Genomic DNA, 57,671 nt, shown 5'->3' on the forward strand with positions numbered 1-57,671 from the left:
TGCCAATGGTTCGCCGACGCTATCCTTTCCCCAGCACCCCATAAAAATGACAGGGAGAGGGATCGTGATGCGCACACAGGTTGCCATCATCGGCGCGGGACCGGCTGGATTGCTGCTTGGCCACCTTTTGTACAAGGCAGGTGTCGAATGCGTCATTCTGGAACGGCGTGACCGCGCCTATGTTGAAAGCCGCATCCGCGCCGGCATCCTTGAACAGGTAACGGTGGATTTGTTGCGTCAGGTGGGCGTTCATGACCGGATGGATCGTGAAGGTCTGCCCCATAAAGGTTTTGCGCTGTCGACGGATGGCGATAATACCCGTATCGACATGAAGGCGCTGACCGGCAAATCCGTCATGGTTTATGGCCAGACCGAAGTGACACGCGACCTGATTGATGCCGCCTTCCGTCGCGAGATTCCGCTTTTGTTTCAAGCCGACAATGTAGCTCTGCATGACATTACCAGTGCCCGGCCCCATGTCACCTTCCGCCATGATGGGGTGGACCAGACGCTGGAATGTGACTTCATTGCCGGCTGTGACGGGTTTCACGGTGTGGCGCGGGCCAGCATTCCCGCCGATATCCTGCGCACCTTCGAACGGGTCTATCCGTTCGGCTGGCTGGGGGTTCTGGCCGACGTGCCGCCCTGTGATCATGAACTGATCTATGCCAGCCATGAACGGGGCTTCGCCCTGGCTTCCATGCGGTCCCATACCCGCTCGCGGTACTATGTGCAGGTGGCCAATACGGAAAAGGTGGAGGATTGGTCCGACGACCGGTTTTGGGACGAACTGTGCCTGCGCCTGGGTGATGAGGTGGCGCCGCGTGTGACACGCGGCGCCTCGATTGAAAAATCCATCGCGCCGCTGCGCAGCTTCGTGGCGGAGCCGATGCGCCATGGCAACCTGTTCCTGGCCGGTGACGCTGCCCATATCGTTCCGCCGACGGGGGCCAAGGGCCTTAACCTCGCTGCCACCGACGTCGCTTATCTGGCTGATGGTCTGGCGGACCATTATCGGGGCAACAGCGCCGGGATCGACGCCTATTCCCACCGCGCCCTGTCCCGCGTGTGGAAGGCCGAACGCTTCTCCTGGTGGTTCACCAGCCTGATGCACCGTTTTCCGGAAACCGATGCGTTTGGACGGCGCATGCAGATCGCCGAACTGGACTATCTGCGTGGTTCCTATGTGGCCCAGCAATCGCTGGCCGAAAACTACGTGGGCCTGCCGCTGCGCTGATGCCTGATACCCATGGAACAAGTGCCATCCCGACTGGGTTGGCCAATGGGGGGTGCTGGCTTTTACGTCGGACTCCGTCCTAAAAACGGGCACCCCCACTCTCTCAGTCATCAAGGCAGTCCGGCGATGGCCCGCCGGTGATCCGACGTCGGATATCGTTGCGTTGGCGTGACGCTGCTGCCTGTCCATCGCCAAGCCTTCTTTGCGCGGCGCCCAGCACAAAATCAGGCTGGTGTGCCAATCACGGGCCGCGAGATGGCACGGGATAACGGGTCTTTGCGCGGATGAAACCGTCCGCCCCACTCCCCCGGCCTTGATTCTCCGATACGAAAATTTCTTTGACAGCACAGGCCCTGTGCGGCGCCGCCGACCGTGTCGCTGTCATGACCGGCGAGGGCCTGTTGCGCGCCGCCGCGCCGGCCGTCCATTCGGGACCTCAATCGGCCTTTCTAAGCGGCAAATCAGGCAGGAAAAGACAGGGTGGCTGGTCTCTGCGGCTAACCCGTCGGAGCTAAAATGAAGGTCGAATGAAAATCATAATTTAGCTAACTGACTCACCATAAAGACTTAAAAATATTATTGATAGTAGCAGTTCATCTTATGGTTACTTGTATAGTCAAAAAGGAACATGCTCATCTAGTATTCAAGATGATTGCGTGGCTGAGCCTTATTGTCACCATCAGACCGGAATGGGGCATATGAGCAGGATAAAAAACTATCTTAGATTATATGCCGTATGCCCCGTATTGCATGCACGCCACCGGGCGGTCTTAGGGGTAACCCTGTCTCTGGCCGCCGCCGGTGTTGCTTTGGCAGCACCGCCGCCGCCACCCGATGCGCTGCAAAGGCCCCTGGAAACGCCGGAAGACCCGAGCCGGAAGCCGGACAGCCGCATCACCCTTCCCGCCATTGAGGAAGAGGTGAAACCCCTGTCTACCCCAATCACCGGGACGGACGGACAGGAGCTGCCGCGTTTCACATTGCTGGATGTGGCGCTGACTGGTAACCGATCCATCGCCACCGAGGATCTGAGGCCAGCCTATAGTGCGTTGATCGGAACGGTCATCAGCATTGCGGACCTCTTCGCCATCCGCGACGCGCTGCAAAACATCTACCTCAAACGCGGTTATTTTTTGACCCGTGTCATCCTGGAGCCGGACACGTTGGCAGTGGCCGGGGCTGTTCCGAAAATCCGGGTGGTCGAAGGGCTGATCACTGATGTCGTTTTGAATGGCGATCCGGGGCCGGTGGCCGCGTATTCAGCGTATCGCCGAAAAGCTGCGGACCGGGACGGCTGTCACCCTGTCGCGGCGTCAGGCGCTGACCAGCATCGGGAGCCTGCTGATTGATGTGACGGGGTCCGTGACCGGCACCTATGGCTTTCATGTCCTGCCGCCCAGTCAGAAGGCGCAGTTGGGCGGGGCCAGTTATGGCCGTGGATACCATTTCGGACAGTTGACCGGCGACCGTGCCGTGCAAGCCAGTGTGGAATTGGCGGGCCGTTCCCCCTCGGACTGGTTGTTGGCCGGGTCGTCCATCGGCCCATACCTGTTTTATGATTACGGCACCGTCTGTGATATTGCACCGGAAGACCCGCCGCGCCGCTACCTGCACTCGGTCGGGGGCGGTGTGCGCCTTGGGCTTACCCGCTTTCTCTCTCTGGACGTTGAATATGCCCGACGGTTGGTCACCAACCCCGCGCGCAGCAATGACGAAAAGCTGAACCCCGATCAGGTCTTCCTGCGCCTGCTCGGCCGGTTCTGATGCGATGGCGACCAAACGCCCACCGCCCCCTTGCCTGGACAGAAAGGTGATTGGCCCATGAAGCCGCCATTGCTGATCACGACCCGTGCTGTCTCCCGCCGCACCCGTCTGACCGCCCTGCTGCGTGGCGGGGTCGGTCTTGGTGCGTTGCTGGTGGTGATGCCCTTGACCGCAGACGCCGGCCCAACCGGCGGGACGGTGGTGCAGGGCACCGCCACCATTGCCGCGACCACCGCCACCCAGCCAGAGGTCAGCCAAACCACGGCCCGCGCCGTTATCGACTGGACCGGCTTCAACCTGGCCAGCAACGAAAGTATGATTTTCAAACAGCCATCAGCGGCGTCGGTCACGCTGAACCGCGTTACAGCCGGGACCGGGACCGTTATCGCTGGCCAGCGCCCAGCAGTTTGAAGACCTGTTCCTGACCGCCACTGCCGTGAGCCGCCTGAAACTGGATGCCGATCTGGTGGTGCTGTCTGCCTGTTCCACGGCAGCGTCCGGCGGGGGGGCTGACCGTGAACCATTGTCGGGTCTGGTCAACGGCTTTCTGGTGGCCGGTGCCCGCAGTGTGATGACCACCTTCTGGGATGCCCCTGACATCGCAGCCAACATGGCCACCAATGGCATGTTCAAGCAGATGCGGGAAAATCCGGGCCTGTCGGTGTCCCAAGCGCTACGTCAGGCACAACTCACCTTGTTGCGCGCCCCGCTGACCCCGGGCCCAGACGGATTATCCTACGATCCGGCCTTTTCCCATCCCGTCGCCTGGGCCGTCTTCGGTCTTGTCGGTGATGGCGGTGGCGATGAGGCCACCGGCCCTTCTCCTTCCTGAGAGAGCTTCATCATGAAACAACACATGTCATGGCTTTGCCTGATGTTCCTGATGGCAGCACCCGCCGGGGCGCAGCCGATTGATGCCAGCAAGGGCGTCACCAGTTGCGACATGCAACTGGCCTTCCGGGGGCAGGTTGATGCCGCCTGCGGCAGACAGGCGGATTCCGCTCCGCTCGGCCCGAAGCGGTCCATCGGGATCGGCGACATCCGCGGTGTTAAAATTGATCCAGGGCCGGCCCAGGCGCCGGCGGGCAATGCCGGGGGCCTGGTGGAGAACAGGCCGCGCGGGATCACATTGCCCTCGGTCACCTTCGCCAGCGGTTCGGCGCGGCTTTCTCCCTCAGCCCGGCCCAATCTTGAAAAGATCGGCGACTTTCTGGCCCGCAATCCGGATATTCGTCTGGAAATCGGTGGCCATACCGATGCTGCCGGTACAGAGGAGGCCAATAAGGTCCTCTCGCAGCGCCGGGCCAATGCCGTCATGACCATCCTGGTTAGCCGTGGCGCCTCGGAAACCCAGTTTCTGCCGGTCGGATATGGGGAGGAACGGCTGGTGCCGGATGAGCCTTGTGTGTCGGAAAAGCAGCGCCGCGTCGAACTTTTCGTTGTCGGCACCAACCCCTGGTCTTCCTCCGCCGACACGTTGCGGTTCTGCGACTGATACCAGCGCTTGCACCATGGCGCGGAACCGAGCGGCTGGATGGTGGCGCTGGTGATGAAAGTCCGACGATTGGTTCCGATCACGGGGGCGGGGTACTAGGGGCCCGTCGGTACCTGGACCCGGATGGCGGCGCTGGCCCGCTGACCGGTGCTGTCCATCACCGTCAGGCGCGCAAAACCGGGGCCGGCGGGCCGCCAGAACCGGCTGTTATCGGGCAGCGGGACATTATCCGCGACCCAGCGATAAGGTGGTGTGCCCCCGGCGACCGACAAGGACACCCCCTCCGCCAGCGCCTCCACCTCTGCCCCATCGGGGGGAAACAGGATGCGCAGCCGTTCGACACGCGGCGCTGCCGGCCCGCCACCGTCCAGTCGCGCCAGTCCCGGCGGCGGGGTGGCGCGCAGTAACGCATGGTCGGGTTCCGGCACCGGGGTCCGTGGCTTGTCGGGCGGCAGCAGGTCAAAGACCCGGAACATCAGGGGGGCTGCTGTCAGTCGCCCCGCCGCGCCCGGCCGGGGCGCTCCATCAGCCCGGCCGATCCATACCGCCACCGTGTAATCACCCGAAACCCCGACTGTCCACGCGTCGCGAAAACCAAATGATGTGCCGGTCTTGAAGGCGACCCGCCGCCGTCCGGCGATACCCTGCCCCCCAGCCAGTCCATCGGGCAGGGGACTGTCGCGCAGCACACCCAGCACCGCACGCGCCGCCGCCACTCCCACCAGCCGTCCACTCCTGTCAGGCTCTGGTGTATCAATCCGGTATCGTAACGGCTTTGTTAGCCCGTCATCTCCCAACGCTGCGTACAACATGGCCAGGTCGGTCAGTCGGATGCCCACCCCGCCAAGGGCCAAAGGCAGACCCGGTTCCGCCGCCATTGGCAGAGACAATTCCGCCCCCGAAATGGTTAGCAGTGCGGTCATGCGGGCCGGGCCCACCCGTTCCAGCACACGTACGGCTGGAATGTTCAATGAGCGTTGCAGTGCCTCGCGTGCCGTCACCACCCCATGGAAACCATCATCAAAATTCCGCGGCAGCCAGTCACCGAACCGCTGGGGCGCATCCTCAATCAATGTACCGGGATGCAAGGAGAGGTCATCAAAGGCCAGGGCATAGATGAAGGGTTTCAGCGCTGATCCCGGTGATCGTACCGCCCGCGACAGGTCAAGTTGCCGGACCTGCCAGTCACCGCTGCCCAGATGGGCCAGCACCCGCCGGTCGCGGTTGGCCAGGACCAGCACCGCTAAATCACCTCCTGGCTCCATCCGCGCCAGTTCGGCCCTTCCCAGCCCTTCCAGGGCGCGCTGCAAATCGGTGCGTATGCCGGTACGGATGAGCGCCCCCGCCGCTTCACCGGTCGCCAGCCGTTCGGCCAGATGCGGGGCCAGGGCGGGCAGGGGCAGCATGGCGGCAGGCAGCGGTTCGTCTTTCGCCACCATTGCCACATCCGCCGCGATCAGACCGGCCGCCGCTGCCCGATCCAGCACCTTTGCCCGCGCTGCCCATGCCGCTTGTGGAAACCGGTCGGGTCGCAGCCGTTCCGGTGATTGCGGCAACGCTACCAGCAGCGCCGCCTGTGCCGGGGTCAACTGCCCAGGTTCCTTGCCGAACCAGGCCAGCGACGCCGCCCGCACCCCTTCGAGCGGTCCGCCGAAAGGCGCCAGGCTCATATAAAGCGACAAGACCCCATCACGGCCTAGACGGCGGCGCAACTGTAACGCCCGCAGCGCCTCGCTGAATTTGGCGGTAACAGTCCGGGGCTGCGGTGACAGCAGCCGTGCCGCCTGCATGGACAGGGTGGATGCGCCCGACACCACCCGCCCATGATGGGCGGCCTGGGCAGCGGCGCGCAGGATGGCCAGCGGATCGACACCCGGATGCCATTCATGGCGCCGATCTTCCACGGTCAGCAGCATCGCGCGATAAAGCGGGTCGACCTTCTGTTGATCCGTGGCCAGCCGCCAGGCCCCTTCCGCAGTGGGAAAGGCGCGCAGCAGCCGCCCCTCACTGTCCAGCACCTCTACCGACCGCCCTTGCCACCGCGCCATGTCGGGTGGCAACAACAGGTCGGCGACAACCAGCCCCGCAGCCAGCGCCACCATAGCCCCGGCCAGGACCAGACGGCGGCGCCTGCTCACTCCGCAATCTCCAGCCGGCCCATCGCCGTGCGCGCCTTAACCTTGGGTACATACATATGTTCGGCCAGGGCGGCGGGCAGGGCGAAACGACCTGGGCTCACTGCCCGCACCACATAGGCAATTCGGAAACCCCAGCGTCGGTCCAGACTGAAACCCGATAGACCGATGGCGCCCTTGTCATCTTCCCGATAAACGGGCAGGGACACTGCCGCGACAAACCGATCATCACGTCCTTCGGCAATGTTGGTGTCGCTCAGCCGACCCAACCAGGCATAACTGGCCTGCTCCGGTCGGATCACGCCTTCCACCTCCAGCCCGGCGGGCAACAGGTCGAGAATGGCGTAATCCCCCCGGATGGCGGCCTCACTGGCATTGCCCTCCACCACAATGATGATCCGATCATTCTGCTTCACGGATGCCGGGTCGATAACCAGACCATCGGCACTGTAAAGGCTTTTGCGCAGGGTGATGCCGGCTTCGGTAGCGGGCACCGGGTCCACGGGCACGCCCTCCACCGACAATGTCCGGTACAGCCCGGTTTCGCCCTGGTTGGCCAGCGTTACCCCGCTGCGCAACCGCTCGGGTGTCAGCGGTACCGACACCGGATCACCTGTGCCGAGGGCCGCGCCATCAAGGGCTACCGACAAGCGTACCCCCTTTGGGGCGAGATTGGCGGCAGCGCGCAACATCCAGGCTTTCTCCTGGGTATTGGTCGCATCGGCGCGACTGTCCAGCATCCCGACGCTGTCCAGAATGCCGGGAACGCCGGCGCCCCGGCCCCCAGCCGCCATCAGGCTGGCCACAGCATAGGTATCGCGCAGCCGGCTGCCATAGGTGTCGGTGCGTTCCGGCAGGGTGGCGGTCTGGCCGGTGCGCCGGGCCTTATCCCGTGCCTGCTGCTCCGCCGCCTCGTTGGCCTGCCAATCCGCCAATTGCCGCTGGGCTGCGGCAAAGGACTGCCCCGCGCGTGCCCGCTCGCCCACCGCATCCAGTGCTGCGCCGAGATGGGCTGCGGCCAGGGCCTGTGTCGGCATCGTACTGTCGTGGAAGTAACGCAGGTCGCCGGCATTGGCCTTGCCCTTGCGCGCCAGCACCCAGGACGCATAGGCCCGGACAGCGGGTGGGTAAGAGCGGGTGGTGGCATTACCCAGCCATTGACGGCCCAGCATCAATGCATCCGCCGGCACCACAAAGCCCTGGTCAGACGCCAGTTCCAGAAAATCCATGGCGAAGACCGACATCCACGGATCGGCCGCGTCACCATACTGTCCCCACATCCGGAAACCGCCTTCCCGGTCCTGCAGGGACAGAACACGGTCCACACTGTTCTGCACCCGATCAGCGATCCCCTTGTCCTGGGCACTGCCGGCCATCAGGGCCAGGTCGTTGAACCAGAGCAGGGGCATGGCCCGGCTGACCGTTTGTTCCAGGCAACCGAACGGATACCGGTCCAGCCAGCGCAGCATGCCCGGCACATCCAGTCCCTGCCAGCGCGATACCGACAGCGCGACACTTTCCGAACCCGGCACCATCCCCTCCAGAAGATCGGCCGGCAGCAGCAGATTTTCGCCCGGCGCCAGGGTGGCCACCATCTCCCGCGTGACCGGCAATTGCGGTGGGCGCACCTGAATGGGCCAGGCCCGGTCAACCTTGAAGCCGCCGGGCCCCGATACGCTCAGCGTGACGGTGCCGATGCCCGCAGCATTGCCGTCCAGCGGCACAGAAAACACCTGCCGTTCGCCCGCTGCCAGATTGATGGTCCGTTCCGCCAGTCCACCGGCGACCGGTCCCTTGGCCAACACGCTCACACGATAATCACCGGCCATGCCCTCCACATTATGCAGCAGCACTGTGGCACGGCCCGCGTCAGCCGGCGACAGGAAGCGCGGCAGGATCAGTTCGGCCACCACCGGGTCACGCACTGTCAGCCGGGTTTCCGCCGATCCCAACTTCTCTGCGTCCCAGGCCACCGCCATCAGGCGCAGTTCACCCTGAAAATCCGGAATGGTCAGGGGGATATTGGCCTTACCCCTTGCGTCCAGCGGCACGATACCGGAGAAAAGGGCGACGGTCCGGGTTGGCACCACATCCAACCCGCGTCCACCGAACCCGTCGCCGCCCTGATCATCGCTTTGCGCCTGCGCCCTTATCAAGCGGCCATAATCATCACGCATGGACACGCCCAACTGCCGTTTCGCCAAAAAATGTTCCTGCGGTTTCGGCGTGGTGAAGCGGGTCAGTTGCAGGATGCCCTGATCTACAGCGGCCAGGGTGACATGTGCTTGTTTGCCCGCCCCCGAGATCGCGACCGGCACCTCAACCGTCTGACGCCGCAGAACCCTCTGTGGTGCCGTGATCGTCACACCCAATGTACGCCGCCCCGCATCCAGGCCCAGCCAGGCCACGCCAACCGCCCGCACCGGCGCGTGGCCCAGCTTTTCGGTCAACGGTCGGTATAAGGTGACCAGCGCATAAGCACCGGGGCCCCAGTCGGCCCCCATCGTCACCTGGACATCGGTGCCACCGGCGGGCACCGCGATGGTGCGGGTCTCATGCACCCTCTCATTGGCGATGACCAGCAACGCCTCGCCCGCCGCCTCGCTATCGATACGCAGCCGGGCCGTATCGCCAGGAGCATAGCCAGCACGGTCGGCGGCCAGCTTCAGCCGGTCGGGCCGATCCGGGCCGCTATCGCCATACCAGCCGCTTGAGAAAGCCAAGGCTGTTTCCGCCTTGCTGGCGGAATCGGTGACAATCAGTCGATATCCGCCCCAGGTAACCGCCTGTGACAGAACAGACGGTTTATCGGCGCCAACGTCCAGGGTACCACTGGCCACCAGTTTTTCCTGTGGCACACGCTGGTACTTCCAGGCACCGCCGCTCCGGAACCATTGCCAGGTGGAGGTATCCTTGACCAATCGCCAGGACAGGCCCTTGGCGACAACCGGGTTGCCATCTTCATCAACGACCATCACCTCGAACCCGGCCCGCGCCCCCTCCGGTACAGCGTCAGCGAACTGTGGCCGGATGCCGATGGACACTGGCGTCACCGGTACCGGCACATAGACATGTTCCGCCGTGGCCCGCCCCCCCGGTTCGCGGATGGCGACATAGATATCGGCGCGCAGGGGCTGTGTGCCCGGCAAATCCGCCGGCACCGTCCCAGTGACCTGCGTTTGGCCGGCCGCATCGGTTTCGCTGATGGTCAGTTCCACTGGTTCAACAGTGAATTCATCGGCCGGCATCCCCCAGCGGAAGCCCTTGTGACGGGGGAAGGGGGCCGGATCGGGTTCCAGGGTCAATCGCGCTTCACCGGCCAGGGCGGACCCCGGCGCGCCATAGAGAAAGCGGGCATTCACCGCCAGCGACAGTGCTTCACCCGGCGACAGACGGTTTGGCTTGTTGTCGATGGTGACCGCCAGTCGCTGCGGTACGAAATCCTGCACCTGAAACCGCACCGTCCCAATGGCCGGGCCTTCGGGATCGGCATGGGCGGCGGCTTCCCATTGGCCACGATTGGCGCTGGCAGGAAGGGTGATCGACAGGTGCCCGGCCCCGCCCCCCTCATCAGGCAGCTCAAACCGCTGATGCTCCTTGCCGTCGGGCCGTTTCACCGTGATGGTCAGTCGCCGACTGGGCAGGGCCAAGGCCTCCCGGTCACGCAACAGAGCGATCAGTTCAACCGTCTCGCCGGGGCGATAGATACCGCGTTCGGTGTACAGAAAAGCATCCGCCGCCGCTGCGGGGCGCCGACCCTCCACGCCCCGGTCGGACAGGTCGAAACCGGGCCGGCGCAGATCCAGGAAGTTAAAATCCCCGCCTGCGCCATAGGCCATGATCATGACCGGCGCCATTCCACCCTCGCCGCGCAACAGGCCGGCCTGGAACCGAACCATGCCCGAACCGTCGCTCTTGGCTTCGCCCAACACCTCATTATTCCGGGCAATCAGGGTGATGCTTACGCCCGCCAGGGGCTTGGCACTGGCCAGCGACCGGATCGACAGGGTCAATCCGTCATCGCCACGAAAACTGGTCAGGCCCAGGTCAGACTGCACAAGCCATTGCCCGGCCTGCGGCCGGTAATCCTCTGAATAATAAAGACCCTCCTCATCGCCGGCGCGCGGCGCATCGGGATTGGCGGCGACCAGCAGATAGGCGCCGGGTTCGGTCCTGCCCACCGCGTCGGCCAAGGGAAACAGCGTGGTCACGGCGCTGTTGCGCGGCCCTTGCACGGGGATTTCTCCCTGCCAGACCAACCGTCCTTCATCCTCCTGCACGTCCCGCGCGCTGTAGGGATAAATGCTGCGCTCATCCACAAAATCCTGGCGCATGCGGGCCAGCATCCGGTCACCCACACGGTACAGCTTGATGGATAGCCGTTCGACATTCACCGTCGTGATCGGCAGCCCGTCCCCTGTCTCGCGCGGCAGGATAAAGCCTTGACCCAGCGCCACGGCAGGCGGTCGGTCATTCAGGGCCAGGGTGACATTCTGCCCCTCGACCAACGCCCCATCCGCAGCCGCAGGCAGGCCAGGGCGGATACCGACACTGAACTCCCGGCCGAAGGCCAGGCCGGACAGACACAGTTTTTCTCGCTGAACCCGGAAGCCAGCTTTTACCTCTGTCGGCAGGTCGACATAGTCGGCGTAATTGACAGTACCCGTCTCATCCAGGGGTTTGTTGAAAACCAGACAGGCCTCTGCCACGGCGCCGCTGGCCTGCGTTGTCACGCGCGTGAAACGGAAGACGCTGTCATCGACCAACGGGGCCAGCGATGTCGGCGTTACCGGTTTCCTGCTGGGCGGCGACACACTGCCGGTGACAACCGTTCCACTCTGGCCATCATCGCCGTAAAAGGCCGCCCAACCTGCAATGGCCCCAACCGCCACCGCCGCGACAACAACAACCGACAGCGCCACCCGTTTTGAAACTGCCATGATGTCCCCCGCACTCCCCACACAGGAGAGAGGGTGCCAACAGCATTATGGCAACACAACGGTCGGCCGGACAGACTGGGCGGCTTTACCTCTTGTGGGCAGGGGCGGTCACTTGCCCCCGCCTGCCGCGATCCACGCATCAATGCGCTGTGCCAGCATGGTCATCGGCATCGGCCCGTCGTTTAGCACCAGGGCATGGAACTGTCTGATATCGAAGTTCTGACCCAGCGTTTTTTCTGCCCGCGCCCGCAAGTCTGATATCGTCAACTGTCCAATCTTGTAACCCAGCGCCTGACCCGGCCAGCCGATATAGCGGTCGGTCTCGCTCTGGATGTTCTTTTCGGCCAACGCGCTGTTATCGCGCAGACAGCTCGCGGCCTCCTCGCGCCCCATATTCTTCCAATGGATACCGACATCCATGATCAGGCGGCACGCCCGCCACATCTCCATCGACAGCATGCCAAACCGTTCATAGGGCGTCGTATACAGGCCCATTTCTGCCACCAATTGTTCCGTATACAGCGCCCAGCCCTCGATATAGGCGGTGATATCCTCCTGCCGACGGAACTGCGGCACCCCCTGAAGCTCCTGCGCCAAGGCGATCTGTAAATGATGGCCGGGCACCCCCTCATGCGCCACCAGAGCCGGCAGCTCATAAAGCGGCCGCATGGAGAGATGCGACGTATTGATCATCAGGCCGCCGGCCACACCCTGTTCAGGGCTGCCCGGATGGTACCGACCGGACGTGTAGCCCTCTTCAATTTCTGGCGGCACAGGCCGCACACCATAGGGTAGGCGGGGCAGCAGGCTGAAATATTCAGGCAACTTGTCGTCGATCCGTTTGGCCAGCCGGCTCGATTTTTCCAGGAGCTGTTCGCGCGAGGTCGCATAAAATTCAGGTGATGTGCGAAGAAAGTGCAAGAACGCCTTGAAATCTCCTGAAAAACCCGTCTCTTTGATGACATCGTCCATGGCAGCGCGAATGCGGGCAATCTCTGTCTGGCCCAATGCGAACACCTGATCCGGGCTCAGGTCGGTTGTCGTTTCGCGCTTCACCCGATAGGCATAATAGGCCTTGCCCTCGGGCAGACTGGCGGCACCGAGGCTGGCCCGCGCCTGGGGTAGATATTCCTTGGCAAAGAAATCAGCCACGGCTGCTTCCGCAGGCTTTACCAACTCGATCACCAGGGCCCGGCCGCGCGCCAGATATGCTGTCCGCTGGTCCGCCGGTATCGTAGCCGGCAGGGATTTCAGCGGTTCCAGCAGGGCGTGGTCGTCCGCCTTGAGGTCTGCCAGGGTGCGGGTCATGCGCACCGCTGCCTCAGCCACCAGTTGGGGCTGTACAAAGCCGGTTTTCAGCCCGCGCCGCATATTGGCGATATTGGTGGCGTAATAGGCCGGCAGGGCGGCAACCCGTATCAGATAGGCCTCAACCTCTGCGTCAGTGCGCAAGCGGGTGCTGCTGGCGGTGTAGCTGGGGACATAAAAAAAGCCGCTGTCGCTGTTGAATGGTATGCGTTCTTCATCAAAGCGCGCACCTTCCAGGTCCATGGTCAGCTTGCGCAGCAGCAACGCGTGGTTCAGCGCGTCTTGGCCGGACAGGCTGGCGGCAGGGATGGCGGCCAGACGGTCGCGCAGGTTGGTGATGGCGCGGACCTTATCCTGGATAGCGGCCGGGCTGTCATCGGGCCAGCGCCGGGCCGCTTCCAGATCACCGCGCTGCGCCGCACCAATCGGGTCCAACCGGTTCAACAACTGGTCATAGGCATCAACAACTGCCCGCAGATCCTCCACCGGCCCGGCCCAGGCTCCAACGCTGCCCATCAGGAACAGCGCCAGACCAGCCCCGAGGGCTTGGGCCAGGGCAGGGCGGTGGCGGGTCCGGGCAGCGAGGGTTGGCATGGCTGAACCTGTTGTGGGTTGTTGCTGTGGCTGGTTGCGCGTGCCCGATGGCGAGATGATGACGGCTAGATAACCGTGAATCCCGCCCAGAACGGGTCTTCGCGGTCGATCCAGAGTGTATTGAACCCCGTGGCAATGGCGCTGCCCTGGATGGAGGGGATGATCGCCTTCTGGCCGTTGAGATCGGCAATGGCCTCCACTTTACCGATGAAGCGGCTGCCGATATAGCTCTCATGCACAAACTGGTCACCCACGGCCAGCCTTCCCTTGGCGACAAGATGCGCCAGCCGGGCCGAGGTGCCCGTACCGCACGGGCTGCGGTCGATGGCCCGCTCGCCATAGAACACAGCATTGCGGCCATCAGCGCCGTCGCCACGCGGCTTGTCCGCCCACAGGACGTGGGAGACGCCGCGGATACGGTTGTCAACGGGATGTACCGGTTCGATCTTCTCTCGCATGAGGGTACGAATACTGCGCGAAAGTTCGACGATGCGCGCGGCCCCCAGATCATCCAGCCCTTGATAGGGGCCCTGCGGCTCAACAATCGCGTAATAGTTCCCGCCATAAGCAACATCGACCGACAGCGGGCCAAAACCGGGCACTTCGATCGCCACGCCCATGGCAGCGACATAGGAGGGCACATTACGGATACGCACCCAGGTGACGCGCTGGCCTTCGGTGCCATACTCGATATCAATGATGCCCGCCGGCACTTCCACCCGCAGGTGGCCCGGCTGCCGTGGCAGGATCAGGCCGTGTTCCAGGCCGAAGGTAATCATGCCAATGGTGCCATGCCCGCACATGGGCAGACATCCGCTGGTTTCGATGAACAGGATACCGATATCGCTGTCGTCACGGGTGGGCGGGTAGAGAAAGCCGCCGGACATCATGTCATGGCCGCGCGGTTCAAAACACAAACCCGTGCGGATCCAGTCGAAACGCTCCAGGAAATCCTGTCGGCGTTCGGCCATGGACCCGCCACGCAACAACGGTGCCCCGCCGGCAACCAGTCTGACCGGATTACCGGCTGTATGTCCGTCGATGCAAAAGAACGTATGGCGCATGGCTGTCTCCGTCGCCACCTCAGATCGGCCGCGTTGCCGCGGCCTTCTCAACCATCGCGGTCACCTGCGCGCGGCGTTCCCCGGCCAGCGGCAGCCTCGGCAGACGCACCCGCTCTGAACCACGCCCCATGATCTGTTCGGCCAGCTTGATCGACTGTACCAGATCATGCTCCGCATCCAGGTGCAGCAGCGGCATGAACCAGCGATAAATGCGCCGCGCTTCGGCAATATCGCCCCGCTGCAGCGCTTTGATCAGCGCGACCGATTCCTGCGGAAACGCACTGGTCAGTCCGGAAACCCAGCCATGGGCGCCCAGGATCATGCCCTCCAATGCCACATCATCCAGACCAGCCATCAGCACATAGCGGTCGCCGAATTCATTGATCAGGTCGGTAAAGCGGCGGGGGTCTGGTGCGCTTTCCTTGACCGCGACGATGTTCGGAATATCCGCCAGCTTTTTCAGCACCCGCGCGGAGATCGACACCCGATAGGCCGGTGGGTTGTTGTACAGCATAATGGGCAGGCTGGTGGCATCGGCCACGCTTTTGAAATGGGTATAGAGTTCTTCCTCGGTCGGCACATAAACCATGGCCGGTAGCAGCATCAGCCCATCAACGCCAAGCGACTCGGCATCCCGCGCAAAGGCGACCGCCCGTTTGGTGGTCAACTCTGAAACGCCGGCAACCACAGGCACACGCCCGCCCACAGCGCTGCGGGCGCGGTCCAGGATGGCGCGCTTTTCGTCCGGTTCCAGGGAGTTGTTCTCGCCACAGGTACCCAGCAGGATCAAACCATCCACCCCGTCGCGGATCAGCGCATCCTGCACGCCGGCCGTCGCGTCATAATCAACGCAAAGGTCCTCGGTGAACTGCGTGGTGGCGGCGGGATAAACACCCGTCCAGGAAAGCGCGGCCATGATCATCGCTCCGTCGTTATGTGACCGGTGCAAACGAACGCATTCGATGCGTCGATCACACAGGTGCCCTAAAGGGATTGATAATCGTATACGATATACTTTTTGAGAAATAAAGCGCTATCCCCGCTGCTGCGGCGGCGCTGGAACTCTGGCGGCGCCCAATAAAGGTGGGGACAGGTCAATCTCCCAGTTGTTCGCGCAGATCATCCAGGGTCGCCTGGATATGGTCATGGATCAATCCCTCAACCAGCGGCGCGTCGCCCTCGGTCCAGGCGTCCAGAATGGCGCGATGTTCGCGCTTGGCCCGGTCCTCACGCCCCTTCGGTTCCAGGTGCATCCGCACATAGCGTTCCGACAGAATGAGCAGCCGGGTCAGCAGTTGAAAAGTCACCGGGCCGGCGGGCTGGATCATCGACAGATGGAACAACCGGTTCTGGGTGACATGATCGGCGCCGTCCAGATCCTGGTTCTTTTCCAAGGCTTCCAGGGCAGCACGGGCCGCCGCATGATCGTTGATTGTTGCCCGCCCTGCGCCATCGGCCACCGCACCAGGCTCTAGCTTCAGGCGGAGGGCAAAAATCTCCGATGCTTCACCCATCGACATGGGCCGTACCACATAGCCCCGGTTGGGGTAGGAGGTGAGCAGCCCATCCTGCTCCAGCCGGCCCAGCGCTTCCCTTAAGGGGATTTTGCTGACCCCCAGTTCGGTGGCAATCACATCCTGCCGCACCGGCGTTCCCGGTGCGATACCCCCAGACAATATTCGCCGCCGGACAACTTCATAGGTTTGGTCGGACAGGGTTCTGACAACGATGCTCATCAAGCGCCACTTGGAAAGATGGACCGCCGGTGGGCATCATGCCCGCGCCAGCCATTTAACCTTATACAATTCCCGTTGATGCCGCCATGCGACGATGAAATCGGGCGGATGACCGTCCAGCTTTGCTGTTTTCCGCTGCGTCCGATCCCTGATCTGTCGCCTTTCCCGCCATGGTTGGGGGCCAGTGGCCTCTTGCCTCACTGAAAGCATGGATGGCTTCCACCACCCACAGGCCTCTCGGGTATCAACCGACTCTATGGATTGACAGGCGGCACGGGACCGGTTGGGCGCCAAATTTCACGTCGGATCTCACATCATAGGCCCGCACTGTTACGAAGGACGCGCCGGGACGGTGTTCGGTATCAAAGAGCGCTGTTGGCGGTGAAAGCCCCTCATGTGCTGATCACCACGTGGCTGCTGGCAATACAATAATAATCACTGAAAATGAACCAATTTATACAATTATAATTGTTTTGCGCCCTGCAATTTTACGCATACATTCATTATTTTCATGGCAACAGACCACAATGTTGAGAAGAGCATGTTTAAAATCAGCCAAGCGCAGTCGAATGCATTATCTTGTAATGTTAACGAACCATATTACATCCAGAAATGCCCAGCACCGCCACCAAGGCTCAGATGCAATAGTGTATTATTGTTGGATCTGATGGAAAAATACCGGGTGGAGCCTTTAAATATGGTGAATTTTCCATTGGATACGCCCTTTTTGCCAGTCGATTCACGGTTCAAGTTGTTTCCGCCTCCGGTCAACACACTGCTGAAACAGGTGGTGCCGAGCATAAAAGTAACGACCGTTGAGGCTGACATGCTTTACGGCCTGATCATCGACGATTTGAAGGATGGTTTCTTCACATCACTGCCCCGAATGAATGATATGCAATCCATTCGTGATCAGTCGTTTGATAAATCGCGAAAGGCCTATCCTGCGGCACTTTTCACGCCCCAACATATACCGCCTGATCGTCTTGAAGAGTGGTATGGCAATGACGGGCATACTGACGCGTTTCGTCACGCTTATTGGAACGCCCTGATGACCAAGCGGTTCGGTTCTGATTTTGCGGAGAAATTCGCAACGGCCCATGAGGCGGTTCCTGGCAACCCGCCCGGTCGCATGTCAATGGATCTGTTCAACAATGCCGTCGGGCGGCAAATCGCGGTCAATAACCCGTTTGCAAGTGATGAACAACTGGCCGATCTGATCAAAGCGGCTGTGCACAATGGCGACATGGTGGTCATTGGCAAAGATGGCAAGCCGGCATGTTCGGCCAGCGTGTCGATCAATGATCACGGCCTCGTGCCTGTGTCTGCGGCCTCCGGCAGCCAATGAACCGGCGGCGCACACAGCTTGAGATAATGAGTGATAGCACAAAAAGGGCCAGCCCTAAGCAAGGGCTGGCCCGATCAGCGTAGTTCTCTTTCGGTCGTAAAACCGCGCCACCGACTGACGGCGGTGGTGACTGACACCCAGCGACCGGTTCCGATCGCTGGGACGGAGATCAAAGGTAGAGCGAGCGTGTTGCCGGTCTGTGCAAACACGCTCAGTTGATCATTTCAGACCCAGTTCCTTGACGATGTGCTGCGCACCATAGACATGGCGCAGCGCCTCGGTCATGCCGCGTACATCGACCATGACGGCACGGTTGCGCTTGGGTTCATAGCCGTAATCGCCCGACAGGCTGTGGATATTGCCGTCGAAGATCAGACCGATCACCTCACCCTTGGTGTTGATGGCAGCAGAACCGGAATTGCCGCCGATAATGTCGTTGGTGGAAACGGCATTATAGGGCGTGGCCATGTTGACCTTGTCCTTGGCCGCTTCCCAGCTCTTGGCCATATCGAACGGGAAGGCCCCGGTATCCCGCTCGTACAGGCCACCGATGGTGGTGTAAGGCTTGATTTCGGTACCATCCAGTTCCGTCCAGCCCTGCATCTTGCCGTAGGACAGGCGCAGCGACAGGGTGGCGTCGGGATAGACGCTGTCGCCATAGAGTGCGAAGCGGGCCTTGGCAATGCGGGCCTGGGCCTGCTCTACCACCGCGTCCACTTCCTCTTCCACGGATTTGCGGGCCTGACGGGCAGCAGCATCCACCACCTTCATCAGCTTGATCATCGGGTCGTCAGAGGCATCGACCGCAGCCTTGCCCCCTTCAAACAGGCGCAGGCGTTCGGCCGGATCGCCCAGCTTGCTGCCCTTGACGGCAGCGGCGGCGACCTGATCGGGCGACTGCTTGCCCAGCACGGCCTTGACCAGTGCATCATCCGGGCCGAATTGCTCGCGGAACTTGGTCAGCGAGAAGGTCAGCAGGGCAACTTCCAGATCGGCATGGACCGGGGCCGGGTTGGACAGGCGCTGCTTTAAGGCGGGCAGACGGCTGTCACCATATTCGCGCAGGCGCTGACCGGACGGCAGCAGGCGTTCATCACCGGCGCGCAACAGCAGACGGGCATTCATGGCCAGCACGCTGTCAAAAGCCCGCATCCGTTCCAGATGGATCAAACGCTGATAAAGCTGCACATAACGGGCCTGAGCCTTCTCGATCTGCTCGAAAGCGTCGCCCACCTCGGCGGACAATTTCGGGTCGGCGGCGATCTTGGCACGCAGGTCCTGTTCGGCCTTTACCTTGCCACCAAAGAATTCCTTGTCGGCAAGGGCCATCTGGCGACCCTTCCAAACCTTGATGGAATTCTCGATGCTGTTCAGGTCATCAAAGGCCTCGCGGTTGCGGTCTGCATTCTCCCGCCCGAATTCGATCAGCCGGCCGCGACGCTCCTGCGCCCAGAACAGGAAGGAGGGAGCCACATTGTCGCGCACAAATTCCAGTTCGGCGATGGTGCGCAGACGGCTGGTGGAACCGGGATTACCGATGACGAAGCTGGGATCGCCTTCCTTCGTGCCCTCGGTCGACCATTTGAAATGGTGGGGGCTCTTGATCGGCTTTCCATCCTCGTAAACGCGCAGCAACGCCATGTCGAGCGCGTAGCGCGGGAAGTTGAAATTGTCCGGATCACCGCCAAAGGACGCGGCCGACGCCTCTGGCGCAAAGGCCAGACGCACATCCTGGTAGCGCTTATACTTATACAGGTTATAACGGCCCCCCTGATACAGGGTAACGGCGTCGCAGCGCAGTTTGGCGTCGCCACCGGCGCAGTTCTTCTCGATATCGGCCAGCACGGTGCGCCGGGCATTGGCGAAGTCCTGGCCGGTCTTGCCGGCAGTGGCGGCTTCGACCTGGGGCGTGATGTCGGTGATGTCGATCAGTTGGTTGATCTCGATTCCGGCGCAGCTCTTTTCTTCCAGGCGGGTTTTGGCCAGGAAGCCATCGGCCTGATAATCCTTCTCGGCGGATGACAGTTCGGCAATGCAATCGGAAATGCAGTGATGATTGGTCATCACCATACCTTCGCCCGAAACGAAGCTGCCGGAACAGCCGCCGGCCAGCCGCACATAGGACAATTGCGCCTTTTTCAGCCACTTGGCATCCGGCGTGAAACCGGTGGCCTTGGCGATGGCCGCCGTTGGCACATTGTCGATGGTCCACATGCCTTCATCGGCCTGGGCCGCCCCCACCAGAAGGGCAATGGTCGCGGCGGTCGATACCGCCAGCTTCACCGGCTTCACCATAGTTGTTCCCGTCCTTTTCGGTACGCTTGATTTGGCGTCTGCGTTGGATGCTGAGCCCGCGCGCGCGGTCGCGCACGAGCAAGGGCCGCACCATGCGCCCAAGGCCGGGAACGGGTCAACAACCGGATGGGACCGGTTTACAGCACGGACATGGTGCCAGGCGTCAGCCGTTGGCGGCGCGACGGCGCATGAAATCATCCAGGGCGCCGTTCATTTCCTTTAGGAGGGTGGCCACCATCGGATCATTCTGGGCATGGCGCCACACGGCCCCCATGCGCGGATGGTCGGCGAACATGTCAATACCGCCAAAGGCTGGCAGAAATTTTTCCAGGAAAAAACAGGCCGGTACCATGGCGCAATCGGCCAGCGTGAACTGGTCGCCCATGCACCAGGGCCCGGTGATGAAGGTTTCCAGACCGTCACGACCGCGTTTTAACTCAGCCAGTTTTTCACCCACCAGACGGGCGTCGCGGGTGGCCGGGTTCATCTGACCCAGCAGGCCCAGCAGGGCTGGTAGAATGTAAAGATCGGCAGCACGGCTGATGATGCGGGCCCGCGCCCGATCGAGATCACTGCCCGGCAGGATGCGGATTTCCGGAAACCGTTCATCCAGAAATTCGCAGATCACCTCAGACTCGATAATCGCCGTGCCGTCGGCCTCAAGGGCAGGCATCTTGCCATAGGGGTTGATGGCCAGGTACTCCGGCGATTTCAGCCCACCGCCGGGCGGGGGCACCAGCGGAATGTCCAGCCCCTTATGCCGGATGGCCAGCAGCACACGGGTGACATAAGGGCTCAGCAGGACACCATATAGCTTCATCATGCCTCTCTCCGGTCGGCCACCCGTACGACTAGCGCCCCTACATAGCGCGATAGAATGGCGACGGGTAGGGGGCAATGCCTATGGCCGGGTCGCACCCAGTCGGGTGGCACACGCCATACCCTTGACCGGACTGATCCTTTGCCGCCATCAAGGACGGGTCTGTTGCAACCGGGACCGCCCATGCGCCTGTCCATCGCCCTGATCGCCATGCTTGCCATGATGCTGGTGCCCGGCCCCGTGCTGGCGGCTTCCGTCCCGCCGGGCTTTTCCTCTGGCTTGGCTGGGCCGGTTTTGACCTATGTGCATCTGTTCGGCCTGTTGGGTCTTGGCCTCTGGCTGGATATGCAGGGGCGGGGCACGCCGGGGGCGGGGGCCGGGCTGGCCCTGGTCGTGGGCGTCCTGGCCGGACTGTTGACGCGTGCTGGCCTGCACCTGCCCTATACAGGTTTGGCGCTGGAAGCCTCTCTGCTGCTGCTGGGTGGGCTGCTGGCCGCTACCTTGACCCTGCCAACCCTGGTGGGATTGGTCATTGCGGGCATTGTCGGCGCGCTGCATGGGATCAGCCTGTCGCAGTGGGGAGGACCGGTCACCCGTAACGCCCTGTTCTGGCCCGGCATGCTGGCCGGTTGTGTCCTGGTCATGTCATCGGGTGTCGGACTGTCGGCCACCCTTTACCAACTCGGCGGTGGCAAGGCGTCACGGGTGGCGGGGGCACTGATCGCAGTGCTGGGCGTTCTGATGCTGGTGAACATTTTGTGACAAAAACGTTGGATCTCGGCCACAGGTCCCGACTTTTGACGCACCCTGTACCATTGCGCTTGGCAACCGGTTGCGTCCCGGTCCCAGCGCGCGCACGATGACAGGATCGTAAGCCAGCAGGCAAAGGGCGCTTACCATGCCCACCCCATCCGAACCGCGACCCCTCTCACCCGAAGCTGACATGACGTCCATGCTGCTGCGACGACGAACTCTGCTGGGTATCGGGCTGGGGGTGCTGGCCGCACCGTCTGCTCTGTCGGCGCCTACCGGCGATCAGGTCCGGTTTTTCCAGATCGGCACCGGCACCACCGGCGGTACCTATTTCCTGATCGGTGGCCTGCTGGCCAATGCCGTCTCCAATCCGCCGGGATCGCGGCCATGTGACCGTGGCGGGGCCTGTGGGGTGCCGGGGCTGATTGTGGTGGCACAAGCGACATCGGGCGCTGTCAATAACATAGGTCTGATGCGATCACGGCGGCTCGAATCGGCGCTGGTCCAGGCGGACATCGCGCATGTCGCTTTGACTGGCGGCGACCCGTTTCAGAAGACGCCCTATCCCGACCTGCGGGCGATCGCCAACCTGTATACCGAAACCATTCATCTGGTTACCCGCGCCGGATCCGGTATCAAAAGCCCTGCCGATCTGAAGGGCAAGCGGGTTGCTTTGGGTGAACAGGGATCGGGAACATTGGTGACAGCCAGGGCGCTGCTGTCCACCTATGGCCTGTCGGAAAAGACAGTGAAACCGTTCTATCTCAGCCCGGCGGCCGGCGGTGACCGGCTGGAGGCCGGGGAGCTGGACGCCTTTCTGATCGTCGGGGGCTATCCGTTACCGGCAGTGGCCGACCTGGCACGGCGAATTCCCATTGCGCTGGTGCCTTTCGATGATGCGCGTGCGACGCAGTTAATGAAAAGGCTGCCACATTTCACCGAGGCGCGAATTGAGGCAGAAACCTATGATGGCGTGCCAGCCACACGCAGCCTTGGGGTGGGGGCCATGTGGGTGGTCCGCGGCGATCTGAAACCGGAACTGGTGCACGACATTACCGCGGCGCTGTGGAACAGTCAGACCCGCTCCATGTTGGATAATGGCCATCCCCGCGGCCGGTCGATCCAGTTGGCGACGGCTCTGGCCGGCCTCTCCGTCCCCCTGCATCCGGGGGCGGAGCGGTTTTACCGCGCCAAGGGCTTGATCAAGGGCGATCCACCGTCGAAAGCCCCCGCGACCCATTGAATAGTCCGCACAATGAATTGTCTCGCGGCGTACTTGTTCGCTTTCATGGCTTGACCATTGCAAACATACAAAGATAACCTTCGCCGGAAAAATCGTGTGAAGGGGGGATGGTCATGGGGGCACGCAAGGCTGGCTGGCGGGTGCCAGCGCCCCTGACCCGTCTATCCAGTACATTGCTGGGCGGCTTCGTGATCCGCGTGGCCGGCTGGTCGATGCTGATCGTGGCTGCCTTGACAGCCATCGGTTATTCAACGATTTACGACCGTGAAGAACGGGACGCGCTGGAGCAATTGAAGGCGCATCTGCTGGAACGCGGGCGCACGGAAAGCGCCATCTTCCAATTGGCTGCCGCCAACATGGACACATTCCGCGACCGGTTCCTGTCCTTGTATGCTAACCCAGACATCTTGCCTGAACCCGATTTTGATGCCTTCTTTCAGCGGGGTGAGGATGGGGCCACCCGCCTACGCCGTGAATATTTCGATGGAAAGGTCAATCAGGATGGCCTTCTGCAAAAAGGAATGTCGGGCTTTATTGGCGCCAATCAAAAAATCATTCCCCCGGAACTGCAACGCCGCCTGATCCTGTCCTATCATCTTTTGGCTGAATACGGACCGGCATGGCACAACCGTTTCATCAATACCACCATCAGCACGCCTGAAAATGCCATGCTGATGTACTGGCCCAGCTTTGCCTGGGGGTTGGCGGTGGATGCCAATCTGGACATGACGGCTTTCTCGGTCGTGCGGTCTACCATGATGGCGGAAAACCCGCGGCGTCTGCCGGTCTGGACACCGCTTTATCATGACCACACGGCAAAGGCCTGGATGGTCACTTATCAGTTACCGGTGGATTATCAGGGAAAACACCTGATCAATGCCAGCCATGATGTCCTGGTGAATGACCTGATGGACCGGCTGATTACCGATCATCTGCCCGGCACCTACAATTTTGTGCTGGCAGCCGACGGACATCTGGTTGCCCATCCCCTGTGGATGGACCGTCTGCGCACGGAACTGGCCACCATCAATCTGGAACGTCTGGGCGATGCCGGCCTGCTGCGTACGCACGCCCTGATCCGTGACAGCGTGAACCAGCGACACGCCGACCCTGGTCCTGATGATAATGTCTGGATCGTCGATGATACGGTGGATGGGGCCTATCTGGCGGTGACGCGCCTGCAAGGCCCGGACTGGTGGTTTGTGGCGCGATACCCCAAAACGCTGGTGGCCGCCAAGGCCCATCAGGCCGCCAGTGCCATCATGGCCATGGGGATGGCTTACTTTCTGTCCATGTTGGCACTGGTCATCATTCTGCTCCGCCGGCAGGTAGCCGGCCCGATCCGGCAGTTAACGGTCGCGTCCGAACAGGTGGCAGCCGGGGAATATGCTGCGGTCGCTGACGGCCAGACACCGCTGCCGACCACGGTCAGGCATGAAATTGGGCTGCTGGCCCGCTCTTTCCAGGCCATGGCCGCCCGGGTCCGCGACAGCGCCGACAGTCTGGCTGAACAGATAGCCCTGCGGACGGAAGCCTTGGATGCCGCCAAACAGCAGTTGCAGGAATGGAGCCTGCATGACAGCCTGACCGGCGCCTATAACCAACAGGCGTTTGACGCCGATCTACGGGGTGTCTTTGATCTGGGCCGCCGTCAGGGCAAAGCCGCCTTTGCGCTGGTTCTGGCTGATATCGACGATTTCCAGACCTACAACACCGCCTATGGCAGCGCGGCTGGCGATCAGGTCTTGCGCACCCTGTTTCGGGCGGTGGCGCGCCAGGTAGGGCAGGGGGACCGTGTCTACCGGCATGAAGGGGCGCGTCTGGCCATCATCCTGACAGCGCCGGAGCCAGCCTTGCTGGAGGCGCAGGTACGGCAGATCCTGGAGATGGTGGCCGCCATGGCCCTGCCCCACCAGGCCAGCCCGCATGGCATTGTGACCCTGTCTGCGGGTTTGGCCCGATTTGATCCCACCATGACCAGCCCGGCCGACATGGTGCGTCAGGCTGATCAACGACTGCAAGCCGCCCGTCAGGGCGGGCGCAATCGGCTGGTCGCCTGACTTATCACACAGGGGATCGGGTGTCTGGATCAGGCCTGCTGCACAGCCGCCTGGTCGGCCGCTTTCCGGCGGCTGATCCGTGACAGGGTCAGGCTGAAAATTGCCATCAGGACCACGCAGAACACACCTGACCAGATTGCCTTGGCCCAGGATGGGTTATTGAGATTGAAATAGGCAAGCTGCGCAATGTTGAGAACAACAATGCCGCGTAACATCCATTCCACATTGATGCGCGACAGGATATAGGCCCCGAATGGGGCCATGAACAGCACCACCGGATAGGCACACAGCCAGGTCCGCACCTGATACTCGGTAAGGCCTGCATCATAAAAATGCCGATAGGCATAGCCCAGGATCGATATCGCGGCCATCAGCATGATGCTCATATGCGTCGCCACCTTTTCATTCATGCGAAAGCGGGTGACCAGCAATGTATAGACGACGATATCCGCTCCTGTTCCGAACAGGCTGGCGAACAGGCCGCCTACCACGAGGATCAAGACCAAAAGCGCCCGGTCGCGCCATCCTGAAAGGTGCAGGCGGGGCCGGTCGCCGCGATGATCGCTCCAGACATAGGCGATAGCAAAGGTGGTGATCAGGCTCAGGAACAGGGCCTGGATGATGTAGACCGGTAAGGACTGCAACAGCAGCATCCCTGCGACAAAACCAACGAAACAGACAGGAATGAAGGCCAGCAGTGGCTTGTAATCACGCAGATTGTTGTTGCGGTTGGACAGGATATAGATGCTGGCGCTGGTCATGCCGATGCTCTGGATCATCAGGCTGAAATCCCGCGCCATGGTCCGATCGACGGACAGAAAGATATTCAGGACGGGAAAGGCGACCGCTCCACCGCCTTCGGGGGTCAGTCCAGCGACAAAGGCGCCCAGCACCATGATCGCCGGGTAGTACCAGTGCTCGGCCAGAAAAGTCAGATCATTGTAGCGGGTGAACAGCACCAACCACAGACACAACATACCGACAAACCAGCCGGTGAAAATGCGACTGTTGAACACTCCGCCTCCCGCACCCTGACATTTTCTGCGAAGGCACAGCATTGCCGGGACACACCGCAATGGTCAACCGCTGACCGCTTCCCTCCGGCACGGTTGCTCCTTATGCTGGCCCGATCTTTGCCAAAGGATGGATGATGAACGCTCAACTGCCCCTGATCCTGGATGGTGATCCCGGGACCGATGATCTTCTCGCCTGGATGTGGGTGCTGGCCCTGCCGCAGCGGGCGAAAGTGCTGGGTATCAGTTGCGTCAATGGCAATGTCACCTTGGACCGCACCACTGCCAATGCCCTGGCCTTTCTTGATCATATCGGAGCAGGGGAAATCCCGGTCCATGCCGGGGCGCGGGCACCTGTGGGCAGGGATGAACCACCGGCCGGGGATGGTGCCTTCGCAGAGACCGGTCTCGGCGAGCTGGTGTTGGCGCCATCGCTGCGGACCGCCGCCTCATCCGATGCAATCGGCTGGATGGCCCAGACGCTGCGCGGCAGCCCGCCCCGCACCATCACCTTTGTGGCGACCGGGCCGTTGACCAATCTGGCGCTGCTGCGCCACCAGGCACCCGATGCCTACGCCCGCATCGCGCGGATCGTGGCAATGGGCGGGTCCTTTGCCCCGCTGCCGCCGAATTTTGTCCGGCGTGGCAATGTCACGCCCTTCGCAGAGTTTAACTTCTGGATGGATGCGGCGGCCGCGCAATCGGTGCTGAATGGCGGCGTGCCGGTGCTGCTGGCCCCGGCCGATGTCACGCATCAGTTGATCTCAAACCCAGCCCGCATGGACGCCGCCCGCGCCCTGCCGCGCTACGGGCGGGAAGTCGCGTTGATGCTCAACGCGCCTTATCACCTGGACAAACCGAAATTTCATACAGACGGCGCGTTCCTGCATGACCCCACGGCCGTTGCCGGGCTTTTCTACCCGGAACTCTTCGAAACCCTGCGGGCACAGACACACATCGTGCAGGAGGGGACAGGCCTTGGCGCCGGCCTGCTGCTACCGGATGGCGCCGGCACTGTGGAGGTCATGGTCCGCGTCAAGGACACGAATAGTTTTTATGACCGCCTGTTCGGCGATCTGGCCCGTTATTACGGCTGAACCATCCCAAAGCCCAAGCAACGCCCCCTCCCATCGCCGGTCAGGGCGAGGGGAGGGGAAGCGAAGACCTTTACTTCTTTGCCGCCAGGGCCTCCTTCAGGCCCGGCACATAATCAACACCTTCCAGAACCTGCAGGCTGGCACCGTCGAAATCACTTCCCACCGGCTCCTGCCGGCCGCCCAGGCAATGCGACAGGAAACCTTCCGCCACAGCATAGAAGCTGGTGCGGTTGGCCGGGCGGGCAAAACCGTGGCCTTCATCTGGATAGAGGACATAGGTGACCGGGATGTTCTTGGCCTTCATGGCCGTAACAATCTGGTCGGACTCCGCCTGCTTCACACGCGGATCATTGGCACCCTGCGCGATCAGCAACGGCTTGGTGATCTGATCAACATAGGTCAGCGGTGAGCGTTCGGTCAGCAGGGCCCTCCCCTCTTCGGTGCGCGGGTCACCCACACGGCGGGCCAACTGCTCATAGAACGCCGCCCAGTAAGGGGGCACACTGGCCAGCAGCGTGTTCAGGTTGGAGGGGCCGACAATATCGACACCACAGGCGAACCGATCCGGGGTGTTGGTCATCCCCCAAAGCGTGGCATAACCACCATAGGACCCGCCATAAATGGCGACTTTGTCCTTGGGCGTGATGCCATTTTTGATGGCCCAGTCGACAGCATCAATCAGGTCATCATGCATGGACCGCCCCCACTGCTTGTCGCCAGCATTGGTGAAGCCCTTGCCGAAGCCAGTGGACCCGCGGAAATTCACCGACAGGACGGCATAGCCCCGGTTCGCCATCCATTGATGTTCGCCATTATAGCCATACCCATCGCGGGCCCAGGGACCGCCATGGACGTTCAAAACCAGTGGCAGTGGCTGTTCAGGCTTACCATCCCTGTTGGCATCCGTACCCGGTGGCAGCGTCAGATAGCTGACCAGTATCTTGCCGTCACGCGATGGAATTTCCAGCGCCTGCATCGGGGCCAGGGTTTTGCCTTCCAGGTTCGGTCGGACGGTGAACAGACGGGTCAGGCTCTTTGCCTTGCGGTCATAGAGCCAGAAGGCCGCCGGCTCGGTCACCCGATCAATGACGATTGTCCACAGATTATCATCGCGGCTACGGCTCGTGACATTCCACTGCCCTTTGGCCTGCTCATTCAGGAAGGCGATATCGGCGGCGACCGCATCGCCCACCGGTATCCACTCATCCTTCAAGTAATTGACATTATAGGCTTCCAGCGCCCCTGTGGTCGGATTGGTCAAGGCGCCGCCAATATCGGCCTTGTCGCTTTCCGCCAGCAGGCTTGTCGCCCCCGTGGTCAGATCCAGCGCATAGATGGCTGACTTGTCACGTCCTGCGGTGGATTGCAGATAGGCGATATTGCCATCCAGCGGGATACCGGTGACGCCACTGGTCAGCACATCATCCGGTGCGATGGTCAGGATGGGGGGGCCCATCTTTCCATCCTTGCCAATCGGTTCGATCTGCAACCCGCCATCGGGGAGGGGCTTGCTGGCCAGTCGCAGGGTCAGGCTGCGGTCAGCCTCGAACCCGCCATAACCGTCATTCTGCATGACCAGATCAAGTTTGCCAGTCTTCAGATCCAGCCGGTGAACATCATGCCATTTCGGATCGCGATTATTCATGCCGATCAAGATCGCGTCCGGCACCTGGCTGGAAATGGCAACGATCTCTACCGTCGTCCTTTCATAAGGCGTCAAGACCTTGGTTTCCGCTGTGGCGACATTGACGCCATAGAGCAGGAAATCCTCGTTGCCGCCCTTGTCCTGAAGGTACAGAATCTGCGACCCATCCGGCGCCCAGAAGAAGCGGCGGATGGGTCGTTCCTTGTCGGCGGTCAGGGGCTTGGCCGCATCAATCTGACCAACCGGTGCCACCCAGATATTCATCACCCCGTCACGCGGCGCCAGAAAGGCGATGGTGGTGCCATCAGGGCTGATGCTGGCCCCGCTGCGGCTGGGATTGCCGAACAGGTCCTTGCGTGCGATCAGTTCCGGCGGTGTGGTGCTTGCCGTCGGAGCGGCAGCCTTCTCATCCTTGCCACAGGCGGACAGCAATCCCGACAGGCCAATGGCCAGGATCGTCGTACCCAGCAGGGAGGACAATTTTTTCTTGGACGTCACGGGAGAATATTCCTTCTTCTGTGGCGGGTGTATGGAGCGGCGACTATAGACCGGAAACGGTCAACACGCGAGAGACGCCGGGTCCTGTACCACGATCCCGCGCAAGATCAGGTCCCGGTGCAAATTGACCAGTTGGTCGGCTGATTTACGGCCTGACGGTTGATACCAGGAACAGATGCCCGTCAGCATGGACAGGATGGCATAGGCGGCGATCGTCGGATCATCGGCGCGTAAACTGCCATCTGCCGCTCCCCGGCGCAGAACATCAATCAATACGCCTTCATACCGTTTCCGCAATGCCACGACCGCGGCATGATTGCCGGGCTCCAGGCTGCGCAACTCCGAATTGGCTATAAACACCTGCTCGCGCCGGGTGATATGATAGCCGACATGGAAGGCGATAAACGCTTCCAATTGTACCAACGGGGGGGCCTCCGCCGGCACCGCCTGTTCCACCTCCGCCAGCAGGGTGGTCATATGGTCATGGACCAGGTCGAACAGGATGTCCTGCTTGTTGCGGACATGGTTATAGAGCGATCCCGGCTGGATGCCGACCGCATCGGCCAGTTGGCGCAGCGTGATCGCCTCATACCCCTTACGATAGATCAGGGTCAGCGCCGCCTTGCGGATCGCTTCCATGGTCTTCGGCCCATGGCTGCCGGCAGTACGGGCCATCAACGGCCTCTCTTTATTGACAGAATCATCACGCATGCAAACTGCGGTGGGCAAGGGGGTGCCGTCAACCGGAAACAATGCATGCGTCATGCAGCAAGACCCGCAGGAATCCTTGTTGAAACGCCAAATAAAAAAACGTATGACCGTTTCTATAAAGGCCTCTGAAGGGGGCCGCCAATCCATGGAGGACGCCCACGATGCTGCGCAACAGCCTGCCCATGTTCGATTTCGGCCTTGGTGAGACGGCGGATGCGCTGCGCGATGCCGTAGCGGCCTTTTCGGCGGATGAAATCGCCCCCCGCGCGGCAGAGATCGACCGCACCGATCAGTTCCCGATGGATCTTTGGAAAAAGATGGGTGACCTGGGCGTACTGGGTGTAACGGCGGAAGAGGAATATGGCGGCGCCGGCATGGGCTATGTTGAGCATATGGTGGCGATGGAGGAAATCTCCCGCGCCTCGGCCTCCGTCGGCCTGTCCTATGGCGCCCATTCCAACCTCTGCGTCAATCAGATCCGCCTGAATGGCAATCAAGACCAGAAGGGCCGGTATCTGCCCAAGCTGATCAGCGGTGATTTTGTGGGTGCGCTGGCGATGAGCGAGCCGGGGGCGGGATCGGACGTCGTCTCCATGCGCCTGCGCGCCGATAAGAAGGGTGATCGTTACGTCCTCAACGGCACCAAGATGTGGATCACCAACGGCCCCGATGCCGACGTCCTGGTCGTCTATGCCAAGACCGACCCCGATGCCGGTCCGCGCGGCATCACCGCCTTCCTGGTGGAGAAGGGTTTCAAGGGCTTCTCAGTGGCCCAAAAGCTGGACAAGCTGGGCATGCGCGGCAGCCATACGGGCGAACTGGTGTTCGAGGATTGCGAGATCCCTGAGGACAATGTGCTGGGCCGCGTCAATGGCGGCGTGGGCGTGCTGATGTCCGGTCTGGATTATGAGCGTGCGGTGCTGGCCGCCGGCCCGCTGGGCATCATGCAGGCCTGCCTGGATGTGGTTGTCCCCTACATCCATGAGCGCAAGCAGTTCGGGCAGTCGATTGGCGAGTTTCAGCTTATCCAGGGTAAGGTGGCCGACATGTATGTCGCCCTCAACTCCTGCCGCGCCTATGTGTATGCCGTAGGCCGGGCAGCCGATGCCAAGAAGATCACCCGCAAGGACGCGGCCGGTGCCATCCTGCTGGCGGCCGAAAAGGCCACGCAACTGGCGCTGGATGCCATCCAAATCCTGGGCGGCAACGGCTATATCAATGAATACCCCACGGGCCGGCTGCTGCGTGACGCCAAGCTGTATGAGATTGGCGCCGGTACCAGCGAAATCCGCCGCATGCTGATCGGGCGCGAGCTGTTCAAGGAAACGGCGTAAGTCGGTCTGGACGAGCTTGCATAGCCTGCCTTCCCCGCTTTCGCGGGGGAGGCACCTTAGACATTTGGATGATTGGTGGCGCTAACCCACCTCAAGTCCTTACCACGCGAGGCAACGATGCCCGTCCTTCCCACCAGTATCGACCCGCGCAGCCCGGCCTTTGCCGAAAACGCGGCCTCCATGAAGGCGCAGGTGGATGACCTGCGCAGCACGATCGGCCGCATCGCCCTGGGCGGTGGTGAGAAGGCGATGGCCAAACATCTGGCCCGTGGCAAGCTGGCACCCCGCGACCGCGTGCGCACCCTTCTGGACCCCGGCACGCCCTTTCTGGAGTTCAGCCAGTTGGCGGCCTATCAGGTCTATGCTGATGATGTGCCGGCCGCCGGCATCATCACGGGCATTGGCCGCATTGCCGGTCAGGAATGTGTCGTGGTGGCCAATGACGCGACCGTTAAGGGCGGCACCTACTATCCACTGACCGTCAAGAAGCATCTGCGGGCCCAGGATATCGCGCGGGAGAACAACCTGCCCTGTGTCTATCTGGTCGATAGTGGCGGGGCCAACCTGCCCAACCAGGATGAGGTGTTTCCCGACCGCGACCATTTCGGCCGCATTTTCTATAACCAGGCCACCCTGTCGGCCAATGGCGTACCCCAGATTGCCGTCGTCATGGGCTCCTGCACGGCGGGCGGTGCCTATGTGCCCGCCATGGCGGATGAAAGCATCATCGTCAAGAACCAGGGCACCATTTTCCTGGGTGGCCCGCCATTGGTGAAGGCCGCGACGGGGGAGGTGGTATCGGCAGAGGATCTGGGTGGCGGTGACGTCCATACCCGCATCTCCGGCGTGGCCGATCATCTGGCCAGCGATGACGGCCATGCGCTAGGGATCGCGCGCCGTATTGTCGGGAACCTCAATCGGGTGAAAAAGCCGGAGGTGGACATCAAGCCGGTGCGCGAGCCGCTTTACAGCGCTGACGACATTTACGGCATCATCCCCACCGACACGCGCAAGCCCTATGACGTGCGGGAGATTATTGCCCGCATCGTGGACGGGTCGGAACTGGATGAGTTCAAGGCCAATTACGGCACAACGCTGGTTTGTGGCTTTGCCCGGCTGTGGGGCATGCCCGTCGGCATCATCGCCAATAACGGCATCCTGTTTAGCGAAAGCGCCGTCAAGGGCGCGCATTTCATTGAACTGTGCTGTCAGCGCAAGATCCCGCTGCTGTTCTTGCAGAACATCACGGGCTTCATGGTGGGCCGCAAATATGAGAATGCGGGCATCGCCAAGGACGGCGCCAAGCTGGTGACGGCGGTGGCCTGCGCGAACGTGCCCAAGATCACCCTGATCATCGGCGGTAGCTTCGGCGCCGGCAATTACGGCATGTGCGGCCGCGCCTACAGCCCGCGTTTCCTCTATATGTGGCCCAATGCCCGCATCTCCGTCATGGGCGGGGAACAGGCGGCCACTGTGCTGGCCACCGTCCGCCGTGACGGGCTGGAAGCTGCCGGGAAGAGCTGGAGTGCTGAAGAGGAGGAGGCGTTCAAATCGCCGATCCGCGACCAGTATGAGAAACAGGGCCATCCCTATTATGCCTCGGCCCGCCTGTGGGATGATGGCGTCATCGACCCCGCGGATACGCGGTCGGTGCTGGGCCTGTCGCTGTCGGCGGCGCTGAACGCGCCCATCCCGCCGGCAAAGTTCGGCGTGTTCCGGATGTGAGGGGGGCGGTGATGATCCTGACTGATATCGACGCGCGTGGGGTGGCGACCGTCACCCTGAACCGCCCGGAAATCCATAATGCCTTCAATGATGAAGTCATTGCCGGTCTGACCGTCCTCTTCCGCGATCTGGGGGCCAACCCATCGGTGCGGGTGGTGGTCCTGCGCGGGGCAGGCAAAAGCTTTTCTGCCGGTGGCGACCTGAACTGGATGCGGCGCATGGCCGGTTACAGCCGGGAAGAAAATCTGACCGATGCCATCGGTCTGGCCACCATGCTGCGCACCTTGAACGAACTGCCGAAGCCGACCCTGGCCGTGGTCCATGGGCATTGCTTTGCCGGTGCCGTGGGGCTGGTGGCGGCTTGCGATATCGCAATTGCCGCTGATCCTGTGCAGTTCGCCCTGACCGAGGTGCGGTTGGGCCTGATCCCTGCCACCATCGGCCCTTATGTGGTGGCCGCCATGGGGGCGCGGGCCTGCCGCCGCTATTTTCTGACCGCCGAACGCTTTGGCGTAGCCGAGGCGCACCGCTTGGGTTTGGTGCATCAGGTGGTCGGCAGCGACGGTCTGAACGATGCGGTAGAGCGGCAGATCGAACATCTGCTGGCGGCGGGGCCGATGGCGCTGGCCGCCGCCAAGGACCTGATCCGCGCTGTCGATGGGCCTGTCACCGACGCCATGGTTGCCGACACCGCCGCCCGGATCGCCGATGCGCGGTCGGGTGATGAGGGCCGCGAGGGCCTGTCTGCCTTCTTTGACAAGCGCCAGCCGGGATGGGTGAAATGAGCCGGATTTCGAAAGTCCTCATCGCCAATCGCGGCGAAATCGCTGTGCGTGTCATACGCACCGCCCGCCGCCTTGGCCTGGGTACCGTCGCCGTTTATTCGGATGCCGACGCAAATGCCCTGCATGTGGCCAGCGCCGACGAGGCGGTGCATATCGGCCCCGCCCCGGCACGGGAAAGCTATCTACTGGCCGACCGCATCCTCGCGGCCGCCAAGGCAACGGGGGCGAATGCCATCCATCCCGGCTATGGCTTCCTGTCAGAAAATGCTGACTTCGCCGAAGCCGTTGCTGCCGCCGGTTTGATCTTCATCGGCCCGCCGGCCAGTGCCATCCGCGCCATGGGCGGCAAGTCGGAAGCCAAGGCGCTGATGGAAACGGCGGGTGTGCCGCTGGTGCCGGGATATCATGGTGAGGATCAGGACGGTGCCCTGCTGGCGCAAGAGGCCGCGCGCATCGGCTTTCCAGTCCTGATCAAGGCGTCGGCCGGTGGTGGCGGCAAGGGCATGAAGGTGGCCAACAGTGCCGAAGAATTCCCGGCAGCCCTGGCCTCCGCCAAGCGCGAGGCCAAGGCCAGCTTTGGCGATGACCGCGTCCTGATCGAGAAATATCTGGCCCGTCCGCGCCATGTGGAAATCCAGGTCTTCGCCGACAGCCACGGCAATTGCGTCTACCTATTTGAGCGCGACTGCTCCATCCAGCGTCGTCACCAAAAGGTGGTGGAAGAGGCGCCCGCTCCCGGCATGGACCCCGCCATCCGCGCCCGCATGGGCCAAGCCGCCGTCGCTGCCGCCCAGGCCATCGGCTATGTCGGGGCGGGCACGGTGGAGTTCCTGCTGGATACCGATGGCGCCTTCTATTTTATGGAGATGAATACCCGCCTGCAGGTGGAACATCCCGTAACAGAGAAGATCACGGGTCAGGACCTTGTCGAATGGCAGTTACGGGTGGCGGCGGGTGAACCCCTGCCGTTGAGCCAGGACCAACTGACCATCAACGGCCACGCCATCGAGGTCCGGCTTTACGCGGAGGACCCGTCCAAGGGCTTCCTGCCGCAGACCGGTCGGCTGGCGCATCTGCGTTTCCCTGAACAGGGGCAGCATGTGCGCGTCGATACCGGCGTGCGGTCGGGTGATGCCATCTCTATCTTCTACGACCCGATGATCGCCAAGCTGATCGTCTGGGACAAAGACCGCGACAGCGCCGTGCGGCGGCTGGAAAAGGCTTTGGCGGAAACGGAAATTGCCGGCCTGAACGCCAATGTGCCGTTCCTGTCTGCCGTGGCGGCCCATCCAGGTTTTCTGGCAGCCGACCTTGATACCCGTTTCATCGAGCGGTACGAGGCCGACCTGCTGCCTGCCGCGAGCGCCCCGGACGCCACAATCCTGGCGCTGTTCGCCCTGGGCCTGACCCTGTCCCGCCGATCCGGTGACAGTGACCCGTGGGCGGCCATCGGTGGGTTCCTGCTGAACCTGCCGGCAACGGAGCGCATTGACTGGGCTGAAGCCGGTGAGGAGGGGGCAACCCATTCTGTTATGGTCACCTGGAAACGCGGCAGTTTCAGCATTGCGGCGGCCGGTGAGACCCTGTCCGTATCCGGCTGCCTGTCCTCTGACGGCACCTTGTCCGCCAACCTTGACGGTCGGCATGTGACAGCCCGATGGGTCCGTTGGGGTGACCATGTCACCCTGTTCTATGCCGGCACCACCCGCACCCTGTCACTGGTCGATCCGCACGAAGGGGCCCATGCTGATCATGGCGGCCATGGCCGCCTGACAGCTCCGATGCCGGGCAAGGTCATCGCCTTGCTGGTGGCCGAGGGCGCCAGTGTCAGCAAAGGGCAGCCGGTCATTGTCCTGGAAGCCATGAAAATGGAACATACATTGAAGGCCCCCTCCGACGGCAGGGTCACCCATCTTCGCTACGCCGTGGGTGACCAGGTCAGTGAAGGGGTTGAACTTGTCGGTTTTGAAGCCGTTTGATACCGATCTTCTTCGTTACCCCAGACCGGACCTGACCATGCACGACATCCGCCTTGTCGAAGTGGGCCCGCGCGACGGGCTGCAGAATGAAAAGAGCTTGGTGCCACTGGCCACCAAGGTGGAATTGGTGAACCGCCTGTCCGCCACCGGCCTGCCGGTCGTGGAGGCCGGGGCGTTTGTCAGCCCGAAATGGGTGCCACAGATGGCCGACAGCGCCGATCTGATGCAGGCCATCGCCCGCCGTCCCGGCGTCACCTATCCGGTTCTGGTTCCCAATGAAAAGGGATTGGAAGCGGCGCTGGCCGTGGGCGCAACCGAAGTCGCTGTGTTTGGCGCGGCGTCAGAGGCCTTTAGTCAGAAGAATATCAACTGTTCCATCGCTGAAAGTCTGGACCGCTTCCGTCCCGTGATTGACCGGGCCAAGCTGGCCGGGGTCAAAGTCCGTGGTTATGTTTCCTGCGTGCTGGGCTGCCCCTATGAAGGGGCGGTCGATCCAGGCCGCGTTGCCGATGTGGCCTCCCGCTTGATGGCGATGGGCTGTTACGAGGTCAGCCTGGGCGACACGATCGGCGTCGGCAATCCGCGTGCGGCCCGGTCTATGCTGAAACGGGTGGCCGAAGATGTGCCGATGGGCCGCATCGCGCTGCATTTCCACGATACTTATGGCCAGGCCCTGGCCAATATCCTGGCCTGCCTGGAATTGGGGGCGCGGGTATTTGACGGCGCCGTGGCCGGCTTGGGTGGTTGTCCCTATGCCAAGGGGGCGTCGGGCAATGTCGCGACAGAGGATGTGCTCTACATGCTGAACGGCATGGGCCTGTCGACCGGTGTGGACCTGGATGCCCTGGCCGCCATCGGTAACTGGATCAGCCAGGAACTGGGCCGCCCCAATGGCAGCAAGGTCGGCCGGGCGCAGGCTGCACAGGGCTAAGGGCACCTGTCCTCAGCCTGCGGCCTTTACCCGCTCCACCCGATAGGGCGACAGGTCGATGCCTGTGGCGCCCGTGGCGATCAGTTCGGCCATGGTCTGCCCCACACCTGGCCCGATCTGAAAGCCGGAACCGGAGAAGCCGAAGGCATAGAATAACCCGCTGGTGGTGGCGCTGGGTCCCATGACCGGCAAACTGTCATCCATATAACCTTCGATGCCGGTCCAGACCCGGATGATGTTCAACCGCGCCAGGGCGGGGGCCAGGCGGCGCAACTGCTGCAACTGGGTCAGGGTGTTCTGCGGCTTCACAAAGGACCGATAGCTCTCCGCCACCGCCGGACCACGGCAGGACCCGCCCAACACGATATTGCCGCGTGCCACCTGCCGGAAATAGACGGTTTCCACTTCCAGCGGTGTCATCACACCCACCGCCGGCGCAATGGCATAGGGGACGGGTTCGGTGACCGACATGGTGGGGCTGCGCGCCGTCAGCTTCACCGGCTCCCCGAACTGCGCCGACAGTTCGCCGGCCCAAGCGCCAGCGGTGATCAGCAGCACCGGCGCCTTGAACACGCGCCCATCCTTGGCCGTGGCGATAAAATCGGTACCAACCTTGGTGACATGGCCAATGCGGGTATTCTCAAACACCTGGGCGCCCAGCTTCTGGGCCGCCCGCGCAAAGGCAGGGGCCGCCAGACGCGGATTGGCATGGCCGTCCAGGGCGGAATAGGACCCGGCCAGCACATCGGTGCCGAAAAACGGGAACCGGTCGCGCAGCGCATTGCCGGTCAGGATTTCCAGATCCAAACCATTCTGCCGGGCATCTGCCGCGTACTCCTCCATCTTGGCGATATTCTCTGGCCGCTCGCGGTAGCAGACGCGGATATGCCCGGACTGGAGATACTCGACATCCGCTCCCAGCAGCTCATTGGCCTTGCGCCAGATTTCCAGGGAGCGGTTGGCCAGGTGCAGTTGGTGGATGGGCCGGCCCTGGCGGCGGACATTGCCGAAATTGGTGCCACTGGCCTGCCGCCCCACCAGATCGCTTTCGATCAGGGTGACGGAAAGCCCATGGGTCTGGCGCAGGAAGAAGGCGGCAGACGATCCCATCAGCCCGCCGCCGATGATCAGGACGTCACTATGCGTCACGGGATTGGCCATCATTCTGCCTCCCCAATGGCGATGGGCAGGGGTTTCACCGGGGCCTGACCACGCAGACGCCCGGCATCGGCGACCGGGAAATCACCATGCGCGGCGATCACTTCCGCCGCCGCATGCCCGCAATAACGGCCCTGGCAGCGGCCCATGCCGACCCGGCTGAAGGCTTTCGCCCGGTTGGCTTCCGCCGCCCCCGTCACATCCATGGTCCGGCGCACATCCCCCACCGTCACACATTCGCAGCGGCAGAGAATGGTATCGTCGGCTAGGGCAGCCGCCTGCTGGTGCGGCCAGGGGAAGGCCTTGGCCAGACCCCGCGCGAAGCGGCCATAGCGCCCGACCTCCCGTCGCAGCATGATCATGGCCCCCTGGTCCACGGGCATTCCCAGGTCTGACAGTGCGGCCAGCGCCGCCAGCCTCCCCGATGCCTCCGCCGAGCGGGCACCCAGCACACGGGCACCGTCGCCCGCCAGATAAAGCGGCGTGGGCGCCTCCGCCCGGCCATCCGGGTCGCGGACGGGCAGATATTGGCGGGTCAGTTCATCGAACGCGAAGCTGCAACGGGCCAGATCGGCCAATTGTGTTTCTGGGCGCAGATGGTACCCCATGGCCACCGCGTCCGCCGCGAAATGCCGATCGCTGCCATCACTTAAGCGCACCGTGACGCCCGTCACCCCCGTCTGGGCATCGCCGCTGATCGCCACGGGCGTGACACCGGTCAGCAGCGGTACACCCACCGCCTTGATGGCGCGGGTCAGCATGATGCCATTCCACAGGACCGACGGCAGGGAAAGAAGGTCGGGCAGGGCGGTGATGCGGGCGGTAAAGCGGGACGTGTCCAGGACCGCCGCCACCTTGGCGCCCGCCTTGATATACTGAGAGGCCACCAGATAGAGCAGGGGGCCGGTGCCCAGAAACACCACCTGCGACCCGATGGACACGGCCTGCGCCTTCAACGCCACCTGCGCGCCACCCATACTGTAGGTGCCGGGCAGGTCCCAGCCGGCCATGGGCATCAACCGGTCGGTGGCCCCGGTGCACAGGATCAGGGCGTCATAGGCCAGGGCGTCCTGAGCGGTGCCGCTGGCGGTCCAGACATGGCCGTCCGCAATGTTCCAGACCAGCGTTTCGGCGCGGTAGTCAATATGGTCGCGCAGGGCGTCGAACCCGTCATGCACCGCCTTCGCGCGGTCGGAATCCGTACCATACAGGTCCTTGTAGGGGCGGCGGAAATTCTCAGGCTGGCGGCGGTAGATCTGGCCGCCCGCGCGTTGTCCCTCATCAATGACAATGGGGGTCAGGCCGGCCGCGACAATGGTCTCCGCTGCCCGCACACCGGCCGGTCCGGCACCGACAATAATCACCCGTGGTTGGCCCATGATGCCCCCGGCTGGCTGGTGGTGACGGACATGCCATCCTCGGCAAGGGTGGAACAGGCGCGCAGGCGGTGGCCGCTCTCGGTCCAGACCCAGCAATCCTGGCAGGCCCCCATCAGGCAGAAGCCCGCCCTTTTGCCATCGGTAAATTCCGATTGGCGCAGGGTGCCGCCCGTTGTCAGCATGGCGATCATCAGCGTGTCGCCTTGCATCGCCCGCACCCGGATACCGTCGATGGTGAGATGGATGGCGGGCCGGTCCTTTTCGGCCAGCCGTACGAACCTTGCCTGGCTCACGATGCTCCCTCCGATGCGCCCTCTGGCCGATGGCACAAGATGGTATTGCCGCCCGGCGTCGGGCGCCGCGGCGGGGTGAATTGGTCACAGGTGCCGCTCACACGCCACGAACAGCGCGGCAGGAACCGGCACAGGTCCGCCCCGTCCTTGGGCTGTCTAATGGCGGGCGGGACGGGCCGTGCGCCCTGTTCCTCCAGCCAGCCCGGACGCAATTCCGGCACCGACCCGATCAGCAGATCGGTATAGGGGTGGCGGGCCACCGCGTCATATCCCTGCCGCCGGCCCGTCTCCACCTGCGTGCCCGCATAGAGCACCATGATATCGTCGGCAATGGCCCGGACGGTGGCGATGTCGTGGCTGATGAACAGATAGGCCAGACCCAATTCCCGCTTCAATTCGGCCAGCAGGTCCAGAATGGCGGCACCCACCACCGTATCCAGGGCCGAGGTTACCTCATCACACATGATCAGGTCGGGTTTGGCCGCCAGCGCGCGGGCCAGGTTGATGCGTTGCTTCTGCCCGCCCGACAGGCCGCCGCAGGCACGGCCTGCAAGGCTCGCCGGCAGCTTGATCAGGTCCAGCAGTTCCGCCACACGCCGGACCGCCGCCGCACCTTTCAGCCCATGGTAGAAGGCCAGGGGCCGCCCGATGATGTCCCCCACCGAATGGGCGGGGTTCAACGCCGTATCGGCATTCTGAAACACAAGCTGGATGCGCCGGCACTGTTCCTTATTGCGCATCGACAGGGCGGGCGGCAGGCGAACCCCGTCGAAACTCACCGATCCGGAGGAAGGCGGCAGCATGCCGGCAATCACGCGGGCGAGCGTCGATTTGCCCGACCCGCTTTCGCCAATCACGCCCAACGTGGCGCCGCGCGCGATGGTCAGGTTGATGTCGCGCAGGATGGGGGTGGCGCCATAGCCGGCGTTCAATCCCTTGATCTCCAGCAGCGGGGCCCTCACGGCTCCCGGTCCCTCCACCGCTACCCGCTCTGGCCGCGCCGCCGCCATCAGGGTGCGGGTATACTCGTCCTGCGGCTGCTGGAGCACCTGCACTGCCGCCCCGTTTTCCCGGACGCGGCCTTTGTTCAGCACCACGATGGCGTCGGCCATCTGGGCCACCACAGCCAGATCGTGAGAGACATAGACGGCTGTGGCGCCTTGCTCGCGCACCGCCTGCTTAAAGGCGCGCAGCACCTCAATCTGGGTGGTCACGTCCAGGGCGGTGGTGGGTTCATCCAGGATCACCAGTTCCGGCCCCGTGATCAGGGCCATGGCCGCCATCAGGCGCTGCAACTGCCCGCCCGAAAGCTGGTGCGGATACCGCTCACCAATGCTGTCCGGGTCGGGCAGGGCCAGGGATCGAAACAGGGCAACCGCCTTTGCCTCCGCCGCCTTGCGATCCATGCGGCCATGGTTCACGGCGGGTTCCACCACCTGATCCATGATGCGCCTGGACGGGTTGAAGGAGGCCGCGGCCGATTGCGCGATATAGGACACGCGGTCCCCGCGCAAGGCCGCCAACCCATCCTCATCCAGCGACAGCACGTCTTTATCGCCGACCCGCACCGTGCCACCCGCGATGCGGCAACCCAGGCGGGCATAGCCCATCAGGGCCATGGCGATGGTGGTCTTGCCCGATCCGCTTTCCCCAATCAGGGCCAACACGCCGCCGCGCGGAATGGAAAAGCCCACATCCGCCACGATACTGGTGCCGCCAGCAACCACATTCAGGCCCCGGACCTCGACATGGCTGTTCATGCTCATTCCTTCCCCGCCATACGGCGACCCCGGCCGGGCAGTGAGTCGATCAGCAGGTTGACGCCCACCGTCAGGGTGGCAATCGCGATGGCCGGCACCAGAATGGCGGGTGCGGCCTCGCCCAGGCCGGAGATATTCTCCCGCACCAGCGACCCCAGATCGGCATCCGGCGGCTGCACACCCAGACCCAGGAAAGACAGACCCGACAGCAGCAGCACGATGAACACGAAGCGCAGACCGAAATCGGCCAGCATCGGGTGGATCATATTGGGCAGGATTTCGCGCAGCGCGATATAGACCGCCCCTTCGCCCCGGCAGCGCGCCACCTGCACATAATCCATCTGTGCCAGATTGACGGCCAGCGACCGGGCGATGCGGAAGGCACCCGGGAAATAGGTGATGGACGCCACCAGCAGCAAAAGCGGCAGCGACGATCCGACCACCGCCACCAGCACCAGCGACAGGATCTTGGACGGGATGGAGATCAGCGTATCGACAAAGCGGCTGATCCCTTCATCCACCCAGCGCGGGCTGACCGCCGTGATCAGGGCCAGTGCCGTGCCGGTTGTGCTGGCCACCAAGGCGGCAGCCAGGGCCAGCCCGACAGAGTAGCGGGCGCCGGACAAGAGCCGGCTCAGCACATCGCGGCCCAGATAATCGCTGCCCAGCGGATGGGCGGCCGTGAAGCCGGCGAAGACGTCATGGGCCACAAAGGCGCCGGGGTCATAGGGTGCCAGCAACGGTCCGAAAACCGCCAGGAACAGCCAGAGCAACACCAGCGACAGGCCCACGCGGCCACTGAAGGGCAGGGCTTTTACCCAGGTTCGTGTCGCGTTCATCATCGGTTGCGCAGCCTCGGGTTGGCCAGGATGGCGGCGGTATCCGCGATCAGCGCCAGCAGCAGATAGGCCGTGCAGAAGATCATGGCGCAGGCCTGAAGCAACGGCATGTCGCGGCTGGTAACGGCATTAACCATCAGGCTGGCCAGACCCGGATAATTGAAGATCGTTTCCACAATGACGGCCCCACCCAGCAGATAGGATAGGGACAGCACCATGGCATTGACGATGGGGCCGATGGCGTTGGGCAGGACATGGGTCAGCACCACCCGCGCCGGCTTGATCCCCTTCAGCAGCGCCATCTCCACGTATGCCTGGTTAAGCTGCTGGATGATGGCCGCACGGGTCATCCGGGCCATCTGGGCAATCACGATTACCGCCAGCGACAGCACCGGCATGGCCAGCGCGCGCAAGATCAGCCACGGGCTGGCATCAGCGGGGACCAGGGCAATCGACGGCAGCCAACGCAGTTGAACGGAGAAGATCAGAACCGCCAAAGTCGCCACCAGGAATTCCGGCAGCGCCACCATGGACAGGGTCGCCACATTCAGGCCCCGGTCCAGGCGGGTATCGCGGTGCATGGCCGACAGAATGCCGATGGTCAGCGCCACCGGCACCGACACCAGGGCCGCGAGGGCCGCCAGCAGCAGCGAATTGGGCAGGCGGGCCGCAATAACATCGGCCACCGGCATATTCGCCACCATCGAATATCCCGGATCGCCGGTCAGCATGCCCAGCAGCCAGCGCACATAACGTTCAGGTGCCGGCTGGTCCAGACCGAATTTCTCCCGCAAGGCTGCGACCGCATCGGCGGTGGCCGCCTGCCCCAACAGTTCCTGCGCCATGTCGCCGGGCAGAAGTTGGGCGATAAAAAACACCACCAAGGAGACAAGCAGCAGGGTCAGCAGGCCCGACGCAATGCGTTTGACGATCAAGGGCAGGGCGGTGGCCAGCAGGCCACGGGTCGCGGGTCCGGCCACAGGTTCAGCCCTCCCACCAGACATGTTCAGGAAATTTGTACCCCATGAACCCGCCCAGCCGGATGGGGCGCAGGCCTTTGACCCGCTTATCAAAGCCGTCGATCAGGGTGATGAAGACCGGAATGGCGGTGCCGCATTCGGCTGCCACGATTTCCTGCATCTCGCCATAGATTTCCTTGCGCAGCGCAAAGTCACCCTGGGCGCGGGCGTCCAGCAGCAGCCGGTCGAACCGTTCATTCTGCCAGCCGCTTTCATTCCAGGCGGCGGTGGATTTGTAGAACAGGCTGAAGACCAGATCGGCGGTCGGCCGCGGGTTGGTGTTGCCGAAACCCAACGGATGCTTCATCCAGTGCGTCGACCAATATCCATCGGCCGGCATGCGGTTGACCGCCAGTTTCAGCCCGACTTTCGCACCATATTCCTGAAGCACCGATGCCATATCGACCGACCCCTCAGCGGCGGGGGAACAATATAGCGGCAGCGGGGTGGAAGGCAGATCGGCACGGGCAAAATGGTAGCGCGCCTTATCCAGATCCAAGGTCCGTTGCGGCAGGTCGGCGCGGTAGAACGGATCGAAGGGCGGGATGGGATGGTCATTGCCAATGGTGGCGAAATCGCGGAACAGGGCGCGTTTGATCAGATCCCGGTCAAACAGATGCTTCATGCCCAGCACAAAGTCGGGGTTGCCCGTGGGTTTGCTGTCACGACGCATGATCAGGTTGGTGTAAAGGCCGGACGGTGTAATCAGCAGATCATGGGTGCCGCTTTCCCGGATGCGGCGGGTAGAACGTGGATTGACCGCGATGACCATATGCACATCGCCCGACAGCAGGGCATTGACCCGCGCCACTTCGTCCGGAATGCCGATCAGTTCCAGGCTGTCCAGATAGGGACGGCCTTCGCGGAAATAATCCTCATTGCGCACCCCCAGGGTGCGCACGCCGGCCTGGAAGGTCTGGCATCGGAAAGGGCCCGTGCCGTTGGCCTTGCTGAACTCTCTGGTCCCGGCCTTGATGATATAGAAATGTGACTGTGCTAGGATCGACGGCAGATCGACATTGGCACCGGTCAGCACGATCTCGACATCACGCGGCGACACGGCGCGGACGCTGGCCATCTGCGACGCGATGGGCCTGACCTTCGATCCCGACGCCGGGTCCTGCAGGCGCAGCAGGGAAAAAACCACATCGTCGGCGGTCAGTGTGCTGCCATCATGGAACTTTACACCCCTCCGCAGGACGACCCGCCAGGTGATCTGGTCGTCACTGTCCAGGCTCTCTGCCAGGCACAGGTAAGGCTGGCCATTCTCGTCATAGTCGGTCAGCCCGTTATAGAACATGGCGTGACGGCAATAATCGGTTGATAGCGCCCCCTTGGCGGGGTCCAGTGTATCGGCGGTGGAACTGGACAGGCTGGCAGCCGTGATATGGCCGCCGCGCTTGGGTTGGGCGTGGGCCAACCGGGGCATCAGCAGCCCCGTCATGCCGGCCGCAAGGCCCGTGCCCAGCATTTGGCGTCGGGAAAGGCGCATGGGGCCCCTCAATGCAGGATGTCCTGAATGCGGTAATAAAGCCCGACCAGCGGCAGGAACCAGGGCTTGCCCAGATGGCCCGGCACAGGCGGCCAGGACAGGTCGGCCCAGGGGTTGGCCGACCGGTCGCCGCCCATCACCCGGGCCATGCGCTCGCCCATATAGACCGCCATCTGCGTGCCATGGCCGCTATAGCCCATGGCATAGAACATGCCGTCATGCTCCCCGGCACGCGGCAGGCGGTCGGCGGTCAGATCGACCATGCCGCCCCAGCAATAATCCACCCGCACATCCTTCAGGGCGGGGAACATCGCCCGCAATGTGCTGTCCAGAATGCGCCCACTCTTGGCGTCCGACAGCGGATCGGACACGGCAAACCGGGCACGTCCACCAAAGATCAAACGATTGTCGGGCGACAGTCGGAAATAGTTCCCGATATTCTTGCTGGTGACATAGTTGCGCCTGCCGGGAAACAGATCGGCGACGGCGGCGTCGGTCAAAGGTTCTGTGGCAATCACAAAGGACCCGACCGACACGATGCGCCGCCGGAACCAGCCGAAGGGACCGACGGGGCTGGCCCCGCCGGTGGCCACCAGCACCTGTCCCGCCCGGATATTTCCCTTCGGTGTCCGAAGTTCCCAACCACCATCGGCGTGGCGGTTCAGCCCATAGACTGGCGCACCTTCATGGATGATGGCCCCTTTGCGCACGGCTGCCTCGGCCAGACCGACCCCAAACTTGCCCACATGCAGTTGCGCACTGGTTGTCTGCAACAGACCGCCATGAAAGGCGTCGGACCTGATTTCGGTCGCCAGATCCGTTCTCGACAAAAGGTGTATATGGGGATCGATACCGGTCAGGGCCTCCGCCGCGCGGGCCAGCTTGTCGTAATGTTCCGGCTTGGCCGCCAGCTTCAGCCGACCGCAGCGGCGGAAGGCACAGTCGATGCCTTCCTCTCGCGTCAGCCGCTCGACATCGTCCACGGCATCGACATGCGCCTGGTAGAATCTGCGCGCCGTTTCCACCCCAAACCGCGCGGCCAGGGCGGCGAAGTCATGGGCAGTACCGCTGTTGCATTGACCACCATTGCGACCCGACGCCTCACCCGCCACCCGGCCCGCTTCCAGCACCGTAACGCTGGCGCCGCGCTTGGCCAAGGCCAGCGCCGCCGACAGGCCGGTGAAGCCGCCGCCGATGACCGCCACATCGACCCGCCCCTCAACGGGCCCCGCCGCCGCACCGGTAAAACGCGGTGCGGTGTCCAGCCAGTAGGAAAGGGTTTGGGAAGCGGTCATGGACGATCACCGACGGGAGCGGAAGGGAAACGGGATCACAACCCCAGCAATGCCGGCAGGATACCGATATGCGGGATCTCATAGTCGCGGTAGTTGGGGTTGGTCGGCTCATGACCGCGCGCCACGAACACACGGGCGCCAAAGCCCAGGTCGGTGGCGGTATTCTGGTCATAGCGGAAGCTGGAAGAGACATGCATCATGTCTTCCGGGCCGCAGCCCAACTGGTCGAACATATATTCAAAAGCCTGGAAACGCGGCTTATAGGCCTGGGCCTGCTGTGCCGTATAGACACGGTGGAACGGCGCGCCCAGCAGGGCAACATTATGGTGGATCTGCTCATTCATGGCGTTGGACAGGATGACCAGCGGGATTTCCTTGGCCACCTTGGACAAGCCGGCCGGCACATCCGGATGTGGACCCCACGTCGGAACCGCGTCATAGATACGGCGCGCCTCCTCGGGCCGGAATTCGACCTTCCACTTCTGACAGGTGCGCTCCACCGCATTGTGGATGACCTGATCATAGGGCTTCCAGGCGCCCAGCACCTCGTCCAGGCGATAGGCCGCAAAATCCTTGCAGAACCTGTCCATCTGTTCCGGCGCGACACGGTCCGTGAACATCTCGCGCGCCATGTCCGACATGCGGAACCGGGTCAGCGTGCCATAGCAGTCGAAGGAAATGTATTTGGGCCGGAAGGGGGCCATGGCGTCGTCTTTCCATTGCTGCGGTGAAGATCGGGAGGGGCGCTGGCGTCCCCCCCACAAGCGATATTAGGCCATGACGAAACCGGAACTTCCGTCCGAAAGCGGGGAGGGGACGGCAGGGAATGCGGATTTGCCGACCACCGGTGCAGCATGTTCTGCTGAACCGATAACGGCTCAATAGCCACGCGCCCGGTCAACTTCACCTTGGATAGGTTGCCCGGCCTGATGGCGGCGGATATTCGCGATCAGCACATTGACCGACGACTCATCCTGCGTCTGACTGGCTACATGTGGGGTCAACAGGATGAAGGGATGTGACCAGAAAGGATGGTCCGCCGCTGCCGGCTCGATATTTAACACATCGATGACAGCACCCGACAGATGGCCGCTTTCCAATGCGTCCAGTAGATCCTGTTCCACCAGATGCCCGCCGCGCCCGACATTGATGATGGCGGCACCGCGGGGCAGCAGATCGAAGCTTTTGCGGCACAAAATGCCGCGCGTTTCGTCAGTCAATGGCAGCAGGCAGATCAGGATATCACAGCCCGACAGAAAGCTGGCCAGGGCATCGCTGCCGGCGAAGATTTCCACCCCTTCGACATCGCCGCCCGAGCGGCTCCACCCGCGCAACGGGAAACCAAAGGGACGCAGCGCCGCCAGCACCGCCGTGCCCAGTTGGCCCAATCCCATGACACCAACCCGCCGCTGTCTGGCCGGCAGCAGCGGACGTGGCGCCCAGCGATGGCCGGTCTGCGCTGTCCGGTAATGCAGCATTTCGCGGTGCAGGGCCAGGGTGGCAAAAGTTGCATATTGCACCATGCCATCGGTCAGGCCCGGTTCCATCATACGCACCACCCTCAGCCGATCCGGCACTTGCGACAGGTCCAACTGATCGACCCCGGCCCCCACGGAGAACAGCACCTCCAGGTTCGGCAATCCGTGCAGCAACTCGCGGGTCACGGTCCAGGCCGCCAGATAGCGGATGTCGGCGGGGTCACCGATATCAGGCCAGGTCCGAAATGGCATATCGGGTGCCAGCCGGGTAAAGGCCTCAGACCATATCTGCCCGCGTGCCGCCGATGATTTGTACAGGAAAGCCATGATGATTGCCCCTGTCCGGACAAAGAAAAACCCCCGCCCCGGGGGAACCGATGGGCGGGGGACGTGAGTGTAAAGGTAAGGGGCGGGGATCAGAAATTATATGACACCCGTCCAGTAATTGTACGCGGCGTGCCCGGTGCCACCCACAGGCGGGCGTAAGACGACGCATAGTAGGTCTTGTCGAACAGATTGTTCACATCGACCGACAGCTTCACCTGTTCTGTGGGCTCGTACGAGGCCTGGAGCTTCACCAGTGTGTAGCTGGGCAGGAAGAAATTCACACCCGTCTCGCCCAGACGCTTGGAGACATGGTTGATGCCGCCGCCGACGCTGGCAGTCCCATCGCCAACCTGAAAATCCTTGAACAGCAGCAGATTGGCCGTGTGCTTGGGCACATTGATCAGCGGGTCGCCTTCCTTGATCGGCAGGCTGAAATTCGGGTCCAGGAAGTCCTGTGCCACTTCTGCATCGGTGTAGGCATAGGTGGCGAACAGGCGCATCGCGCCCGGAAGTTTGGCATTGACGTCAAACTCAATACCCTTGGACCGCGCCTTACCAACGGCCATGGAGAAGCCGACATTGACGGGATCAGCCGTCAGTACATTGGTCTTGGTCATGGTGAACAGCGAGACGGTGCTGGTCACCGTGCCATCCTCGTACTTCGCCCCCACCTCATAGGATTTGGACTTTTCCGGTTCAAACAGGCTGTTGCCCACGCCGGAACCGCTATTGGGGCGGAATCCGTCGCCGTAACCACCATAAAGCGAGATCTGGTCGTTAACATTATAGACCATGCCCGCCTGCGGGCTGAATTCCTTATAGGTCCGCAGGGCCGGGTTGTTGACACTGTTTGACAGCAACCGGTTATTAAAGTCGCGCTTGAAATGGTCATAGCGACCACCAAAGCGCAGCTTCAACTGTTCGGTCAGGTCGATCTGATCCTGGAAATACACACCGAATGCCTTCTGCTCCTCATGCGAGTTGGTGAAGGTTGCGGTCGGTGTCGGGGTGTTGCCATAGACCGGGTTGAAGATATTGATGGCATTGTTGTTGGCCGTGATGGCGGCACCCGCCGTATAGGCAGGGGGACGGAAACGACGCTGCAGCAGGTCGATGGTGAAGCTGTCCCAGTCGGCACCGATGATGATGTTGTGCTTCATGCCTGCCACCTCGGCCGCACCGCTGATTTCACCGCGCAACACAGTATGGTCGGTGTCATAGTCCCGATAGCGGCGCTGACGCGAGACGAACTGGCCGTTGGTAAACAGGGGCTGGCGACCACTGGCAAGCTCGGCATCGCTGGAGAAACCCTCGAACGAAGTCTTCTTCTGGCTGCCGCCCAACAGCACGGTCCAGTCGTCGTTGAAATCATGCTGGAACTGCAGCTGATGGCCCAGCACATCCACCTTCGTCGGGCCATCACCGGGTTCGCCCAGGAAAGTGGAACGATCAACCGCGCCCAGTTTACCATTCACCGCGACGATACCACGGTCGAACGGCACTTCCTGATCAACGTATTCCATCTCATAGGACAGGCTGGAATCGTCGTTGATGCGCATCAGGATGGAGGGGGAGGCGACAAGCTTCTTGCTGTCGATCGTGTCCCGGAACGATCCTGCATCCTCATAAGCCGCATTCAAACGGACGGCGATGCTTTCCGTAAGGGGACCGGTGATATCACCTTCCACGCGATAGGTGTTGTAGCTGCCGACGGCGGCGCCAACGCTGCCTTTTGTATCGAACTCCGGCTTCTTGGTGATGATGTTCACCGTGCCACCAGGCTCGCCACGACCGAACAGGGCGGAATTGGGGCCCTTCAGCACCTCGATCCGCTCCACATTCGAGGCGTCGCGCGGGCCGCCATAACCACGGCCACCATTAAAGCCATTCACCAGGAAACCGCTGGGGAAATTCTCATCACCGGCAAAACCACGGACAGCGAAGCTGTCCCAGAGGCCACCGAAATTATTCTGCTTGGCGATGCCGGACGCCAGTTCCAGCGCGCCCTCCAGCTTGGTGATGCCCAGATCCTGCAACAGTTCACCATCCAACACCTGGATAGCTTGCGGTGTATCCTTGATAGCGACATCGCCGCGATAGGCCTGTCGTTGACCAACCACAATGATCTCTTCCATGGGACCATCGGCAGGCTGGGCGAGCGCCAGGGGGGCAATGGCCACACTGGCAGCGGTGGCGGCAAGCGCCAGGCGGAACCGGTAAGTCACATACATCGTTGATCCCCTTTGTGAAGCTGCTCCGCTGTTCACTCTTTGCGGCGCTGGCCCTGAACGGCCGTTATCTGATGCCGCCTGTTATGTTATAACGTTCCTCTAAGGCAAGGTTTTTTTATACCCGCGACCTTGACCCTTTACCTGATCAGCCTATGCCCATCGGCAGATCATTTTGCTCGAAGCGGGTGGTTGCGACGGTGTGTTCTATTGTTGTGCAGCTCAAATGCGCGGAATATGCCGGGGCGATAGGCACTGTCCCTGAAGCGGGCAATCCCTATTGCTTCTGGGTCCCCGTCACAGGTATTTCAGCCACCAGATGTCCCGGCGACGCTGCTTCAGCTCTGCAAACCAGCGGGTGGGCAGGTAGAGCGGCACCAGCAGGATGGCGACCCAGAGCCAGACGGTGGAAACATTATCCACGCCAAAAACCTGGCCCTTGTTCAGCCCATAGAGAGCGACGGCGATCAGATACAGCGCCTTCAGCACATAAAGATGCAGCAGATAAAAGAACATGGGCGCGCCGCCGAACATGGACAGATAGGGCATGATCCGACTGTCCTGGTGTTTTTCAAACAGCGCCAACAGCAGCACCCCGACACCAACAGTTGGCAGCAGGAACAGCAATGATGGCGGATATTTGGTCAGCGCCAGGAACGCCATGATTGTGTGCAGCGTGTCGACGCCCGGCACCCAGGGCTTGTCGCCATACATATTCAGCGCTCGGATCACGACAAACCCTATCAGCATGATGCTGCCGGTCAGGATCAGACGGCGACGGCGAACCAGGGCATCGGTACCCTTCGCGAACCAGGGGCCGCAGACATAACCCAACAGGATGACGCCGATCCAGGGCAGGATAGGATAGGTGGTTTTGGCGATCATGCCACCACCCAGTTCGATCACCGACCGCTGATGGATCACGGCCCAGACCTCAAAAAAAGGCTCGCCAGGGGCCAGCCGGATCGGGTCCAGCAGATTATGGCCCAGGACAATGACCAGCCCCAATACTGCCTGCGCCGGGCGGGGCAGGTGCAACAGTCCAGCCAGCACGATCATCGAAACGCCGATCGCCCAGATCACCTGCAGCCAGAAGGTCGTGGGCGGAAACTGTGCTGACCAGGCAAAGCCAACAAAGGTCAATTCCAGGAAGATCAGGAAAAGTCCGCGCTTCAGCAGGAACATCGAGGTCTCGGCCTTGCTGTGCGACTGACCATAGAGCCATGCTGACAGGCCGGTCAGCGCCACAAAGGTCGGCGCGCAGAAGGTGGACAGCAGCCGCGTGAAGAACAGGGCTGGATCGGTGGCTGCGGCATTCACCGGGTCAGTGACCTGGAGATGGAGGAACCAGGTTTCCCTGATATGGTCCACCAACATAAAAACCATAACCAATCCGCGCAGCGCATCAATGGCCACCAGCCGCGCATGGGCCTTGGCGGTCGCGAGCGTCTGGCCGCCGGTTGCGAGATTTTCTGTCCGGCTTTCCAACCCCGTGATACTGGACATGCCCTGAACCCCCGTTTGCAACACTGCGCCTTTCCATGGCGTCTTTGATCAGATTATCGTCGCAGGCGCTACGGTTATGCGGAAAAAACGGGGGTGGCGGTTAATGCTGCTGAAATGGCCAGTGCCGGCAGCAGCGCGCTGGCCCCAACAAGCCTGACCGCCCGAGCCGGGGTCCAGACCCTGACGCATCGCCCGCAAATGGCGCACCGTCACCGGTCGATCACAGCGGCACCGATGTTATTATTTACCATAATGTTAGTTATCGCGCAAAAAGCGACCAATAAATAGATCCCATAATGATCGTTTCCATTTTAACCTGTAACTCTCTGTTTTAATCAGGTTCCTCGCATCGGCGCCTGCTCCTCAACCCGCCGGCACCCGCACTACCCCCAGGATCAATGCCGATTGCGGGTGCAGGCGGGGAAGTTGCAGACCGGCCTCAGTCAGGGTGGAGCCCGTAAACAGGACACCGTCACGTAAGCTGTTGAACAGAGGGGATTTCTGGGCCGCGTCGGGCCAGAGCAGGCGAACATGGTAGCGGGCCGCTGGGTCAAGACCGGCCAGGCGAAGCCGGCCGGCAAAGTACCCCGACGGCTCGCTGAGCAACGTAAAGCTATAGAGTGCCTGTGCGCCGTCCGCCGCCAGAATGCCAAAGGCTTCCTCATTGGCCGGGCGGTCCAGACGGATCAGGCGGCCATCATGCAACAGCGGGCGATAGTGCTTATGCAGGCTGATACCGGCGGCAAGCTCCATCCGTTCCGCGTCGCTTAATCCCAGCAGGTTCACCTCCAGCCCCAAATGGAAGAACATCGCCGTGGCCACGCGGGTGGCCATGGCAACGCGGCGGCCGGTAATATGGCAATCGGTGGGGCCGACATGTGAACCAATCAGTTCCGGCGGCAGGAATGTGGACAGGCCGCGCTGAATGGTCAGCCGGTCCAATGCGTCATTGCTGTCCGATGCCCAGACCCGGTCGGTCAGCGACAAGATACCCAGATCAGCGCGTCCCCCGCCCGCAGAACAGCTTTCGATCTCCACATCTGGATAGGCATCGCGCACGCGGCGCAGCAGGGCGTAAAGCCCCTCGACATGCGCATGGGCCGCCGCAACGCCGTCCACGCCGCCCGGATGGCTGATATCACGGTTCATGTCCCATTTCAGATAAGAGATGGGGTAGTCCCGCAGCAGCGCATCCAGTCGCGCGAACAGATAATCCTGCACATCCACGCGGCTGGCATCCAGGACAAGCTGGTTACGGAACACAAGCTGCGGTGCCGGCGGCGTTCCCAACACCCAGTCGGGATGGGCGCGGTAAAGGTCGCTGTCAGGGTTGACCATTTCCGGTTCGACCCACAGCCCGAATTCCATCCCGCGTTCGCGCACCCGCGCCACAATGGGATGTAGGCCATCAGGATAAATACCTTCATCCACGAACCAGTCGCCCAGGCCCGCGCGGTCACTGCGCCGACCCCGGAACCAGCCATCATCCAGGACAAACCGCTCCACACCGATATCGGCCGCGGCATCAACCAGTTTCAGCAAAAGGGCGGGATCATGGTCGAAATAGACAGCTTCCCAGGTGTTGTAATGCACCGGCCGGGGCTTGGCCCGCACACGGGCATGGTCGGGCCGGTTACGGACATGGGCATGGAAACAGGCGGAAATGCCATTGCGTCCCATCAGCGAGCAGGCAGCATAGAGGACGGGCGTGCGATAGATCTGGCCCGGCGCCAGACGCATCTCACCGGGCATGAACAATTCGCCCATCTGAACATAGGCGCGGCCATCCGATAATGTATCGGCATAGAGGCGATGATTGCCGCTCCATCCCAAATGCAGGCCATAGACCTCGCCCGCCTGATCCCCTGCACCGGCCGCCTGCGCCAGGATACCAGGAAACGCATCATGGGAGGTGCGACCACGGCGGTTTTCCTTCACCACGGCGCCCATCACACGGGGCTGGGTCTGCATCCGGTATTCCCCGGCCCAACGTCCCTCAAACGTCACCCATTCCACCAGGTGCGGTGGCAGCGCCAGAACGGGGGCCGACAGCCATTCCAGATCCAGCAGGCCCGGTCCATCATTGCGGACCTGGGTCCAGCCGACCAGCATGCCGTGGCGGTCAAGGCGCAGATGATGGGTCAACGCCACACCATTGGCCTCATCCACACTGTCAATCTCCACAGCACCCGGATCCGGACGACGCACATCGACGATACGTGTATACGTGGCCCATCGCCGCCCCTCACCATGGGTCAAAAGGCCGGGACGGCCTGGAAACGCCTGTCCGGCCAGGGGGGTCAGGGCCAGCGGTGCTGCCACCAGGGGTGAACAGGGCGCATCTTCGCGCGCGGCCAGCAGATCCAGCATGGAGCCATCGGCCCCCGCATCCAGCCCCGTCCCCCAATAAAGCGTTACCGGCGATGGCCCCCGGACATCCAGGACAAGCGAGACGGCACCGCCATCCAGGCGTACAAAATCAGAGGGACCAGTCGGCAACATGCGCGGAACCTTTCAGGGGTTTTTGTTCTCCGTTGACGCGCCCATTTTATAGTATAAATATTATTTGCACAAGAGACCCGGCCCATCATGTGGTACGGGCGGCGAGGAGACGGACCTTATCATGCTGGGCGTTTGCTACTACCCCGAACATTGGCCCGAGGAATGGTGGGCCGATGATGCGCGGCGGATGAAGGACTTGGGCCTGACCTATGTTCGCGTCGGCGAATTCGCCTGGTCGCGGTACGAGCCGGAACCAGGCGTTTATGATTTCGGCTGGTATGACCGCGCCCTCGATACGCTGGGCAAGGCCGGGCTTAAGATCGTGGCCTGCACCCCGACAGCGACGCCGCCGAAATGGCTGATCGACCGGTATCCCGACATTCTGCCCGTCGACCCGATCACGGGGCAGGTACGCGGATTCGGGTCGCGCCGGCATTATGATTTCTCGTCCGAGACATACTTGCGCGAAAGCATTCGCATCACGACGGCTTTGGCCGAACGCTATGGCAAGCATGATGCCATCGTGGGCTGGCAGACGGATAATGAGATCGCCTGTCACGACACGGCCCTTTCCGCCTCCCCCAATGCGCGCCGCGCGTTTCAGGATTGGTGCCGCGCCAAGTATGTCGACATAGCGACCTTGAACAAGGCCTGGGGCAATATTTTCTGGTCCATGGAATATCGCTCATTTGAAGAGATTGAGGTGCCGTTCCTGGCCGTAACGGAGACCAGCCCCGCCCACCGTATGGCCTTCCGGCGTTTCACGTCGGACCGGGTGGCGCTGTATCACAAGGCGCAGGTCGATATCCTGCGCGCCCATTCGCCGGGCCGCTTCATTACCCACAACTTCATTCCGCCGACCGACACGGGCATCGATAACTACACGATGTGCCGGGACCTGGATTTTGCCAGTTTCGATAATTATCCGCTGGGCCGCACCGATGTCTGGATGGCCAAGCGCCCGGCGTCGGAATTCCGCCCCTATATGCGCACGGGTCATCCCGATTACTGCACCTTCCTGTTCGATCAGACCCGCAGCCTGGCCGGCGGCAAGTTCTGGATCATGGAACAGCAGCCGGGGCCGGTGAATTGGGCCGGGCACAATCCGCGTCCCCTGCCCGGCATGATCCGGCTGTGGACGCTGGAAGCGTTCGCGCATGGGGCCGAGGTGGTCAGCTATTTCCGCTGGCGGCAGGCGCCGTTCGCGCAGGAACAGATGCATGCGGGCTTGCTGCGTCCCGACCGCACGCCATCGGAAGCCTGGCCGGAGGTGGAGCAGGCTCTGCGGGAGTTGAAGACGCTGGACCTGGCCCCGGTGCCGGGGGCGAAGGCCCGCATCGCCATCCTCTATGATCACGAGGCGCAGTGGCTGGGCGAGACCGAGCGGCAGGCCGACAGCTACAGCCATCCCGACATCATGGTGAACTGGTACATGGCGGCGCGCCGCCTGGGCCTGGATGTCGACTTCATCCCTGCCGATGGTGATCCCAACGGCTACGACATCGTGCTGGTGCCGGGTCTGGCCATGCCAGATGCGGCAACTGTAAAGCGGCTTGGCGACAGCGGGGCCTTGCTGCTGTTTGCCGCCCGGTCGGGGGCCAAGGCCAGGGATGTGAACCTGCCCGAAGGTCTGCCGCCCGGTGAGTTGCGCCAATTGCTGCCGATCCGTGTTACGTCCGTCGGTACCGCCCGGCCCGATTGCCCGGAAGGCATGGTCTGGCGTAACCACACCTATCAGGCCTTTACCTGGTTTGAGGCCCTGGAACTGGTGGGTGAGGTCGATGTGCAGGCCAGCTTGGCAGATGGCTCGCCAGCCCTGGTGCGCAAGAATAACGCGCTCTACATGGCGACCCTGCCGGAACAGGATTTCATCGCCGATCTGCTGGAAACGCTGTGCGCGGAACGCGGGGTGCCCACCGTTCGCCTGCCCGATGATCTGCGCCTCCGTCGCCGCGGCGATCTGACCTTTGCCTTCAATTATGCGGCGGTCGCGCGGGAAGCCCCGGCACCGGCCAATGCCCATTTTGTGCTGGGCAGCCGCACTGTGGCGCCGCGTGACCTTGCCGTCTGGCGGGTGCCGTCTTGAGGCGGGTCGGAGGGGCGGTCGCCCTCATCCTGGCACTGGCCGTCGCCGGTGGTGCCGGGTGGTATCTGTCGCCCCGGCCCGCGGCACCACTGGCCCCGCCCTTTGCCGCGTCGGCCCTGTCGGACGCACCCGCATTGGCCGCCCGAGGTCCCCACAAAGTGGGGGTCATGAATGTATCGCTGACCAATCCAGATCAGCCAAACCTGCTTGGCATCAACCCCGTTACACGGAACATTCCGCGCGCTGACCGGAAACTGGACCTGCTGGTCTGGTATCCGGCCAGCCTGTCAACGGGTCAGGAGGAGAAAACCCACTACAGCTTCACCACCCCTGTGGTGCGGGATATCCCCGCGGAAAGCCTGCCACCCACCCTGACTGTTGAGGGGCGCGCGGCCCGTGATGCCACACCGGAACGCCAGGGCGGACCCTGGCCGCTGGTGGTGTTCAGCCATGGATTCCGGAATTTCGCCGCCGGCTATACGGCGATGGCAGAGAACCTCGCCTCCAAGGGCTATGTCGTGGTGTCGATCGAACATCGCGACGCCGAGACGGGGCCGCTGATGCCCATTGAGTTGTCCTTTGGCAACACGGTCGCCACACGCGCCGCTGATCAGCGGTTTGTCATCAAGGAACTGTCGCGCCGCGCCGGCGCGGCGGGTGACCCGCTGTCGGGTCTGCTGGACCCCACCCGCATCGGCCTCATGGGCTATTCGATGGGCGGGTTTGGCGCCTTGATCACCATGGGAGCCGGTTTTGATCCGAAAGGGCCGCTTTATCCACTGGTGCCGGGCGGGTTGCTGGACAAGGATGTGGCCGGGAGTGACAGTTTGCGGGCCGCCGTGCCGGCGGGTGTGAAAGCACTGGTCGCCTTCGCCCCCTGGGGTGGCGGTAGCCGCCTGCGCGCCTGGTCGCCCGAGGGACTGGCGGCGGTCACCGTGCCCTCGCTGTTCATTGTCGGCGATCAGGATGATGTGTCTGGTTTTGACGATGGCGTGAAATGGGTGCATGACCAGATGGTTGGCAGTGACCGTCACCTGCTGGTCTATCAGGGCGCGCGCCATAATGTGGCGGGTGACCCGACCCCGCCACAACTGGCCCATTATTACCAGTTCGTCGAACGGTATGAAGAGCCGGTATGGCGCCGCGACCGTATCCTGGCCATCAATGCCCATTTCGTTACCGCCTTCCTGGACACGCATCTGAAGGGATCGGCCAACGCCGCCGCCTATCTGCGGGTGCCGACCGTGAAGGCCGGTGACGGAATATGGGAAGAAAAGAAACCGGCAGGCGCATCCGTCGCCCTCCCCGGCGACCCGGCGACGGCGGGTTACTGGCCCGGTTTTCAGCGCCGTTGGGCGTTGGGCCTTGAACTGCACCACACCACAGCGTCGGCAGCACGTTGACCGGGGCGCGCACTTTGACACGACCGCTGCCCCCCCCTCTCCTGCGCATACCGAGGTGTTTGGCACAAGCCCCCCCGGTTGGTTACGCCGCAGGAATGGTTGGCCGGTCGGGTGATGGTATGGGGGTCCTGGGCCCCGGTTTTTGCCGGGAACGCGGGACGATGGAAGAGCTGGCGACAGCTTGCAGGCCCTGACATGTAATCGGTTCGGGCGGAATTACGGATAATAACGGAAAGGTACGGGAGGACATGGAACTACCAATGCTACAGGTGGGCATCGCAGCGGCCCTCACAGCGCTTGTCGCTGGGGGAACCGTTTGGAAATGCCGCCGCGCCAGCACCCACAGTACCGATGCCCATCAGGAATATTTCCTGGCAGGACGCGGGTTGAGCTGGT

At 62.4% G+C, this 57,671-nt stretch carries 43 protein-coding genes (1 of these 43 cut by a window edge); 19 read left to right on the forward strand and 24 right to left on the reverse strand.

The features are described from left to right. Nucleotides 1–67 precede the first annotated feature (67 nt). The 6 genes from pobA to CHU95_RS10840 all read left to right on the forward strand — a co-directional run bounded on the left by pobA (nucleotide 68) and on the right by CHU95_RS10840 (nucleotide 4,496). A complete protein-coding gene (gene pobA / locus CHU95_RS10815) occupies nucleotides 68–1,237 on the forward strand; it encodes a 4-hydroxybenzoate 3-monooxygenase (protein WP_094456359.1) in 1,170 nt (389 codons plus the stop codon). A 746-nt stretch (nucleotides 1,238–1,983) separates the two neighbouring features. Then, nucleotides 1,984–2,586, forward strand: a complete 603-nt coding sequence (locus CHU95_RS10820; protein ID WP_165772119.1) for a POTRA domain-containing protein — start codon at nucleotides 1,984–1,986, stop codon at nucleotides 2,584–2,586. A gap of 1 nt (nucleotide 2,587) precedes the next feature. Then, nucleotides 2,588–3,001, forward strand: a complete 414-nt coding sequence (locus CHU95_RS10825) for a BamA/TamA family outer membrane protein (protein WP_094456361.1) — start codon at nucleotides 2,588–2,590, stop codon at nucleotides 2,999–3,001. Between the two features lie 57 nt (nucleotides 3,002–3,058). Continuing rightward, complete coding sequence (locus CHU95_RS10830; RefSeq protein ID WP_094456362.1) at nucleotides 3,059–3,412, forward strand: two-partner secretion domain-containing protein; 354 nt, start codon at nucleotides 3,059–3,061, stop codon at nucleotides 3,410–3,412. 25 nt (nucleotides 3,413–3,437) lie between these two features. After that, entirely contained in the window at nucleotides 3,438–3,833 is a 396-nt protein-coding gene (locus CHU95_RS10835; RefSeq protein ID WP_245838138.1) for a CHAT domain-containing protein, read from the forward strand. A 12-nt stretch (nucleotides 3,834–3,845) separates the two neighbouring features. Beyond that, entirely contained in the window at nucleotides 3,846–4,496 is a 651-nt protein-coding gene (locus tag CHU95_RS10840) for an OmpA family protein (RefSeq protein WP_094456364.1), read from the forward strand. Between the two features lie 95 nt (nucleotides 4,497–4,591). Here CHU95_RS10840 and pbpC read toward each other — a convergent pair whose 3' ends face one another. The 6 genes from pbpC to CHU95_RS10870 form a co-directional block, all read right to left on the reverse strand. Then, nucleotides 4,592–6,634 carry a penicillin-binding protein 1C gene (gene pbpC, locus CHU95_RS10845; RefSeq protein WP_245838140.1) on the reverse strand — a complete coding sequence of 681 codons (2,043 nt, stop codon included), beginning with the start codon at nucleotides 6,632–6,634 and terminating at the stop codon, nucleotides 4,592–4,594. Further along, nucleotides 6,631–11,571: an alpha-2-macroglobulin family protein gene (locus CHU95_RS10850; RefSeq protein ID WP_094456365.1), complete on the reverse strand. Its 4,941-nt coding sequence runs from the start codon at nucleotides 11,569–11,571 to the stop codon at nucleotides 6,631–6,633. Before CHU95_RS10850 ends, pbpC begins: the two co-directional genes overlap by 4 nt. Nucleotides 11,572–11,679: 108 nt before the next feature. Then, complete coding sequence (locus tag CHU95_RS10855; protein WP_094456366.1) at nucleotides 11,680–13,473, reverse strand: DUF885 domain-containing protein; 1,794 nt, start codon at nucleotides 13,471–13,473, stop codon at nucleotides 11,680–11,682. A gap of 65 nt (nucleotides 13,474–13,538) precedes the next feature. Beyond that, nucleotides 13,539–14,537, reverse strand: coding sequence for a 4-hydroxyproline epimerase (locus CHU95_RS10860; protein WP_094456482.1), 999 nt, complete (start codon nucleotides 14,535–14,537; stop codon nucleotides 13,539–13,541). Nucleotides 14,538–14,556: 19 nt separating this feature from the next. After that, nucleotides 14,557–15,453, reverse strand: coding sequence for a dihydrodipicolinate synthase family protein (locus tag CHU95_RS10865; protein WP_207762445.1), 897 nt, complete (start codon nucleotides 15,451–15,453; stop codon nucleotides 14,557–14,559). A 178-nt stretch (nucleotides 15,454–15,631) separates the two neighbouring features. Further along, nucleotides 15,632–16,273, reverse strand: coding sequence for a GntR family transcriptional regulator (locus CHU95_RS10870; RefSeq protein WP_094456368.1), 642 nt, complete (start codon nucleotides 16,271–16,273; stop codon nucleotides 15,632–15,634). 541 nt (nucleotides 16,274–16,814) lie between these two features. Here CHU95_RS10870 and CHU95_RS10875 point away from each other — a divergent pair. Next, nucleotides 16,815–17,621 (forward strand): DUF6973 domain-containing protein, encoded by an 807-nt coding sequence (locus CHU95_RS10875; protein ID WP_133065506.1) that lies wholly within the window; start codon nucleotides 16,815–16,817, stop codon nucleotides 17,619–17,621. A 219-nt stretch (nucleotides 17,622–17,840) separates the two neighbouring features. On the opposite strand, the gene CHU95_RS10880 is transcribed toward CHU95_RS10875, so the two are convergent. Further along, nucleotides 17,841–19,916, reverse strand: coding sequence for a S46 family peptidase (locus tag CHU95_RS10880; protein WP_165772120.1), 2,076 nt, complete (start codon nucleotides 19,914–19,916; stop codon nucleotides 17,841–17,843). 163 nt (nucleotides 19,917–20,079) lie between these two features. Then, entirely contained in the window at nucleotides 20,080–20,739 is a 660-nt protein-coding gene (locus tag CHU95_RS10885) for a glutathione S-transferase family protein (protein WP_094456370.1), read from the reverse strand. 180 nt (nucleotides 20,740–20,919) lie between these two features. Between CHU95_RS10885 and CHU95_RS10890 the strand changes: the two genes are divergently transcribed. The 3 genes from CHU95_RS10890 (at nucleotide 20,920) to CHU95_RS10900 (ending at nucleotide 24,792) form a co-directional block, all read left to right on the forward strand. Further along, nucleotides 20,920–21,498: a HupE/UreJ family protein gene (locus CHU95_RS10890; RefSeq protein WP_165772121.1), complete on the forward strand. Its 579-nt coding sequence runs from the start codon at nucleotides 20,920–20,922 to the stop codon at nucleotides 21,496–21,498. Nucleotides 21,499–21,634: 136 nt separating this feature from the next. Beyond that, the gene (locus tag CHU95_RS10895) at nucleotides 21,635–22,732 is read left to right on the forward strand and encodes a TAXI family TRAP transporter solute-binding subunit (RefSeq protein WP_245838142.1); all 1,098 of its coding nucleotides are present in this window, start codon (nucleotides 21,635–21,637) and stop codon (nucleotides 22,730–22,732) included. Between the two features lie 113 nt (nucleotides 22,733–22,845). Next, on the forward strand, nucleotides 22,846–24,792 hold the full coding sequence (locus tag CHU95_RS10900) for a GGDEF domain-containing protein (RefSeq protein WP_165772122.1): 1,947 nt from the start codon (nucleotides 22,846–22,848) through the stop codon (nucleotides 24,790–24,792). A 29-nt stretch (nucleotides 24,793–24,821) separates the two neighbouring features. On the opposite strand, the gene CHU95_RS10905 is transcribed toward CHU95_RS10900, so the two are convergent. Beyond that, nucleotides 24,822–25,808 carry a sulfite exporter TauE/SafE family protein gene (locus CHU95_RS10905; protein WP_094456374.1) on the reverse strand — a complete coding sequence of 329 codons (987 nt, stop codon included), beginning with the start codon at nucleotides 25,806–25,808 and terminating at the stop codon, nucleotides 24,822–24,824. Nucleotides 25,809–25,939: 131 nt separating this feature from the next. Here CHU95_RS10905 and CHU95_RS10910 point away from each other — a divergent pair, with 131 nt between their 5' ends. After that, the gene (locus tag CHU95_RS10910; protein WP_094456375.1) at nucleotides 25,940–26,902 is read left to right on the forward strand and encodes a nucleoside hydrolase; all 963 of its coding nucleotides are present in this window, start codon (nucleotides 25,940–25,942) and stop codon (nucleotides 26,900–26,902) included. A 70-nt stretch (nucleotides 26,903–26,972) separates the two neighbouring features. On the opposite strand, the gene CHU95_RS10915 is transcribed toward CHU95_RS10910, so the two are convergent. Together CHU95_RS10915 and CHU95_RS10920 are read right to left on the reverse strand one after the other, a co-directional pair. Continuing rightward, nucleotides 26,973–29,045 (reverse strand): S9 family peptidase, encoded by a 2,073-nt coding sequence (locus CHU95_RS10915; RefSeq protein ID WP_245838143.1) that lies wholly within the window; start codon nucleotides 29,043–29,045, stop codon nucleotides 26,973–26,975. A 60-nt stretch (nucleotides 29,046–29,105) separates the two neighbouring features. Next, nucleotides 29,106–29,720, reverse strand: a complete 615-nt coding sequence (locus tag CHU95_RS10920; protein WP_094456376.1) for a TetR/AcrR family transcriptional regulator — start codon at nucleotides 29,718–29,720, stop codon at nucleotides 29,106–29,108. A 197-nt stretch (nucleotides 29,721–29,917) separates the two neighbouring features. Here CHU95_RS10920 and CHU95_RS10925 point away from each other — a divergent pair, with 197 nt between their 5' ends. From CHU95_RS10925 to CHU95_RS10945, 5 genes are all read left to right on the forward strand, one after another. Further along, a complete protein-coding gene (locus CHU95_RS10925) occupies nucleotides 29,918–31,090 on the forward strand; it encodes an isovaleryl-CoA dehydrogenase (RefSeq protein ID WP_094456377.1) in 1,173 nt (390 codons plus the stop codon). Between the two features lie 117 nt (nucleotides 31,091–31,207). After that, nucleotides 31,208–32,815, forward strand: coding sequence for a carboxyl transferase domain-containing protein (locus tag CHU95_RS10930; protein ID WP_094456378.1), 1,608 nt, complete (start codon nucleotides 31,208–31,210; stop codon nucleotides 32,813–32,815). An 11-nt stretch (nucleotides 32,816–32,826) separates the two neighbouring features. Beyond that, nucleotides 32,827–33,600 (forward strand): enoyl-CoA hydratase-related protein, encoded by a 774-nt coding sequence (locus tag CHU95_RS10935; RefSeq protein WP_094456379.1) that lies wholly within the window; start codon nucleotides 32,827–32,829, stop codon nucleotides 33,598–33,600. After that, nucleotides 33,597–35,579 (forward strand): acetyl/propionyl/methylcrotonyl-CoA carboxylase subunit alpha, encoded by a 1,983-nt coding sequence (locus tag CHU95_RS10940; protein ID WP_094456380.1) that lies wholly within the window; start codon nucleotides 33,597–33,599, stop codon nucleotides 35,577–35,579. Before CHU95_RS10935 ends, CHU95_RS10940 begins: the two co-directional genes overlap by 4 nt. 37 nt (nucleotides 35,580–35,616) lie before the next feature. After that, on the forward strand, nucleotides 35,617–36,510 hold the full coding sequence (locus CHU95_RS10945) for a hydroxymethylglutaryl-CoA lyase (protein WP_094456485.1): 894 nt from the start codon (nucleotides 35,617–35,619) through the stop codon (nucleotides 36,508–36,510). Nucleotides 36,511–36,522: 12 nt separating this feature from the next. Here CHU95_RS10945 and CHU95_RS10950 read toward each other — a convergent pair whose 3' ends face one another. From CHU95_RS10950 to CHU95_RS11010, 13 genes are all read right to left on the reverse strand, one after another. Beyond that, nucleotides 36,523–37,674, reverse strand: coding sequence for an NAD(P)/FAD-dependent oxidoreductase (locus CHU95_RS10950; protein WP_207762446.1), 1,152 nt, complete (start codon nucleotides 37,672–37,674; stop codon nucleotides 36,523–36,525). Then, nucleotides 37,671–39,047 carry an FAD/NAD(P)-dependent oxidoreductase gene (locus CHU95_RS10955; protein ID WP_094456381.1) on the reverse strand — a complete coding sequence of 459 codons (1,377 nt, stop codon included), beginning with the start codon at nucleotides 39,045–39,047 and terminating at the stop codon, nucleotides 37,671–37,673. The genes CHU95_RS10950 and CHU95_RS10955 overlap by 4 nt, the downstream gene beginning before the upstream one ends. Then, a complete protein-coding gene (locus CHU95_RS10960; RefSeq protein WP_245838144.1) occupies nucleotides 39,029–39,340 on the reverse strand; it encodes a (2Fe-2S)-binding protein in 312 nt (103 codons plus the stop codon). Before CHU95_RS10960 ends, CHU95_RS10955 begins: the two co-directional genes overlap by 19 nt. Further along, the gene (locus CHU95_RS10965) at nucleotides 39,337–41,100 is read right to left on the reverse strand and encodes an ABC transporter ATP-binding protein (RefSeq protein ID WP_207762448.1); all 1,764 of its coding nucleotides are present in this window, start codon (nucleotides 41,098–41,100) and stop codon (nucleotides 39,337–39,339) included. The genes CHU95_RS10960 and CHU95_RS10965 overlap by 4 nt, the downstream gene beginning before the upstream one ends. Before the next feature lie 2 nt (nucleotides 41,101–41,102). Next, nucleotides 41,103–41,942, reverse strand: coding sequence for an ABC transporter permease (locus CHU95_RS10970; protein WP_245838145.1), 840 nt, complete (start codon nucleotides 41,940–41,942; stop codon nucleotides 41,103–41,105). Next, nucleotides 41,939–42,919 carry an ABC transporter permease gene (locus CHU95_RS10975; protein WP_245838146.1) on the reverse strand — a complete coding sequence of 327 codons (981 nt, stop codon included), beginning with the start codon at nucleotides 42,917–42,919 and terminating at the stop codon, nucleotides 41,939–41,941. Before CHU95_RS10975 ends, CHU95_RS10970 begins: the two co-directional genes overlap by 4 nt. Before the next feature lie 4 nt (nucleotides 42,920–42,923). Next, complete coding sequence (locus CHU95_RS10980) at nucleotides 42,924–44,450, reverse strand: ABC transporter substrate-binding protein (RefSeq protein WP_094456385.1); 1,527 nt, start codon at nucleotides 44,448–44,450, stop codon at nucleotides 42,924–42,926. An 8-nt stretch (nucleotides 44,451–44,458) separates the two neighbouring features. After that, nucleotides 44,459–45,745, reverse strand: coding sequence for an NAD(P)/FAD-dependent oxidoreductase (locus CHU95_RS10985; protein WP_094456386.1), 1,287 nt, complete (start codon nucleotides 45,743–45,745; stop codon nucleotides 44,459–44,461). A gap of 35 nt (nucleotides 45,746–45,780) precedes the next feature. Further along, on the reverse strand, nucleotides 45,781–46,449 hold the full coding sequence (locus tag CHU95_RS10990; RefSeq protein ID WP_094456387.1) for a haloacid dehalogenase type II: 669 nt from the start codon (nucleotides 46,447–46,449) through the stop codon (nucleotides 45,781–45,783). A gap of 174 nt (nucleotides 46,450–46,623) precedes the next feature. Continuing rightward, nucleotides 46,624–47,550, reverse strand: coding sequence for a 2-hydroxyacid dehydrogenase (locus tag CHU95_RS10995; RefSeq protein ID WP_094456388.1), 927 nt, complete (start codon nucleotides 47,548–47,550; stop codon nucleotides 46,624–46,626). An 89-nt stretch (nucleotides 47,551–47,639) separates the two neighbouring features. After that, nucleotides 47,640–49,781: a TonB-dependent siderophore receptor gene (locus CHU95_RS11000; protein WP_094456389.1), complete on the reverse strand. Its 2,142-nt coding sequence runs from the start codon at nucleotides 49,779–49,781 to the stop codon at nucleotides 47,640–47,642. Between the two features lie 294 nt (nucleotides 49,782–50,075). Next, nucleotides 50,076–51,284, reverse strand: coding sequence for an acetyltransferase domain-containing protein (locus CHU95_RS11005; protein WP_094456390.1), 1,209 nt, complete (start codon nucleotides 51,282–51,284; stop codon nucleotides 50,076–50,078). 363 nt (nucleotides 51,285–51,647) lie between these two features. Further along, nucleotides 51,648–53,786, reverse strand: a complete 2,139-nt coding sequence (locus tag CHU95_RS11010; RefSeq protein ID WP_094456391.1) for an alpha-galactosidase — start codon at nucleotides 53,784–53,786, stop codon at nucleotides 51,648–51,650. A gap of 121 nt (nucleotides 53,787–53,907) precedes the next feature. Here CHU95_RS11010 and CHU95_RS11015 point away from each other — a divergent pair, with 121 nt between their 5' ends. The 3 genes from CHU95_RS11015 to CHU95_RS11025 all read left to right on the forward strand — a co-directional run. Beyond that, nucleotides 53,908–55,872 carry a beta-galactosidase gene (locus tag CHU95_RS11015; RefSeq protein ID WP_094456392.1) on the forward strand — a complete coding sequence of 655 codons (1,965 nt, stop codon included), beginning with the start codon at nucleotides 53,908–53,910 and terminating at the stop codon, nucleotides 55,870–55,872. Continuing rightward, nucleotides 55,869–57,275 (forward strand): alpha/beta hydrolase family protein, encoded by a 1,407-nt coding sequence (locus CHU95_RS11020; RefSeq protein ID WP_207762449.1) that lies wholly within the window; start codon nucleotides 55,869–55,871, stop codon nucleotides 57,273–57,275. Before CHU95_RS11015 ends, CHU95_RS11020 begins: the two co-directional genes overlap by 4 nt. A 248-nt stretch (nucleotides 57,276–57,523) precedes the next feature. Continuing rightward, nucleotides 57,524–57,671, forward strand: partial view of an SLC5 family protein gene (locus CHU95_RS11025; protein ID WP_094456393.1) — the 5' portion only. Its footprint extends 1,277 nt past the window's final position; the window shows 148 of its 1,425 coding nt (coding positions 1–148); it begins with the start codon at nucleotides 57,524–57,526; its stop codon lies off the right edge, out of view.

Source organism: Niveispirillum lacus (genome assembly GCF_002251795.1).
Classification (GTDB): domain Bacteria; phylum Pseudomonadota; class Alphaproteobacteria; order Azospirillales; family Azospirillaceae; genus Niveispirillum; species Niveispirillum lacus.

Excerpts from the sequence above, each read along its gene's own strand:
- pobA (WP_094456359.1), top strand. The coding sequence starts at position 68 with ATGCGCACACAGGTTGCCATCATCGGCGCGGGACCGGCTGGATTGCTG.
- CHU95_RS10830 (WP_094456362.1), top strand. The coding sequence starts at position 3,059 with ATGAAGCCGCCATTGCTGATCACGACCCGTGCTGTCTCCCGCCGCACC.
- CHU95_RS10840 (WP_094456364.1), top strand. The coding sequence starts at position 3,846 with ATGAAACAACACATGTCATGGCTTTGCCTGATGTTCCTGATGGCAGCA.
- CHU95_RS10850 (WP_094456365.1), bottom strand. The coding sequence starts at position 11,571 with ATGGCAGTTTCAAAACGGGTGGCGCTGTCGGTTGTTGTTGTCGCGGCG.
- CHU95_RS10855 (WP_094456366.1), bottom strand. The coding sequence starts at position 13,473 with ATGCCAACCCTCGCTGCCCGGACCCGCCACCGCCCTGCCCTGGCCCAA.
- CHU95_RS10860 (WP_094456482.1), bottom strand. The coding sequence starts at position 14,537 with ATGCGCCATACGTTCTTTTGCATCGACGGACATACAGCCGGTAATCCG.
- CHU95_RS10865 (WP_207762445.1), bottom strand. The coding sequence starts at position 15,453 with ATGGCCGCGCTTTCCTGGACGGGTGTTTATCCCGCCGCCACCACGCAG.
- CHU95_RS10870 (WP_094456368.1), bottom strand. The coding sequence starts at position 16,273 with ATGAGCATCGTTGTCAGAACCCTGTCCGACCAAACCTATGAAGTTGTC.
- CHU95_RS10875 (WP_133065506.1), top strand. The coding sequence starts at position 16,815 with ATGTTTAAAATCAGCCAAGCGCAGTCGAATGCATTATCTTGTAATGTT.
- CHU95_RS10880 (WP_165772120.1), bottom strand. The coding sequence starts at position 19,916 with ATGGTGAAGCCGGTGAAGCTGGCGGTATCGACCGCCGCGACCATTGCC.
- CHU95_RS10885 (WP_094456370.1), bottom strand. The coding sequence starts at position 20,739 with ATGATGAAGCTATATGGTGTCCTGCTGAGCCCTTATGTCACCCGTGTG.
- CHU95_RS10890 (WP_165772121.1), top strand. The coding sequence starts at position 20,920 with ATGCGCCTGTCCATCGCCCTGATCGCCATGCTTGCCATGATGCTGGTG.
- CHU95_RS10895 (WP_245838142.1), top strand. The coding sequence starts at position 21,635 with ATGCCCACCCCATCCGAACCGCGACCCCTCTCACCCGAAGCTGACATG.
- CHU95_RS10900 (WP_165772122.1), top strand. The coding sequence starts at position 22,846 with ATGGGGGCACGCAAGGCTGGCTGGCGGGTGCCAGCGCCCCTGACCCGT.
- CHU95_RS10910 (WP_094456375.1), top strand. The coding sequence starts at position 25,940 with ATGATGAACGCTCAACTGCCCCTGATCCTGGATGGTGATCCCGGGACC.
- CHU95_RS10920 (WP_094456376.1), bottom strand. The coding sequence starts at position 29,720 with ATGGCCCGTACTGCCGGCAGCCATGGGCCGAAGACCATGGAAGCGATC.
- CHU95_RS10925 (WP_094456377.1), top strand. The coding sequence starts at position 29,918 with ATGCTGCGCAACAGCCTGCCCATGTTCGATTTCGGCCTTGGTGAGACG.
- CHU95_RS10930 (WP_094456378.1), top strand. The coding sequence starts at position 31,208 with ATGCCCGTCCTTCCCACCAGTATCGACCCGCGCAGCCCGGCCTTTGCC.
- CHU95_RS10935 (WP_094456379.1), top strand. The coding sequence starts at position 32,827 with ATGATCCTGACTGATATCGACGCGCGTGGGGTGGCGACCGTCACCCTG.
- CHU95_RS10940 (WP_094456380.1), top strand. The coding sequence starts at position 33,597 with ATGAGCCGGATTTCGAAAGTCCTCATCGCCAATCGCGGCGAAATCGCT.
- CHU95_RS10945 (WP_094456485.1), top strand. The coding sequence starts at position 35,617 with ATGCACGACATCCGCCTTGTCGAAGTGGGCCCGCGCGACGGGCTGCAG.
- CHU95_RS10950 (WP_207762446.1), bottom strand. The coding sequence starts at position 37,674 with ATGATGGCCAATCCCGTGACGCATAGTGACGTCCTGATCATCGGCGGC.
- CHU95_RS10955 (WP_094456381.1), bottom strand. The coding sequence starts at position 39,047 with ATGGGCCAACCACGGGTGATTATTGTCGGTGCCGGACCGGCCGGTGTG.
- CHU95_RS10965 (WP_207762448.1), bottom strand. The coding sequence starts at position 41,100 with ATGAACAGCCATGTCGAGGTCCGGGGCCTGAATGTGGTTGCTGGCGGC.
- CHU95_RS10970 (WP_245838145.1), bottom strand. The coding sequence starts at position 41,942 with ATGATGAACGCGACACGAACCTGGGTAAAAGCCCTGCCCTTCAGTGGC.
- CHU95_RS10980 (WP_094456385.1), bottom strand. The coding sequence starts at position 44,450 with ATGCGCCTTTCCCGACGCCAAATGCTGGGCACGGGCCTTGCGGCCGGC.
- CHU95_RS10985 (WP_094456386.1), bottom strand. The coding sequence starts at position 45,745 with ATGACCGCTTCCCAAACCCTTTCCTACTGGCTGGACACCGCACCGCGT.
- CHU95_RS10990 (WP_094456387.1), bottom strand. The coding sequence starts at position 46,449 with ATGGCCCCCTTCCGGCCCAAATACATTTCCTTCGACTGCTATGGCACG.
- CHU95_RS10995 (WP_094456388.1), bottom strand. The coding sequence starts at position 47,550 with ATGGCTTTCCTGTACAAATCATCGGCGGCACGCGGGCAGATATGGTCT.
- CHU95_RS11000 (WP_094456389.1), bottom strand. The coding sequence starts at position 49,781 with ATGTATGTGACTTACCGGTTCCGCCTGGCGCTTGCCGCCACCGCTGCC.
- CHU95_RS11005 (WP_094456390.1), bottom strand. The coding sequence starts at position 51,284 with ATGTCCAGTATCACGGGGTTGGAAAGCCGGACAGAAAATCTCGCAACC.
- CHU95_RS11010 (WP_094456391.1), bottom strand. The coding sequence starts at position 53,786 with ATGTTGCCGACTGGTCCCTCTGATTTTGTACGCCTGGATGGCGGTGCC.
- CHU95_RS11015 (WP_094456392.1), top strand. The coding sequence starts at position 53,908 with ATGCTGGGCGTTTGCTACTACCCCGAACATTGGCCCGAGGAATGGTGG.